This window comes from Amycolatopsis sp. MEPSY49, from assembly GCF_051337345.1.
Classification (GTDB): Bacteria; Actinomycetota; Actinomycetes; order Mycobacteriales; family Pseudonocardiaceae; genus Amycolatopsis.
Genome location: NZ_JBDLYJ010000002.1, coordinates 823415 through 881085, shown reverse-complemented (window position 1 = coordinate 881085; position 57671 = coordinate 823415). Strand labels below are relative to the sequence as shown.

Annotated in this window: 50 protein-coding genes (1 of these 50 cut by a window edge); 23 read left to right on the top strand and 27 right to left on the bottom strand. The window is 71.6% G+C overall.

Annotated elements, in window-relative coordinates:
- Positions 1-1109: the 5' portion of an apolipoprotein N-acyltransferase gene (gene lnt, locus ABFJ78_RS13230; RefSeq protein WP_436386262.1), read on the bottom strand. The gene continues 502 nt to the left of window position 1, outside the view; only the first 1109 of its 1611 coding nucleotides appear in the window; it begins with the start codon at positions 1107-1109; its stop codon lies beyond the left edge, outside the window.
- Positions 1110-1120: 11 nt separating this feature from the next.
- Complete coding sequence (locus ABFJ78_RS13225) at positions 1121-2716, bottom strand: amidohydrolase (protein ID WP_436386260.1); 1596 nt, start codon at positions 2714-2716, stop codon at positions 1121-1123.
- Positions 2717-2847: 131 nt separating this feature from the next.
- Here ABFJ78_RS13225 and ABFJ78_RS13220 point away from each other — a divergent pair, with 131 nt between their 5' ends.
- The gene (locus ABFJ78_RS13220) at positions 2848-4236 is read left to right on the top strand and encodes a KamA family radical SAM protein (RefSeq protein WP_436386259.1); all 1389 of its coding nucleotides are present in this window, start codon (positions 2848-2850) and stop codon (positions 4234-4236) included.
- Between the two features lie 148 nt (positions 4237-4384).
- Positions 4385-4675 (top strand): hypothetical protein, encoded by a 291-nt coding sequence (locus ABFJ78_RS13215; RefSeq protein ID WP_436386257.1) that lies wholly within the window; start codon positions 4385-4387, stop codon positions 4673-4675.
- A 700-nt stretch (positions 4676-5375) separates the two neighbouring features.
- Here the strand turns inward: ABFJ78_RS13215 and ABFJ78_RS13210 are convergent.
- Positions 5376-6404, bottom strand: coding sequence for a hypothetical protein (locus ABFJ78_RS13210; protein ID WP_436386255.1), 1029 nt, complete (start codon positions 6402-6404; stop codon positions 5376-5378).
- Positions 6405-6770: 366 nt separating this feature from the next.
- On the opposite strand from ABFJ78_RS13210, the gene ABFJ78_RS13205 reads away from it, so the two are divergent.
- From ABFJ78_RS13205 to ABFJ78_RS13180, 6 genes are all read left to right on the top strand, one after another.
- Complete coding sequence (locus ABFJ78_RS13205; protein WP_436386253.1) at positions 6771-8030, top strand: esterase/lipase family protein; 1260 nt, start codon at positions 6771-6773, stop codon at positions 8028-8030.
- 11 nt (positions 8031-8041) lie between these two features.
- The gene (locus tag ABFJ78_RS13200; RefSeq protein ID WP_436386251.1) at positions 8042-9097 is read left to right on the top strand and encodes an alpha/beta fold hydrolase; all 1056 of its coding nucleotides are present in this window, start codon (positions 8042-8044) and stop codon (positions 9095-9097) included.
- An 85-nt stretch (positions 9098-9182) separates the two neighbouring features.
- The gene (locus ABFJ78_RS13195) at positions 9183-10859 is read left to right on the top strand and encodes a phospholipid carrier-dependent glycosyltransferase (RefSeq protein ID WP_436386249.1); all 1677 of its coding nucleotides are present in this window, start codon (positions 9183-9185) and stop codon (positions 10857-10859) included.
- Between the two features lie 294 nt (positions 10860-11153).
- On the top strand, positions 11154-11828 hold the full coding sequence (locus tag ABFJ78_RS13190) for a sensor histidine kinase (RefSeq protein ID WP_436386248.1): 675 nt from the start codon (positions 11154-11156) through the stop codon (positions 11826-11828).
- A 4-nt stretch (positions 11829-11832) separates the two neighbouring features.
- The gene (locus tag ABFJ78_RS13185; protein WP_436386246.1) at positions 11833-12483 is read left to right on the top strand and encodes a response regulator; all 651 of its coding nucleotides are present in this window, start codon (positions 11833-11835) and stop codon (positions 12481-12483) included.
- A 94-nt stretch (positions 12484-12577) separates the two neighbouring features.
- Positions 12578-13204 (top strand): response regulator transcription factor, encoded by a 627-nt coding sequence (locus ABFJ78_RS13180; protein WP_436386245.1) that lies wholly within the window; start codon positions 12578-12580, stop codon positions 13202-13204.
- A 7-nt stretch (positions 13205-13211) separates the two neighbouring features.
- On the opposite strand, the gene ABFJ78_RS13175 is transcribed toward ABFJ78_RS13180, so the two are convergent.
- The 11 genes from ABFJ78_RS13175 to ABFJ78_RS13125 all read right to left on the bottom strand — a co-directional run bounded on the left by ABFJ78_RS13175 (position 13212) and on the right by ABFJ78_RS13125 (position 26339).
- A complete protein-coding gene (locus ABFJ78_RS13175; protein ID WP_436386244.1) occupies positions 13212-14531 on the bottom strand; it encodes a COG1470 family protein in 1320 nt (439 codons plus the stop codon).
- Positions 14532-14634: 103 nt separating this feature from the next.
- Positions 14635-18684, bottom strand: a complete 4050-nt coding sequence (locus tag ABFJ78_RS13170; RefSeq protein ID WP_436386243.1) for a VWA domain-containing protein — start codon at positions 18682-18684, stop codon at positions 14635-14637.
- A 22-nt stretch (positions 18685-18706) separates the two neighbouring features.
- Positions 18707-19684, bottom strand: coding sequence for a zinc ribbon domain-containing protein (locus ABFJ78_RS13165; protein ID WP_436386242.1), 978 nt, complete (start codon positions 19682-19684; stop codon positions 18707-18709).
- Positions 19685-19687: 3 nt separating this feature from the next.
- The gene (locus ABFJ78_RS13160) at positions 19688-20227 is read right to left on the bottom strand and encodes a phage tail protein (protein WP_436386241.1); all 540 of its coding nucleotides are present in this window, start codon (positions 20225-20227) and stop codon (positions 19688-19690) included.
- Complete coding sequence (locus tag ABFJ78_RS13155; protein ID WP_436386240.1) at positions 20224-22185, bottom strand: putative baseplate assembly protein; 1962 nt, start codon at positions 22183-22185, stop codon at positions 20224-20226. The genes ABFJ78_RS13160 and ABFJ78_RS13155 overlap by 4 nt, the downstream gene beginning before the upstream one ends.
- Complete coding sequence (locus tag ABFJ78_RS13150) at positions 22185-22610, bottom strand: GPW/gp25 family protein (RefSeq protein WP_436386239.1); 426 nt, start codon at positions 22608-22610, stop codon at positions 22185-22187. Before ABFJ78_RS13150 ends, ABFJ78_RS13155 begins: the two co-directional genes overlap by 1 nt.
- Position 22611: 1 nt before the next feature.
- Positions 22612-22893, bottom strand: a complete 282-nt coding sequence (locus ABFJ78_RS13145; RefSeq protein ID WP_436386238.1) for a PAAR domain-containing protein — start codon at positions 22891-22893, stop codon at positions 22612-22614.
- A 12-nt stretch (positions 22894-22905) separates the two neighbouring features.
- On the bottom strand, positions 22906-24726 hold the full coding sequence (locus ABFJ78_RS13140; RefSeq protein ID WP_436386237.1) for a VgrG-related protein: 1821 nt from the start codon (positions 24724-24726) through the stop codon (positions 22906-22908).
- Positions 24719-25480, bottom strand: coding sequence for a CIS tube protein (locus ABFJ78_RS13135; protein WP_436386236.1), 762 nt, complete (start codon positions 25478-25480; stop codon positions 24719-24721). Before ABFJ78_RS13135 ends, ABFJ78_RS13140 begins: the two co-directional genes overlap by 8 nt.
- Before the next feature lie 5 nt (positions 25481-25485).
- Positions 25486-25932 (bottom strand): phage tail protein, encoded by a 447-nt coding sequence (locus ABFJ78_RS13130; protein WP_364456881.1) that lies wholly within the window; start codon positions 25930-25932, stop codon positions 25486-25488.
- An 11-nt stretch (positions 25933-25943) separates the two neighbouring features.
- Positions 25944-26339: a hypothetical protein gene (locus ABFJ78_RS13125; RefSeq protein WP_436386235.1), complete on the bottom strand. Its 396-nt coding sequence runs from the start codon at positions 26337-26339 to the stop codon at positions 25944-25946.
- Positions 26340-27708: 1369 nt separating this feature from the next.
- On the opposite strand from ABFJ78_RS13125, the gene ABFJ78_RS13120 reads away from it, so the two are divergent.
- The gene (locus tag ABFJ78_RS13120; RefSeq protein WP_436386233.1) at positions 27709-28284 is read left to right on the top strand and encodes a hypothetical protein; all 576 of its coding nucleotides are present in this window, start codon (positions 27709-27711) and stop codon (positions 28282-28284) included.
- A gap of 165 nt (positions 28285-28449) precedes the next feature.
- On the opposite strand, the gene ABFJ78_RS13115 is transcribed toward ABFJ78_RS13120, so the two are convergent.
- From ABFJ78_RS13115 to ABFJ78_RS13100, 4 genes are read right to left on the bottom strand one after another with little or no spacing between them, the layout of a single operon-like run.
- On the bottom strand, positions 28450-28608 hold the full coding sequence (locus ABFJ78_RS13115; RefSeq protein WP_086682608.1) for a DUF6760 family protein: 159 nt from the start codon (positions 28606-28608) through the stop codon (positions 28450-28452).
- Positions 28605-29051, bottom strand: a complete 447-nt coding sequence (locus tag ABFJ78_RS13110) for a hypothetical protein (protein WP_436386232.1) — start codon at positions 29049-29051, stop codon at positions 28605-28607. Before ABFJ78_RS13110 ends, ABFJ78_RS13115 begins: the two co-directional genes overlap by 4 nt.
- A gap of 4 nt (positions 29052-29055) precedes the next feature.
- Complete coding sequence (locus tag ABFJ78_RS13105; RefSeq protein WP_436386231.1) at positions 29056-29499, bottom strand: phage tail protein; 444 nt, start codon at positions 29497-29499, stop codon at positions 29056-29058.
- 15 nt (positions 29500-29514) lie between these two features.
- Positions 29515-31068, bottom strand: a complete 1554-nt coding sequence (locus tag ABFJ78_RS13100; protein ID WP_436386230.1) for a phage tail sheath family protein — start codon at positions 31066-31068, stop codon at positions 29515-29517.
- A 190-nt stretch (positions 31069-31258) separates the two neighbouring features.
- On the opposite strand from ABFJ78_RS13100, the gene ABFJ78_RS13095 reads away from it, so the two are divergent.
- Positions 31259-34663 (top strand): phage tail protein, encoded by a 3405-nt coding sequence (locus tag ABFJ78_RS13095; RefSeq protein WP_436386229.1) that lies wholly within the window; start codon positions 31259-31261, stop codon positions 34661-34663.
- Positions 34664-34671: 8 nt separating this feature from the next.
- Positions 34672-35121, top strand: coding sequence for a hypothetical protein (locus tag ABFJ78_RS13090; RefSeq protein ID WP_436386228.1), 450 nt, complete (start codon positions 34672-34674; stop codon positions 35119-35121).
- A 139-nt stretch (positions 35122-35260) separates the two neighbouring features.
- Here ABFJ78_RS13090 and ABFJ78_RS13085 read toward each other — a convergent pair whose 3' ends face one another.
- From ABFJ78_RS13085 to ABFJ78_RS13060, 6 genes are all read right to left on the bottom strand, one after another.
- Entirely contained in the window at positions 35261-36001 is a 741-nt protein-coding gene (locus ABFJ78_RS13085) for an eCIS core domain-containing protein (RefSeq protein WP_436386227.1), read from the bottom strand.
- A gap of 103 nt (positions 36002-36104) precedes the next feature.
- Positions 36105-38081, bottom strand: coding sequence for an ATP-binding protein (locus ABFJ78_RS13080; protein WP_436386225.1), 1977 nt, complete (start codon positions 38079-38081; stop codon positions 36105-36107).
- On the bottom strand, positions 38078-38734 hold the full coding sequence (locus ABFJ78_RS13075) for a DUF4255 domain-containing protein (RefSeq protein WP_436386224.1): 657 nt from the start codon (positions 38732-38734) through the stop codon (positions 38078-38080). The genes ABFJ78_RS13080 and ABFJ78_RS13075 overlap by 4 nt, the downstream gene beginning before the upstream one ends.
- Positions 38735-38846: 112 nt before the next feature.
- Positions 38847-39548: a hypothetical protein gene (locus tag ABFJ78_RS13070; protein ID WP_436386222.1), complete on the bottom strand. Its 702-nt coding sequence runs from the start codon at positions 39546-39548 to the stop codon at positions 38847-38849.
- 63 nt (positions 39549-39611) lie between these two features.
- Complete coding sequence (locus ABFJ78_RS13065; RefSeq protein ID WP_436386220.1) at positions 39612-40103, bottom strand: hypothetical protein; 492 nt, start codon at positions 40101-40103, stop codon at positions 39612-39614.
- 14 nt (positions 40104-40117) lie between these two features.
- A complete protein-coding gene (locus ABFJ78_RS13060) occupies positions 40118-41533 on the bottom strand; it encodes an amidohydrolase family protein (RefSeq protein WP_436386219.1) in 1416 nt (471 codons plus the stop codon).
- 131 nt (positions 41534-41664) lie between these two features.
- On the opposite strand from ABFJ78_RS13060, the gene ABFJ78_RS13055 reads away from it, so the two are divergent.
- The 5 genes from ABFJ78_RS13055 (at position 41665) to ABFJ78_RS13035 (ending at position 46316) form a co-directional block, all read left to right on the top strand.
- Positions 41665-42474, top strand: a complete 810-nt coding sequence (locus ABFJ78_RS13055) for an IclR family transcriptional regulator domain-containing protein (protein ID WP_436386218.1) — start codon at positions 41665-41667, stop codon at positions 42472-42474.
- A 67-nt stretch (positions 42475-42541) separates the two neighbouring features.
- Positions 42542-43702, top strand: a complete 1161-nt coding sequence (locus tag ABFJ78_RS13050; RefSeq protein WP_436386217.1) for a CaiB/BaiF CoA transferase family protein — start codon at positions 42542-42544, stop codon at positions 43700-43702.
- Positions 43695-44486, top strand: coding sequence for a citryl-CoA lyase (locus tag ABFJ78_RS13045; RefSeq protein ID WP_436386215.1), 792 nt, complete (start codon positions 43695-43697; stop codon positions 44484-44486). The genes ABFJ78_RS13050 and ABFJ78_RS13045 overlap by 8 nt, the downstream gene beginning before the upstream one ends.
- An 11-nt stretch (positions 44487-44497) precedes the next feature.
- Positions 44498-45358, top strand: coding sequence for a dioxygenase (locus ABFJ78_RS13040; protein ID WP_436386213.1), 861 nt, complete (start codon positions 44498-44500; stop codon positions 45356-45358).
- 4 nt (positions 45359-45362) lie between these two features.
- Positions 45363-46316, top strand: a complete 954-nt coding sequence (locus ABFJ78_RS13035; RefSeq protein WP_436386212.1) for a quinone oxidoreductase family protein — start codon at positions 45363-45365, stop codon at positions 46314-46316.
- Here ABFJ78_RS13035 and ABFJ78_RS13030 read toward each other — a convergent pair.
- Positions 46313-46846, bottom strand: a complete 534-nt coding sequence (locus ABFJ78_RS13030; protein ID WP_436386211.1) for a carboxymuconolactone decarboxylase family protein — start codon at positions 46844-46846, stop codon at positions 46313-46315. The genes ABFJ78_RS13035 and ABFJ78_RS13030 overlap by 4 nt on opposite strands.
- A 115-nt stretch (positions 46847-46961) precedes the next feature.
- Positions 46962-48677 (bottom strand): glycosyl hydrolase family 18 protein, encoded by a 1716-nt coding sequence (locus ABFJ78_RS13025; RefSeq protein WP_436386210.1) that lies wholly within the window; start codon positions 48675-48677, stop codon positions 46962-46964.
- Positions 48678-48962: 285 nt separating this feature from the next.
- Between ABFJ78_RS13025 and ABFJ78_RS13020 the strand changes: the two genes are divergently transcribed.
- The 4 genes from ABFJ78_RS13020 to ABFJ78_RS13005 all read left to right on the top strand — a co-directional run bounded on the left by ABFJ78_RS13020 (position 48963) and on the right by ABFJ78_RS13005 (position 53337).
- Entirely contained in the window at positions 48963-51545 is a 2583-nt protein-coding gene (locus ABFJ78_RS13020) for an FtsX-like permease family protein (protein ID WP_436386208.1), read from the top strand.
- Entirely contained in the window at positions 51538-52230 is a 693-nt protein-coding gene (locus ABFJ78_RS13015) for an ABC transporter ATP-binding protein (RefSeq protein ID WP_436386206.1), read from the top strand. The genes ABFJ78_RS13020 and ABFJ78_RS13015 overlap by 8 nt, the downstream gene beginning before the upstream one ends.
- A complete protein-coding gene (locus tag ABFJ78_RS13010; RefSeq protein WP_400907240.1) occupies positions 52227-52895 on the top strand; it encodes an ABC transporter ATP-binding protein in 669 nt (222 codons plus the stop codon). The genes ABFJ78_RS13015 and ABFJ78_RS13010 overlap by 4 nt, the downstream gene beginning before the upstream one ends.
- A gap of 94 nt (positions 52896-52989) precedes the next feature.
- Positions 52990-53337, top strand: a complete 348-nt coding sequence (locus ABFJ78_RS13005) for a VOC family protein (RefSeq protein ID WP_436386204.1) — start codon at positions 52990-52992, stop codon at positions 53335-53337.
- Here ABFJ78_RS13005 and ABFJ78_RS13000 read toward each other — a convergent pair.
- Positions 53334-54173, bottom strand: a complete 840-nt coding sequence (locus ABFJ78_RS13000) for an oxidoreductase (RefSeq protein WP_436386202.1) — start codon at positions 54171-54173, stop codon at positions 53334-53336. The genes ABFJ78_RS13005 and ABFJ78_RS13000 overlap by 4 nt on opposite strands.
- Positions 54174-54269: 96 nt before the next feature.
- Between ABFJ78_RS13000 and ABFJ78_RS12995 the strand changes: the two genes are divergently transcribed.
- The 3 genes from ABFJ78_RS12995 to ABFJ78_RS12985 all read left to right on the top strand — a co-directional run bounded on the left by ABFJ78_RS12995 (position 54270) and on the right by ABFJ78_RS12985 (position 57649).
- Positions 54270-55172, top strand: coding sequence for a LysR family transcriptional regulator (locus ABFJ78_RS12995; protein ID WP_436386201.1), 903 nt, complete (start codon positions 54270-54272; stop codon positions 55170-55172).
- A 163-nt stretch (positions 55173-55335) separates the two neighbouring features.
- Positions 55336-56520, top strand: a complete 1185-nt coding sequence (locus tag ABFJ78_RS12990) for a cytochrome P450 (protein ID WP_436386200.1) — start codon at positions 55336-55338, stop codon at positions 56518-56520.
- A gap of 49 nt (positions 56521-56569) precedes the next feature.
- Positions 56570-57649, top strand: coding sequence for a GDSL-type esterase/lipase family protein (locus ABFJ78_RS12985; protein WP_436386198.1), 1080 nt, complete (start codon positions 56570-56572; stop codon positions 57647-57649).
- Positions 57650-57671 lie beyond the last annotated feature (22 nt).

Sequence of the window (57671 nt, the reverse complement as noted above, 5' to 3'; positions counted from 1 at the left end):
TCGAGGAACGGCGTGACGAGCTCGGCGAGCTTGCGGGCGGGCACGTACTCGCCGAAGGGCACCAGCTGCTGCTTCGCGTAGCGCTGCCCGGGGCCGGTGTTCGGGTCCCAGGCGATGACGGAGTTCTGCAGGTGGCCGTCCGGGAGCTGGTAGAGCGCGCCGATCAGGGCGGGCACGCCGAAGCTCGCCACCAGCTGGTCGACCTGCGGGTCGGGCCCGGTGACGGTCGTCGCGCTCTCCGGCCACAGCAGCAGGTCCGGCTTCGGGACCTTGCCGGCGTGGATGGCGTCGAGCAGCCGCCGGCTTTCGGCGATGGTGTTGCGGCGCAGCAGCGCGCGTTCGCCCTGCAGTGCCAGCCCGATGTCCGGGGCGTTGCCCTGCACGGTCGCGATGGTCCGCTCGCCGTCTTGGGCGTCGGTCCCGATCGTCGGCCACAGCGCCAGGCCGGCCACCACGGGCAGGAGCGTGCCGACGGCGGCGAACACGGCCGGGTGGGTCGGCTTGCGCGTTTCCCACAGCCGGGCGGCGAGCGCGGCGAGGCAGAAGCCGCTCAGGACGACGGCGAGGCCGACCAGGGGCGCGCCGCCGATCGAGGCCAGCGGCAGGAACGCGCCTTCGGGCTGGCTGAACGCGACCCGGCCCCACGGGAAGCCGCCGAAGGGGAACCACGCCCGCGGCGTCTCCAGCGCGACGAACACCAGCGCGGCCCACAGCGGCGCGGCGGGCAGGCGGGAGACCCATGTGATGAGGCCGCCGGCGAGGCCGTAGTAGAGCGCCAGCGCGAACGACAGGCCCAGCCACGGCCACGGCCCGAAGTCGGGGCCCAGGAAGTCCAGCAGCCACGTCAGCAGCGGCAGGAAGAACACGAACCCGAACGCGAAGCCGTAGCCGAACGCGCCGCGGAAGGTCCGGCCGCGCAGCACGAGCGCGAACCCGGCGAACGCCAGCGGGGCGAGCCACCACAGCGGGCGCGGCGCGAAGCTCAGGTAATAGGCGAAACCGGACACCAGCGCCGCGGCCAGGCGCAGCAGCCAGGCGCGCGGGAACCGCCGGGTTCGCGAGGGTTGGTGCGGGGCGCCCGGTTCGGGGTCGGCCACGGTGACTGCCACGGGTGCCAACTCTAGGAGATGGCGTCGTGGAGGACGGCACCCGCGCGGACCGTGCGCAGGCAGCGCGGGAGGACGGCGTCCGGTTCGAGCCGCGGCAGGGGCGGCACGCCGGCACGCGGGTCGGTGGACCAGCGCTGCACGCGGCTGTCCGGCGTCGCGACGACGAGGTCGGTCGCGTCCCAGATCGCGTAGTGCGCCGGGGCGCCCGGGACGAGGCTGCCGGTGACGCCGTCGTTGACGCCCGCCGCGCGGTGCCCGGCCCGGGTGTGGGCGGTGAACGCCGCGCGCGGGGACAGGCCCGCGCCCGGGGTCCGGTGGTAGGCGGCCGCGCGGACGCTCGCCCACGGGTCCAGCGGCGTGACGGGCGCGTCGGAACCGAAGGCCAGCAGGACGCCTTCGGCGGCGAGCGTGGCGAACGGGTTGAGGCCGGCCGCGCGGTCCGCGCCGAGCCGGTCGGCGTACATCCCTTCCGGGCCGCCCCAGAGCGCGTCGAACAGCGGCTGCATCGAGGCGACGACGCCCCAGCCGGCCAGCTGCTTCGCCTGCTCGGCGGTGACCATCTCCAGGTGCTCGAGGCGGTGGTGGCGGGCCGCGAGCGCGCGCTGCCCGACCTCCTTCTCGGCGAGCCGGAAGCCTTCGACGACCTCCGCGACGGCGGCGTCGCCGATGACGTGGAACCCGGCCTGCAGCCCGGCTTCGGTGCAGGCGGCCAGGTGCTCGCCGATGCGGTGCGCGTCGAGGTAGAGCGTTCCCTCGCTCGCGTGGTCGGCGTAGGGGGTGCTCAGGGCGGCGGTGCGGGAGCCGAGGGCACCGTCGACGAACAGGTCGCCGGCCAGGCCGCGGGCGCCGAGCTGCTTCGCGGTGTCGACGGCGCCGAGTTCGCCCCAGTAGCCGACGACCTCGGGAGTGCCGGGGCCCGCGAGGGTGAGCAGGGCGGCGAGGTCGTCACGGCCGGAGATGTCGGGGCCGGCGCACTCGTGGACGCTGACGATGCCCTGCTTGGCGGCTTCGGCGAGGAAGGCCCGCTGGGCGCGGTCACGCTGTTCGGGAGTGATGGCGGCGCGCACGGCCGCGCGGACGGCGTGGTGTGCGGCGCGGGTCAGGGGGCCGTCTGGCGACCAGCCGTCGCCGGCGCGGGCGGCCGGGGCCAGCTCGACCAGCGCGGTGGAGACCAGCGCGGAGTGGACGTCGACGCGGCTGAGGTAGACGGGCGTCCCGGCGGCGGCGGCGTCGAGCTCGGCGCGGCTGGGCAGCCGCGGGTCGGTCCAGGCGCTCTCGTCCCAGCCGTGGGCGAGCAGGACCTGGCCGGGGACGACGGCGTCGCGCACGCGGGCCAGCAGTTCGGCGCCGCTGCGGACGCCGGTGACGTCGAGGCCGGTCAGGTGCAGGCCGGTGGCGGTGGCGTGCACGTGGGCATCGACGAAGGCGGGTGCGACGAAGGCGCCGTCGAGGTCGACGATCTCGGCGCCGGGGTGCAGGGCGCGGGCCGGGGCGTCCTGGCCGACCCAGACCACGGTGCCGCCGGTGACCGCCATGGCCGTGGCGTCCGGGCCGGCGGGGGTGTAGACGCGCCCGCCGAGCAGGAGCGTCGTGTGTTCGTCCGTCACACCCCCGAGTCTGCCCCGGTGCGCCGGGACTGCTGCACCTGGGGGAAGCCACCCCAGCATGCAGGAAGATTTACGTCGTGAGAGCGTTATGGCAGGATATTTTAACGCGTTCCCGACGACTAGGAGTACAAGTGACTGCGATCCAGGAACCTGTGACGCCTGCCGCCGCCTTTGACCAGCCCTACGAGTACGCCCGCGCCGAGCTGGTGGAACCCGACTGGCGCCGCTTCCCCGGCTGGCACGACGTGACCGAGGCCGAGTGGCGCGACGCGCAGTGGCAGCGGGTGCACTGCGTCCGCAACGTCAAGCAGCTGCGCGCCCTGATGGGCGACCTGCTGGAGGAGCGCTTCTACGACGACCTGCTCGCCGACCAGCGCGAAATGGCGACGATGTCGATGCTGCTGCCGCCGCAGATGCTCAACACGATGGCGCCCACGGCCGGCACCGACCCGGCGAAGGTCACCGAGGCCTTCTACGCCGACCCGATCCGCCGCTACATGCTCCCGGTTCACAGTGATCGTGACGCCACGTGGCCGAGCCACCCGCACTCGGAACGGGACTCGCTGCACGAGGCGGAGATGTGGGTGGTGGAGGGCCTGACCCACCGCTACCCGACCAAGGTGCTGGCCGAGATGATCTCGACCTGCCCGCAGTACTGCGGCCACTGCACCCGGATGGACCTGGTCGGCAACTCCACGGAGACGGTCGAGAAGCACAAGCTGACGCTGAAGCCGGTCGACCGCCAGGACGCGATGATCGCGTATCTGAAGAAGACCCCGGGCGTGCGCGACGTGGTGGTCTCCGGCGGCGACGTCGCGAACGTGCCGTGGCCGCAGCTGGAGTCGTTCCTGATGCGCCTGATGGACATCGACACCGTCCGCGACATCCGCCTGGCGACCAAGGCGCTGGCGGCGCTGCCGCAGCACTGGATCCAGCCGAAGGTCGTCGAAGGCCTCGAGCGCGTCGCGGTGACCGCCCAGCGCCGCGGCGTCAACCTGGCGATCCACACCCACGTCAACCACGCGCAGTCGGTGACGCCCCTGGTGGCCGAAGCCGCCCAGACGGCGCTCAACGTCGGCGTCCGCGACGTCCGCAACCAGGGTGTGTTGATGCGCGGGGTGAACGCCACCCCGGCGGCGCTGCTGGACCTGTGCTTCGCGCTGCAGGGCGAGGCGAACATCCTGCCGTACTACTTCTACATGTGCGACATGATCCCGAACGCGGAGCACTGGCGCGTTTCGGTGTGGGAGGCCCAGGAACTGCAGCACGCGATCATGGGGTACCTGCCGGGGTACGCGACGCCGCGAATCGTGTGCGACGTGCCGTATGTCGGGAAGCGGTGGGTGCACCAGCTGGCCGAGTACGACCGGGAGCTCGGGATTTCGTACTGGACGAAGAACTACCGGACCGGGATCGAGCTGGAGGACCCGGAGGCGCTGCAGCGCCGGTACCCGTACTACGACCCGATCTCGACGCTGCCGGAAGCCGGCCAGACCTGGTGGGCGAACCGCTCCCGCTGACGCGGGTGGATCACCGCTCAAGACGAGACCTGAGGGGGCGCCGCCGAGCCCGATCCGAGCCGTGCGCGCCCCCTCGGCCTCGTCGCATGTTTGAGCTGGTCAGGACCGGTTCATAAGCGACGTTCCTCTATTCCGGTTCGACACCTGCGTGCTCCTCGCCGGCGTCGATGACGTCCCCGCCGTGGTGCTCGTGGCTTCCGGCGTGCTCATCGCCAGCCTGGCCACGGTCAAGCCGAAGTCGGTCGCCGACGTGGTCATCAAGGGATGGATCGGCCCCGGCTTACTGCGCTGCCCGCAGGTTCGCCGGTCGGCGCTGCACTGGCGGGTATTGACGCCGCACCGCGGCACACCGACTATGCGCCGTGGCGTTCAGGTCTGGCACTGGGAAGTTGCCGCGTTGGTCCAGTTGCTCCACGCGCCCCCAGAGGGCTTGACGTGAACGCGGATCTCGACCCTGTGGGGAGCACAGACGCGGGTTTGACTGCCGATTTCGACAGGGCCGACAGTTTGGCGGGCGGGAACCTGCGTGCGCCCGTTGCCAATCTTTGCCCAGCTACCAGAGCCGTCGTTGAGAAATGCTTCGTAATCGACCTGGACAGCGTGAGAGCTGGTGTTTTTCAGGACAACATGGGCGGCGATATCGCGAAGAGGGAGTGGTTTTACCTCCTTCCTATCGGCGCTGATGCAGCCGTTGGCGCCGATGGGCCCACTTGAGACGGAGCCACCGCACGCAACGGCGGTGGCGTCGGCATTGGTGACGGGGACCAGCATGGCTGCCGCGGTGGCTGCGAGTGCAGCGGTGATGCGAGTCAGTCGCATGATAGAGCTCCTGTCGTCGGATAAAATCGTGCAAAGGCAAGCGCGAACACCCCGGACGCGGTGTGGCCGCTGCGTCGAAAACGCGAAACTCCTTCCTCAGTCGATTCGGCGTCCGAGTTCCCGGACGGGACTATCATGCAGGTCGCGGCAAACCGGTTGATCTTCCGTCAGTGGATTCACTTGATCGGGGGACGATCGTGGGGATCGATCAGGGGCAATTAGTGCACGTGTCGATCCTGACGGCCGACCGGTCTGCCTGCAGCCGCACCGTGCCGCGTGAGCCGCCCAGCCGAGTGATGCCTGCGTTTCGGGTGTGTTCCCTAGACGGCCAGGCGACTGGTGAACATCTGGTCGAACAATATCTTCAACTGGGCGACGCTCATGTTTCGCCCGATCCGGACGTAGAGCTGCTCCAGCGCGTCGGACCACCGGTGTCGCACGTCTTCGTGCACCGCCAGCGTGGCCACGTGGTTCCGGTACAGCCGGAGCAACTCCGCCGTGGTGGCCGGCAGCGGTTCGGCGATGACGGGCGGCGCCGCGATGGGTGCCGGGTAACGCTCGCCGAGCGGTACCTCCTGTGGTGCTTGCGCGGAAACCGGCACCGGCCTGTCGACGTGCAAGCCTTCGCCGAGAGCGGGAGCCGTCTCCATCGGCACCGGCTTCGATGGAGCGCTGGTCTCCGTCTCCTCGTCGTCGGCGAACATGTCGATGTACTCGGCCTGCCCGATCTGGGGCAGCGGCGCCTTTTCCTCCGCCTTTTGCTTCTCGTGGCGACGCCGTTCGGCTGCTCTGTGTTCGACCTCGGAGATCACTTTTCCGGTGTGCCGTCTGAAGGTCGTGATCTCCTGGCCCAGCATCTCGGCTGTCAGGTGCAGGTTGAGCTTCGTCTGGTAGAACTCGGCGGCCATTGCATTGGCCGTTGCCCAGGCCGCCTTGTCGTCGAACGCGACGTTGTTGAGGTCGTTCAGCTTGACGTGCCCGTCGTCGGTGTAGAAGTGATGCTTGTTCCCGCCGATGTCTTCCCGCGTGATGTGGAATTCGTCGAATGTCCGGTTCCTCTGCCCGTTGGGGAAGATCGACACGTGCCAACCGCTTCGGCGCATGAACCCGTGCCACGTGCCTTTCTTGTCGTAGGCCTCTTTGGCGAGGGGCTCGAAGTCGGTGACGCGCTGGACCTGAGCCATCAGCCGCGACACCGCAGCGTTGCCACCGGTGCGCTGCAACGACAGCAGCGCGTCCGGCCCGATGGCGGGCTCGGGCGGAATCGAAGGTGGCATCCGGTGCGCGCGGTGCAGGGCAACGCTCCGGGAATCCGATTCCGCCCGCCGGATCGCCTTCTCACGCTCCATACTCGCTACGTCTGCCGGCCGCTCGGGTTCGTTACCGAGACCACTCGAACGTGCACGGACGGCCGCGTGGCGGGACCCGGACCTGGTGGGCCGACCAGGGCAGCTGATGCCGGCAGGTCACCGTCCAAGAGTCGCGCCGAGGGGTGCCGCAGAGCCTGATCGGGGCCGTGTGCACCTTCGGCCGTCTCTGGACACACGTGAGCACCTGACGACAGCGCGGCGAGCCACGGCGGTCCGCGACACCAACTCCCGAGGTGGTGCCCGCGACCATGTCCGACGCGCGCGGAGCGTGGCCGGCGCACATTGCCACCGCTCGCCCGGCGGCCGATAGTTGCGGAGTTCTCCCGATGTCGTGAGGAGCCCGTCGTGCGCCTGCTCAGCCTGGTGGCCGCTGCGGCCATTGTCGTCGGTGTGGAGGTCGCCGCGCCGGTGCTGCCGGTTGCCGCGGCCGATCCCGCCTACCTGACCAAGGAGGCCACGTTCGGCACCGTTGCCAACGGGTGGGACAAGGTGGAGCGGTACCGCGACACCACACCGGGATTCGCCGACGAGCAGTACCCGCCGGACGGACGGGGCAACCAGGACGGGCAGCGGCTGACCTTCTTCGGCGGGGTGGCGCAGCCGTCCTCGTCGCGGTTCCTGCTCTACTCCGCACCCGGGTGGTCGACCGGAGCGAAGGCCACGCCGGTGCTGCTGGTCCACGGGGCCAACGACAATCCCGACCGGGCGTGGGCCAACCCGAACGAATCCGGCGGCTTCGGGTGCGGCTCGGCGACGTGCCCGTCGACCGGGCTGATGCAGTACCTCAGCTCGCGCGGGTACCGGGTGTTCGCCGTCGGCTTCGCGCACAAGCAGGGCGAGAACCGCCAGCAGGCACAGCAGGTCGGTGACGCGGTCGCGCTGATCAAGGCACGGCTGGGCGTGAGCCAGGTCGACCTGGTCGGCTGGAGCAAGGGCGAGCTGTCCACCCGGATGTATGTCTCCTCGGTGAAGCCCCCGTGGGGGCGGGCCTACGCCGGCGACGTACGCAAACTGATCACCCTCGGCGGGCCGAACGGTGGCTACGACTACCCGTTCGCGCACGGCTACGCGCACGACCTGTCGATCTGGCCGGAGTGCGGCGTCAACATCAACGCGCCGAGCCCGCACACCAGGATGACCTGCTATGGCAGGTACACCTACCACCCGGAACTGTCGATCACACCTACCGCCGGATGGGACACCTACCCCGGGCAGCGGCAGATGCTGGCCCGCTTCGACGGTGCGTTCGGCGTGGACGGCTCGCAGCAGGACTGGTACACGACCTACTACGGCGGCCAGGGCTTCTACACCGACGGAACGGGCATCCAGGCCGCGATCGACGCCGGGTCGATGATCTCTACCATCCAGTCCGCCGGCACCCCGGCAAGTGTCTCGGTGTATCTGCTGGCCGGCGGCTCGCCCACCATCGTCGGCGTGTTCAACGAGAACCGCGGCCCGAGCGACGGCATCGTGTTCGTGGCCAGCGCGTTGGACAGCACCGGCATCGGCCACCTCGCCGCGACGGCGCTGGTCGGATCGGTGAACCACTTGCAGCTGGGCTGGGCGTCGGCGTCGATGTCCCAGGTGACCAGCTGGCTGGCGTGAAAGGAACGGCAGTGACCACACTCCTCGACGGGATCACTTCGGCGAAGGTGACGACCGATCGGCTGACCGTGCACGTGCTGGAGGTGGCCGGCCGGGAGCACGGCGAGCCGGTCGTGTTCGTCCACGGCAACGTCTCGTCCTCGGCCTTCTGGCAGGAGGCGATGCTCGACCTGCCGCCGCGGTACCGTCCGATCGCGGTGGACCTGCGCGGATTCGGCGGTACCGACCCGTTGCCGGTGGACGCGACGCGGGGCGTGCGCGACTACGCCGATGACGTCGCCGCCACGCTGGCCGCACTCGGCATCGACGCCGCGCACCTGGTCGGCTGGAGCATGGGCGGCGGCGTGGTCCTGCAGCTGCTGCGCGAGCGAACCTCGCTCGCGCGCACCGTGACGCTGGTCAACCCGGTCTCGCCCTACGGCTACGGCGGCACCAAGGGTGCGGACGGGGAGCTGGTCGACGCGGCCGGCGCCGGCTCGGGCGGCGGTGGAGCCAACCCGGACTTCGTCGCCCGGCTGAAGGACGGCGACGCCTCGGACGAGTCGCCGTTCTCCCCACGGCAGGTGCTGCTGGCCTTCTACGTCAAGCCGCCGTTCCACCCCGCCCGCCTCGACGACTTCGTCGAGTCGATGCTCACCACCCGGGTCGGCGACGACCACTACCCCGGCGACTTCACCACGACCGACGCGTGGCCGGGCGTCGCGCCGGGCACCCGTGGCGTGCTCAACACGATGGCGCCCGGCAACTTCCGCCTCGCCGACCTCGACGCGATCGAGCCCAAGCCCCCGATCCTCTGGGTGCGGGGAGCGGACGACCAGATCGTGTCCGACAAGTCCATGTTCGACCTGGCCCACCTCGGCCGGCTCGGTGCGGTGCCCGGCTGGCCGGGCGAGGCCACCCGTCCCGCGCAGCCGATGGTCACCCAGACCAGAGCGGTCCTCGACCGGTACGCCGCGGCGGGCGGCGACTACCGTGAAGTGGTCATCGCCGACACCGGGCACAGCCCGCACATCGAGAAACCGAAGGAGTTCTCGATGGCCCTGCACGAGGTGCTGGCCAAGGGCTGATCGGTCCACGGGCTCAGCCGGCCGGGCAACCCGAAGCAGGAGCGAGGCGTCCCACGATCGCCGGGGACACCTCGCCCGCGAAAGGATGTCCGAGTTGGTACACGCCGCGAGCGGGCTTTCGGGCACGGTGGAGGCGATCCCGCAGGAGCCATCCCCGCCGGGTCGGCGCCGGCGGTGGTGGGTCGCGCTCATCGCCTTCGCGTTTCTCGCCGAGATGGCGGTCGCGATGATCACGACGGCCGTGGAGCAGACCCCGACCATCGACGAGCCGGTCTACGTGGGCACCGCGGTCGTCTACTGGCAGCAGCACAGCCTGCGGTACAATCCGGAGCACCCTCCCCTGGGCAAGCTGATCATCGCCACCGGCCTGGCCTTCGCCGACGTCCACCTCGACCCCGCCTTCACCGGCGACCAGACGCAGCTGGGCCGCCATGTGCTGTACGAGTCGGGCAACGACCCGGGACGGCTGCTGCTCGCGGCCCGGCTGCCGGTCATCCTGCTCACGCTCCTGTTCGGGCTGGTCGTCTTCGCGTTCGCGCGTGAGCTGACCGGCTCCGCCGGCGGGCTGGTGGCGCTCGCGCTGTACGCGTTCTCCCCCGACGTCATCGCGCACGGGTCGCTGGCCACCCTCGACGTGCCGGTGGCCGGCTTCCTGCTGACGTCGGTCTGGCTCCTGTGGCGGGCCCGGCACCGCCCCGCCGGCTACCTCCCCCTCGCGGGACTGGCCCTCGGCGCGGCCCTGGCCACCAAGATGAGCGCCCTCGCCGCGGTACCCGTGCTGCTGCTCCTGGCCGTGCTGTCGGTCCGCCGCGCCCGGCGTCTCGACCCGAAAAAGGCTGCCTGGCTCGCCGGTCCCGTCGCGGCCACCGTCTTCGTGCTGGTCGCCGTCGCCGTCGTGTGGGCCTCCTACCTCGCCGTGGACCCGGGGCTGCGGTGGGCGACGCCGGCCGATCTGCCCGGCGTCGAAGGCTTGCGCGAGGTCGCCGACTGGCTGCCGTTCCCCCAGCCGTACCGGGACGGGATGCACGTCCAGTTCGGCTTCGAAGACCAGGTGTGGAGCGGTTTCCTGCTCGGCACGCACTACTTCGGTTCGCGGTGGTACTACTTGCCGGCCGCGCTGCTGGTGAAGACGCCGCTGGGCATGCTCGCGCTGGGGCTCGCCGGTGCCGTCGTGCTGCTGGTGGTCCCCCGGCTACGGCCGGCGGCCCTCTACGTCCTCGCGCCCCCGGCGGTGCTGCTGGCCGCGGCCATGACCGGCGAACGCGACCTCGGCGTTCGCTACGCGCTCTTCGTCCCGGTGTTCCTGGCGGTCGCCGCTGCCGGCGTGGTCTCCGTCCGCCGCCGGTGGGCCCGCCCCGCCGCCGCGGTCCTGGTCGCCTCCACCGCGATCAGTTCCCTGTGGACGTTCCCGTACTACCTGCCCTATTCCAACGAGGCCTTCGGCGGGCCGGCGCGGACCCACCTGCGCCTGCACGACTCGAACGTCGACTGGGGCCAGGACCTGGGCCGGCTGGCCGACCGCCTTGGCGAGCGTCACCCGGGTGTGCGGGTCTGGCTCGTCTACAAGGGCAGCGGGGTGCCGTCCCACTACGGCATCGACGCGGCCGACCCGCTCGCCGTGCCGCCGGAGCAGGTGCACGGACTGCTCGCCGTGTCGGACTCCGCCATCGCCAAGGCCGACGACCGCCTCGCGGCGCTGATCGCCGGCAGCACGCCGATCGACGACGTCGGGCACTCCATCACGATCTACCGCCGGTCATAGCCCGACCGTGTCGAACTTCGACCAATTCCCGGCGCAGTTCATGAATGGATTTCGGCGCGCCCCGGTTTTCTGCGCCACTCGGCCGCTCCCGTTACTCGCGCCCCGGCATCGAAACGATTCCGTGACCTTACCCGGGGGTCCGGGGTGAAACGCCGGAACCGGATGCGGCGACTAGTACAACGGGTAACCACTCTGCTACGCGAAACAGCGCAAGCCGGTTGGCCCACCCGCACGAGCCGGCTCTCCGCCTTGCGCCCGGAGGGCCCGGTCCGTTCCGCCGGACGGGGGTGAAAGATGCGCCGGACGTTCGTCGTCGCCGACTTCGTTGCTCCGGCCGGGTACGAAGACCGGCTGAAACGGGTGCTCACCGACCTGCACGACGGCCTCGGACCGACGCTCGCCGTCGCCGTGCTCGGGCTGCGCGCCGCCCGCGAGCTGATCGCCCGCGACCGCGCCGCCGCCGGGGACCTGCTGGCCCGGCTCGAAGACGAGCTCTACCGCGCCATCACCGACCTGCGCCGCATCGTCGCCGACGCGCGGCCGCCGGCACTCGACGAAGCCGGGCTCGTCCTGGCCGTGCGCCGCTACGCCGAAGCGCTCACCGACCGGGTGCCCGCCGAACACGGCCCGCTGCGCGTCGACGTCGAGGTGCACGCCGAGCTACCCCCGCTGCCCGCGGAAGTCGAAGTCACCGCGTACCGGATCATCCGCGAGGCCCTCGTGAACGTCGCCCGCCACTCCGGCGCCCGCCAGTGCACCGTCCACCTCTGGCCCCGCGACGGTGACCTGCACGTCGAGATCGTCGACGACGGCGTGGGCACCGACGGCGAAGCGCTGCCCACGGCCGGCGGAACCGGCCTGCGGTCGATGCGGGAACGCGCCGGCGACCTCGGCGGCGGCTGCCGCGTCGAACCGGTCGCCTCGGGCGGCACGCGGATCGCCGCCTGGCTCCCGCTCGCCAGGGCGTGAGGCGATGTTCCCCGCCCTGCGCGTCCTCGTCGTCGACGACCACCCCGTCTTCCGGGCGGCGCTGCACGCCCTGCTCGACGGCACCGACGGCATGGAGGTCGCCGGGGAAGCGCCCGACGGCCGCACCGCCGTCGCCCTCGCGCGGCAGCTGGAACCCGACGTCGTCCTGATGGACCTCAACCTCCCGGACCTCGACGGCGTCGAGGCGACGCGGCGGATCGTGACCGCCGCCCCGCACACCGGCGTGCTCATGCTGACCATGTTCGAAAACGAAGCCGCCGTGTTCGCCGCCATGCGCGCGGGCGCCCGCGGTTACCTGCTCAAGGGCGCGCGCACCGAGCAGATCATCCGCGCCGTCCGCGTGATCGGCGACGGCGAAGCCATCTTCAGCCCGGCGATCGCCACCCGGGTGCTGTCGCTGCTGGGCACCGCGACGCCGCGCGACGAATCGTTCCCGCGGCTGACCGCGCGCGAGCAGGAGATCATGGTGCTCGTCGCGCGCGGGATGGGCAACGCCTCCATCGCCGACCAGCTGGTGCTGAGCCAGAAAACCGTGCGCAACCACGTCTCCCACATCTTCCGCAAGCTCCGGGTCACCGACCGCGCCCAGGCCATCGCCAGGGCCCGGGAAGCCGGCATTGCCCGATCGGAGTAAGGAAAGCGGGACATATCGGGACTCCACCTCCCTGGTCGGCGAGCCCCCGCACCCCGATCCTGGGAACCGACATCGTTCGAGGGAGGGCCAACCGATGATCACCGACCAGGTCCCGGTGCTGCTGCACGCCACCGACACCATCACCCGCGCCGGCGTCACGGCCGCGCTGCGGTCACGTCCCGAAATCCGCTTCGCCGACGACTGCGCCGGCGAGCGGGCCGTGGTGCTGGTCATCGTGGAACGCCTGAACGAGGAAGCCCGGCAGCTGCTGCGCAGCCTCCAGTGCGCCGACCACGCCGGCGTCGTCCTGGTCGCCGGGGAGGTGGAGGACTCGGAGCTGCTCGACGTCGTCGGCAACGGCGTGTCGGCGATCATCCGCCGCGCCGACGCCACCCCCGACACCCTCGTCCGGCTCGTCAAGACCGCGGCCGCCGGGGACGGCGCGCTGCCGCCCGACCTGCTCGGCCGGCTGCTGTCCCGGGTGTCCCGGCTGCAGCGGGACGTGCTGCACCCGAACGGGTGGGACCTCGCCGGGATGTCCCAACGGGAGACCCGGGTACTGCGGCTGGTCGCCGACGGGTTCGAGACCAAGGAGATCGCCGACCAGCTGAGCTACTCCGAGCGGACGGTGAAGTCGATCCTGCACGACATCACCAACCGCTTCCAGCTGCGCAACCGCGCCCACGCGGTGGCCTTCGCCCTGCGCGAAGGGCTGATCTGACCCGGGTTCACTCGACCCGGCCGGAGAAGGAGACCGACGGCGTGCAGCGGCCGCGGTCACCCGGGTTCTGGCAGCTGACCGCGAGGACGATCTTCTCGCCCGGCTGGAAGCGCCAGGCCTGCAGCCAGTGGTGGTCGAGGTCGCGGAAGTTGGAGAGACCGACCTCCAGCAGGACGCTCTTGGTGCCGCCGGAATCCCGCAGCAGCCGCAGGGTTCCGGTGTCACCACGCGGGTTCTGCAGGATCAGGTCGGTGATCACCAGCGTCTTGTCCGGATCCGGCATGGTGTAGGGGAACTCGGCGAACCGGTTGACGTTCGCGTCGATGTTCGCGTCCGCGGCCACCCGGAAGTCCGTCGGTGTCCCGGTGGCGGCGTTCGCCCGGCTCGGGGTGGTGCCGTCGTTGGCGGTACCACCGCCGGTGTTCTCCCCCGGCGGCGTCAGGCCGACGGCCTTCATCGCCTGCTCGGAGTTCTGCTTGGCCTGGTCGGCGTTCTTCTTCGCCTGGTCGGCCCCGGCGCCGGCGTCCTGCGCGGCCTTCACGATCTCCTGGTTCTGCTCCTGGGCGGCCTCGCGGGCGGCGGACTTCACCGCGGGGCGCAGCACGGTGAACCACAGCGTCACCAAGGCGAGCAGCAGCACCAGCAGCGCGGCGAGCGCGGGCAGCAGCCACTTCGGCAGCAGCTGCCGCTGCACCATGGTGCCTTCGGTCTTGAGCGGCTCGCCACCGTCGGCGGTGACGAACACCTGGAAGCGGTGCCGCACGGGTTGCCCGCGCAGGAACCGTTTCCGGGGCTTCGCGCGCATGCGGACGAACGCGGCCGTGCCGGGCGCCAGGTCCGCCCGCTCGCGTTCGAGCCGGAACTCCAGCTCGTCCTCCGGGTCGAACGGGCTCAGCTCCACCGCCACCGGCCGGTTGCCCCGGTTGTCGACGGCGACCTCGAAATCGGCCTTGGACCCGGCCTCCACCTTGGCCGGGACGATCTCGGCGGTCACCTCGGTGAAGGCGCCCAGCTGGACGGTGCCCTCCTCGACCACCGAGCCGGCGGGGTCCTCGCTGGAGAACACCCGGACCCCGAACGGGATCGTCCCGGCGGGGACGTCGGAGGACCGGGGTGGGGCGAAGCGCACGGTGACCGTGCCCGTCTCCCCCGGCAGCAGGTTGACCGTCGCCGGGTCCGCGGTGGCCCAGCCACTCGCGTCGCCCACGACGTCGACCGCGAACTGGTCGACGACCTGCCCGGCGTTGCGGATGGTCACCGAGCAGGTCGTCTCCTCGCCCGGTTCCGCGACCAGGCCGGCTTCCGACAGCGTCGCCGTTGCTCCCATGCAGGGAAGTCTCCGCGCCCGCCACCCGGTGCGGCACCGGCGGACGGGTGTGCGGCCGTGCGCCGGTGGTTGCCCGTACGGGCAACGGTTCGCCCCGGGCGCCTCAGCCGCGGGTGACGAACGGCGGTTGTTCCGTGCGCAGCACGACCAGGATCGGATTCGACTGCACCGCCTGGAACTTCGGCCCGATCACCGAAGCCACCGACACCGTGCGCGGGCCGATCAGGTCGTGGTGGAAGATCAGGAACTGCGCCTGGAACTTCCCGTCCGCGCCGACCGTGACCAGGCCCGGGGTCGCCGAGATGCCGGCCGACCACGCCAGCCGGACCGTTGCGCCGGGCGGGAAGTCCGTGCCCGTCACGCGCGGCACGAAGCCCAGGGAGCCGATCCCCGGGTCCACCGTCACCACCGGCTGCCGGATCACCACGCGCGCGTTCGCCGCGTTGTCGGCGGCGGTGGTGTCCGGCCCGGTCGTGGCGACGGTCGCCGACACCGGGGCGTCGACGGCCGCCTTGGCCGCCAGCGCGACGCGGACCTCGACCGTCTGCCCGGGCGCGAGCGTCCCGAGCGCGCAGCTGACGCCGCTCGGTGCGCACCCCGGCGTCACCGAGGTCGCGGGCAGCTGCGGCGGCAGCTGGACCGCCAGGCGGACGTCCGGCATCGGCGCGCCGGAACCGTTGTGCGCCAGGAAGGTCAGCACGACGTCGTCGCCGCCTACGAACAGCGGCACCGCCGACACCGCCATCCCCAGCGACAGTGAGCCGGGCGTGATCGGCGGCGCCGGCTTCTCGGCGACGGTGACGACCGCCGTGGCGGAGTTGTCCCGCGCGTCGGCGTCCCCGCCCGCCGCGGTGACCGTGCCGGTCGCGGCCTGCGGCCCGGACACCGCGCCGGCCGCGCTGAACCGCAGCCGCGCGCTCGCTCCCGGCGCGAGCGCGCCGAAGGCGCAGACCAGCTCCGGCGTGCACGTGCCGGCCGTGGTGAGGGGCGCCTGCGGGCGCAACCCGGCGGTCAGCCGGACGAACAACCCGACGCCGGGCGCGGTCGCGGCCCCGTGGTTGGTGACCACGAACTCGACCGTCGTAAGGCCGCCGAACGCGATCGCGGCCGGGACGGCGGTGGCGGTCACGCCAACGTCCGCGATCCGCTGGAACGCCGGCTGCGACGCCCCGCCGGGGCCGTCGATCAGGAGCGTCGACGCGCCCCCGGCCGACGGCACGATCCGGATGCCCGACGGGGATTCGCTGGGCGCGCTGTCGAAGGCGACGAGCGTGCCGTCGGGCGACCAGGCGGGGTCGTCGACGAAGTCGGCGTTCTGCACCAGAACCCGCGCGGGTCCGCCGTCCGCGGCCGCGACGCAGATCAACCGGCTGTCGTTCCGGAACGCGATCGTGGCGCCGTCGGGTGACACGTCGGCCGAGCCCTGCCGTCCGGTGCCGCACGGCTCTCCGAACGACGGAGAGAGGTCCCGCTGGGTCCCGGTGACGACGCTGTCCGGTCCCGGGGTGAGCGAGACCTGCCACAGCTCCTGCCGGTTCCCGCCCGGGTCGACCGCCATGACGGCGGTTTCGGTGGCAGTGCCGTTGCGCCCGGTGGCGGTGCAGGTGACGGTGGTGGCTCCGACGGGGAACAGGCTGCCGGAGGACGGGGTGCAGAAGGGCGTGATCGCGGTTTCGCGGTCGGCGTCGATCGCGGTCGCGGGGTACTCGATGACGGTCGGGGTGGTGCCGGGCACGGTCTTGTCGTGCACAGTGATCAGCGGCAACCGCGGGTCCTTCACCCGCACGGTGACGTCCTCGGTGTAGCCGGGCCGCACGGTGGGTTCGCCGTTCAGCCGGAATTCGACCCGGCAGTGCAGGAAAGCTCCGAGCGGCGCGGAATCCGACACGGTGGCGGTCTCGACGAACTTCGCGTTCGTGCCACCGGGCACCCGCTGCGCTTCGGGGCTGAAGGTCAGGGTGAGGCCGGGGTCGCAGAACGGCACCGGCTGCACCGCGACCGGCAGGTCCCCGATGCCCGCGATGATCGCGTCCGCGACCGACTTCTCGTCGCTGGTCTGGGTGACGACCCCGCCGACCTCGCGGACGGTGTCACTCGCCTGGTGCTTGCGGTCCAGTTCGTAGTCGGGATTGCTCGCGCTCCCACCGGTGAGGACGGGCACCGCGACCAGCTTGATCTTCGCGCCCAGCAGTTCGGCGCCGGCCGACAGCCGGGTCGCGGTAGCGTCGCGTTCGGGGTTGCCGCTGGGGTCGTGGCTGGTCGCGTCGCCCACCAGCACGACGATCCGGCTGCTGTCCTCGCGGAAGCGGACGGCGCCGGTGGCGACCTTGTGCAGTGCGTAGATCCAGTCTTCGGCGATGTCGCCACCGCCGCCCCGGTTGACCCGGGCGAAGGCCTCGTCCAGCTTGGTCATGCCCGCGTCGTCGGCCGCGATCAGGTCCTGCTGGACCTGGAAGAGCCGACCGAGCGGCGCCGGGTTGTCCGGGGGCGCGATCGCGTCGTCGCGGTCGCCGAACGCCGCCACGGCGAACCGGGCGTCCGGCTCCTTGTCGCGGATGGTGCCGATGACCGAGTGCAGCTTGGTCTTCATCTGGCTGAGGATGTCGCCCATCGAGTCGGTCTGGTCCATCAGCAGCACGATGTCCGGCCGCGGCGGGACCCGGTCGGTCTGGACGGTCTTGTCGATCGCCGCCGAAGAGCCCTGGCCCACGGGGATGTCGACCACCGCCGGGTCCACTCTGGACGGTCCCGGCGGCGCGACCCGCGTGGCCGCGCGCGTCAGCGTGATCTTCGTTCCGTCGGCCGACCACACCGGCTGCGAGTCGTCGCCGCGCAGGTGGGGCGGTAGCGGGATGTCGCCCAGGACGCGGCCGTCCGCGACGCGCACGATCCGCACGAAGTCCCGGCCGCCACCGTCGTTCACGATCGTGGACTCGGTGAAGGCGATCATCGTGGCGTCCGGCGACCACGCCGGGTGCCGTTCGCGCTTGAAGACCTCCAGCCCGGCGGTCAACCGCCGGGGCGCGCTGCCGTCGGCGTTCGCAACCATGATCCGGGACGCCGAGGACTCGCCGGGGGCCTGTTCGGTGTAGGCCAGCAGCGTGCCGTCGGCCGAGAACGCGGGGTCTAACTCGTCGGCGTCCGGGCGCTGGGTGAGATCCCGGCGGTCGCCGCCGGTCGCGTCCGCGCTCCAGATGTCGGTGCTGCCGCCCGCGCGCAGCTCGGTGAACACCGGCTGCCCGGTCGCGCGGAACGCCGGCTCGGTCTCGCCGGTGCCGGACAGCGCCGAGACGACCGAGACGCGGCCGCCGGAGACCTCCTTGACGTCGCCGAGCGGGTCCGGCGTCCGGGTGGTGAAGGCCAGGCGGGTGCCGTCGGGCGACCACGCCGGCTCGGCCGAGTCGCCGGGATCGGGCACCGCGCGGGTGACCGCGCCGCCGGTGTCGGCCATCAGCACGACGTCGCCGCCCGCGTGGAAGCGCGTCGTGGTGAACGCGATCCGCGCCGGCCCCCACGCGGGCTGGGTGTCGGCGGCCGGGTCCGCGGTCAGGCGCGCCGGGGCGCCGCCGGCGGCCGGGACGGTGTAGATGTCCCCGGCCGGGTCGTCGCGGGTGCTGCTGAACACCAGCCGGGTGCCGTCGGGCGACCAGCTCGGCGAGTCGTCGGCGGCCGGGCCGGCCGTCACCTGGCGCAGGCCGCGGCCGTCCACGCCGATCACGAACAGGTTCCGGCTGCCGGTGCGGTCGGAGGCGAACGCGACCGCGCGGCCGTCCGGGGACAGCGCGGGGTGGGTGTCGACGGTTTCGTCGTCGGTCAGCCGGACTGGCAGCCGCGCGCCGTCGGCGAGGTAGTAGAGCTCGCCGTCCCGCTCGGCGCCGCCGGGGGACGCGGCGCGGTGGCTCACCCACACGATGCCACCGGTGCCGGCGGACGCGTCGGAGTCGACGCTCCCGACCCCGCGGGGCAGCGTCGCCTGCGCGCCTTCCCCGGTCGCCTGGAACAGGCCCGTCGTGGCCTCGCTGACGTAGCCGACGCGGTAGGGCGCCGCCGGTGCCGGCGCCTGCGCCGCGGTCGGCGAGAGCGCTCCGCTGATCGCCCAGCCGCCGAGCACCGCGACGACCGCGACACCCGCCACCGCTCGGTTCGCGCGCATGGTCGGTCCTCCCCAAGGTGGCTCAGCCGGCCTCGAACAGCTCGATCTCGGAGATCGCGACGTCCGTGCCGTCGAGCGAGCGGTACAGCCCGGTCACGTGCAGCTCGACGCTCGTGGCGCCGGCGCTGTTCTCGATCGGGACTTCCTGGGCGTCCGGCGTGTCGGCCAGCGCCATGTCGTAGGTCTTGCCGGTGGAGAACACCAGGTGCAGCTTCTGCGGCCGGTGCTCGGCCGGGAAGTTCGCCGCGTCACCGGAGTAGACGATCGCCTTCCGCAGGTCCGCCGGGTGGTCGAAGGTGAACACCAGCACCGGTTCCCGGTCGACGGGGGCGGCCCAGAACGTGTTCTTGGCGTTGTCGGTGACCAGCGGCGCGGCGTGCCCGTCCGCCTGCGCGGTCGCGGTCACCTTGACCGGGTGGACCGGGTTCAGCTTGGCCTCGAAGATGCCGGTCACCTGGTTCCACAGCCCGGTCGCCGCGGTGTTGATCGCGCCGCGGAACGGCTGGTACAACGCGTAGACCAGCGCCGAGAGCACCAGCGCCACCGCGACGGCCCGGCGGATCACCTTGCCGACGGTCCGGCGCGCGGCCCCGGCCCGGCCGGTCCGGCGGCGGACGCCGTCCTTGCCCGGCCGCGCGCCCGCCTTGTGCTCCTTCGGTTTGCGGCCGAACAGCCGCCGCCACCAGGACGTCTTGACGATCTCGGACTCGGCCAGCGACGCCCCGCAGCGGCTGCAGAAGTTGCGGGTGGGCGCGTTGCCCTTGCCGCACCGGCCGCAGATCAGATCGCCGGGGGTGAGGACCTGTTCTTCGACGGTCCGCGCCACCGGCTGGCGGACCGGGGCGATCGGCTCGGCGGGCTGCACGACCTGCTGCTGCACCACCGGTTGCGCCCGGACCGCGACCGGGCCGTCGTCGTCCCACTTCAGGTACCGGCCGCATTCGCCGCAGAACTCGACGTCGGCGGGCCCCTGGTGCCCGCACTCCGCGTAGATGACCATCCGCTACCCCTCCACCACTTCCACCGCGACCCGCACGTGGGCGGGCACCGCCTCCACGACCGCCGCCGTCAGCCGCCGGCGGTCCACCCGAGCCGGATCGGGCACCCGCACCAGCACCCGCACCCACGCCGGTCCCGGGTCCGGCAGTGGCGCACCGGGCCGCGGCGCGGCGACGACGCCGCCGCTGTCGGTCACCTCGACCACCCCGCCGGTCAGCAGTCCCACGTGCTCGGCCAGGCCACGCCGGGTGCCGCGCCACCGGTGCAGCTCGACCGAGCGCGTCACCAGCTGCCGCAGCTGCTCCGTGCTCCAGCTCTCGTCGACGCGCAGCGCGACCCAGTGCGCCAGCCAGCCGACGAAGTCCTCGGGCGCCACGCCGGGGTCGAGGTAGCCGGCGAAGTTGTCCAATGTGGACAGGACTGGGGCGAGGACCTCGTCGAGCGCGCTGGTGAAGCCCCGCACGAACCGGTCCTCGGCGTACACCGCGGGCAGCTGCTCGCCGATCGGGTGCGCGCTCGGTAGCCCCGGGATCCCCGCCCTCACGCGCCCGCCTCCCGCACGCGCACCTGGTGCCCGAACGAGAACGCGAGCGCCTGGGGCGGCAGGTCGAGCCGGTCGACCTGGTCGCCGCGTTCGCGGGTGATCGGGTTCGCGGCGAACAGGCGCACGTCCTCCACCAGTTCGACGCCGGGAAGCCGTTGCAGCACCGCGAAGACCTCCCCCGACTGGACCGGGCGCCCGAACGGCCAGCCGTCGCCGTCCGGGCCGCCGCTGAGCGGGTTGAAGTAGTCGTAGAGGGCCTGGGTCGCCCGGGCGCCGAGGGTGCCAGCCGTCGTCCGGCGCCGGGCCCGCAGCCGCGCGACCACGGTGACGCCCTGGTAGAACGGCGGCTCCACGGACACGAGCGCGCCCACGCAGCGCCGTTCGTCGAGGTGGCGTTCGATCCGGGCGCGCATGCCGGCGTCCAGCATCAAGGTGGCGAAGACGAGCTCGCCGGTGTCGGGCACCGCCGGCACGACGAGGACGCGGATCGCGCCGGTCTCGCGGCCGTCGGCGCCGTGCGCCGGGATGCACCGCACCCGGGCCGCTTCCGGCGCGGCTTCCCGCGCGAGCTGCTCGTAGTCCTCGGCCGTGACCGCGCGGTCGCGGGTGCGCAGCAGCAGCGGCCCGCGGACCTGCGCGTCCCGCACCGACTCGCCGTCCACGCCGCCGATCGCGGGACGGCGGTTCACGACGCTGCTCACGAACGGGATCGGGTCCCGTTGCACCTCGAGGACCTCGCGGGCGACGTTGCCGCGCCGCCCGCCGCCGGAGCGGTATTCGGGGACGCGGATCGCGGCGGACTTGGCCGGGAACGCGCCGTAGTAGCGCAGGCCGCCCTCGGGCTGGCGGACCGCGGGACCGAACACGACCTCGCCGCCGACGCGGTCGAGCACGACGTGCCGGTCGTCCGGCCCGGAGCCGGCGAACGAGCGGACCTCGGTCCACTGCTGCCAGCCGTCCGGGCCCGAGACCTCGACGACCAGCTCGCCGTCGCCGGCGACCACCGGGGCACGGCCGAGCGGGAACCGCTGGCCCGGCGTGCCGTCGGAGGTCCCGACGATCTCGTTGCGGACGACCTCGGCGTGCACCGCGCCGGCCGTGCCGCCGATGGTCGAGGCTTCGACCGCGTGCAACCGCGGCGAGCGCTGGTAGAACGGCTGGTTCTCCTTGGCCTCGACCAGCCGGCACCGCAGCCAGCCCGCGCGGCGGCGAGCGAGCACCGACATCGTGTGCCCGGGCGGGACGTGCACGACGACGTCCCCGGCGCGGTTGAACGCGCCGGTGCTGTCCCGGTCGACCTCGCAGGCCACCCAGCCGGTCCCGTCCCAGGCCTCCCACCGCCACGGCGGGTCGCGCGGGTCGACACCTTGGCCCTCGACCTCGCAGTTCATGCGCAGCAGCACCGCGCAGCCGGGCACGGCGTCCGACAGGCCGAAGCAGACCGCGTCGCCGGGGGCGGGGGTCTCGGCGAAGGCCGCGGGGCCGCCGCCGACGAGCAGCTCGTCGGTGCGGTCGACCGGCGGCAGACCGGTGTCGGACGTGCTGGTCGCCAGGTGCGCGAGCGAGCACGGCACGATCGTGAGCGTCCGCTCGACGGTGAACACCACGGGGTCCTCGACCTCGGTGCGCACACTCGCGACCTGCTTGCCGGCCGCGACGACCACCGGGACGTCCCGGGCGGCCGAGAGCCAGAACGTCACGTCGGCGCGCGCCGCGGCCGGCGGGAACAGCCGGACCCCGATCAGGTCGAGGAACCGCAGGTAGTGCCGGTCGGGCACCCGGTTGAGCCGGTAGAGCAGCTGGTCGACCATCTGCGCGAACGTCTCGATCAGCGTGACGCCGGGGTCGGAGACGTTGTGGTCGGTCCACTCCGGACAGTTGCGCTGGACCAGGTACTTGGCTTCGTCGACCAGGTCCTGGAACCGGCGGTCGTCGAGGTTGGGCAGCGGCAGGGACATCACGCACCGTCCACTTGGGAATCGGGCGCCGTGGGCTCGTGCGGCGGGATGACGTAGAAGGGGAAGACGAGGTTGCGCGGGTCGTTCGTGCCGCGCAGGTGGTAGCGGATGTCGATCAGCAGGGTGCCCCGGTCGGCCTGGTCGAAGCGGACGACGACGTCGTCGAGGGCGATCCGCGGCTCCCAGCGTTCCAGCGCGACTCGCACCTCGTAGGCGATCTGCCCGGCGGTCGCCGCGTCGGCGGGCGCGAACACGAGGTCGTGCACCGCGCAGCCGAACTCCGGGCGCATCGGGCGTTCCCCCGGGGAGGTCGCCAGGATCAGCCGGATGCTCTCGACGACCTCGCGCTCGCCCCCGACCAGCGCGATCGAGCCGGTCGCGTCGGTGTGCAGCGGGAACGCCAGTCCGCGGCCGAGGAAATCCACGTCAGCCTCCGATCAGGACGGTCGGGCAGCCCATGACGATCGGCGCGCCGCAGGCGGCCAGGTCGCCCAGCCGGGCCGCCGGCAGGCCGCCGATGAGCACCGTCGGGCAGCCCGGCGGCGCGATCGGCGTCGGCGGGTGCACCGCGGGCGGGGGGAACGAGCACGTGTGCAGCGTGCCGACGTTCGCCGCCGGCATGCCGCCGATCAGCACGGTCGGCACCCCCGGCCCGGCGATGACGCCCGGGTGCCCGGTCGGGTCACCGACCCTCGCGGCTGGTGGCATGTCGCTCCCCCGTCAGTTGATCTTGACCACGCTGCCGCGCACGGTGACGACACCGCCGGCGGTCAGCTCCGTCTGGCCCTGGCCGGCGACCGAAACGGTGGCGCCCTCGACCTTCACGCCCGCCGTGCCGTTCAGCTTCAGCTGCGTTCCCGCCTCGACGCTGGCGTCGGTCCGGGACTTCACGATCACCTTCTGGCCCTTGAGCTCCAGCGGCCCGGTGCCGGCGTCGATGCTCACGCCGTTCCGGGCCTTGACCGTGACGCTCTTGCCGCTGGTCACTTCGATGACCTGGTTCTTCTGGTCGATCTTGACCACGAACTTCGCGTCCCCGGAGGACAGGGTGATCCCGTCCGCTTCGGCGAACTCCAGCTTGTGCCCCTTCCGCGAGACGAACCCGCGGACGGCGACCTCGCCGCTGGTGCCGTCGACGACCTCCTTGGTGAACTTCGGCGCGGTGTCCTTGCCGTTGTGCAGCCCGCCCAGCACGTAGGGCGCCTCGAAGTCGCCGTGTTCGAAGCCGACCAGGACCTCGTCGCCGACTTCGGGCAGCACCACCGCGCCGCGGTCCTTGCCGGCGCCGGGCTGGACCGTGCGCGCCCAGGTGCTGGTGAAGTCCTTGTCCAGCCAGGGGAAGGTGAGCTTGACCCGGCCGAGCTTCGCCGGGTCCTTGAGGTCGCTGACCAGCGCGGGGACCAGCCCCGGCCACGACGAGCCGGGCGACCCGCCCGCGACCAGGCCGTAGAGCGAGCGTTCCTGGCGCCCGGACACGGTGAACTCGGTGGTGTAGCCGACCTCGGCGTTGAACAGGTGCCGCGTGCTGGTCAGCGTGTACTTCCCCGAGAACGGCCGGCCGACGCCGGTGAGTGTGACCGCAGTGCCCGCGCGCAGCTTCGGGTTGCCTTTGGCGACGCCGTCGAGTTCGGTGCAGGCGCCGCCGAACCGGTCGGCCAGCGCCTTCGCGGTCGCCTCCGCCTCGGCCTGGACTCGCCGCGGCGAAGCGGCGTCGAGGAACGGCGGGCTCGCGAACTTCCCCGCCAGCGCCACCGGATCCACCCCCGGCACGTCCGTGCCCGCGTTCTTCGGGACCGCGGTGGCGGAGATCCCCTGCTTGGTCTCGTAGTCCCAGCCGGTGACCCGGACCTCCGGGACCTGCTCGGCCGCGGTGACGCTGGCGCGCAGGCTCACCAGCGTCCCGTGCGCCTCGAGAACCAGCGGGTCGGCCGTCGCCTTGGTGGTCGTCGAGGGCGCGCCGGCGGGCTTCTCGGGGAGTTCGAAGTTGAGTTTCCCTTCGCGGACGGCGATCTGCGCGCCCACCGCGTCGGCCAGCCGCGACAGGAACTCCCAGTCGCTGACGTTGTCCTGCCCGAGCTGGGTGTGCGGGCGGCCGCCGAAGCCGGTGACGTTGTCGATCTTGCCGACCGGGAGCTTCGCGCGCTGGGCGACCTTGCGCACGACGTCCGCGATCGTCATGTTCGGGTACGCCGTGACGCGGCGGCCGCGGAACAGCCGGTGCGCGTGGTCGTACCCGCGCACCTCGGTGAACGTGCCGTGGCTGTCCAGGTCGATCGCGACCGCGGTGACCTCGCCCGAGAGCAGGTCCTGCGGGGCTTCGGGGTCGGACGTCTGGACCTTCAGCTCGACCTTCGCCCCGACCTTGAACTTCCCCTTGTCCAGCACGACGGACCCGGGGTCGCGGAAGCGCAGCACGAACGTGTCCGGCAGGTTCCGGCTGTCGTCGACGTAGGCGTAGCTGAGCATCACCTTGACGTCGTCGGGCAGCGCGGTCCCCTCGACCTCGATCATGAGGGTGTTCGTGAAGGTCTCGTTAGCCATCGAGCTCCTCCAGCGCGGGCACCAGCAGCGGGGTGCCGGGCCGCAGCCGCATCGGGTCGTCGATGTCGTTGGCGTCGGCGATCTCGCGCCACTTCCCGGCGTCACCGTAGGCGCGGAACGCCACCGACGGCAGCGAATCCCCGGCGACGAGCACATGCGTGTCCCGGGCCGCGAGCGCGCCGGACGTCGGGTTCTGGCCGCCCAGCTCGCCCGAGATCTCCTCCAGGTTGACCGTGCAGACCGCGCGCACCGGCGTCCCCGACGGCGTGAACAGCGTGTACTTCGCGGTGACGGAGGAGACGTAGGCGGGGAAGCCGGTCATGCCACCCCACTTGAAGATCACCCACGGCGGCGACGGTTTGCGGTGCTGGCGGCTGTCCTCGGTGGCCACGCAGCAGGTGAACAGCTGCTCGACCTTCTTGACGACGGCGTCGTCCATCTTGTCGGTGGCGTCGAGGAACATCTCCAGCGCGAGCTTGGCCGGATCGGAGCCCTTGAACTGCGGCGGCGCGCTCTTCTTGGCGTTGGGCTGGGCGTCGCGGCCCCATTTGGCGTTCTTGCTGAGCGACAGTTCTTTGGGGTTGAACTGGAACTTGATGTCGAACAGCTTGTCGCCGGGCGGCTGCCCGGTCCCCCCGGACTGCGGCGGCTTGCGGACCTCCAGCAGCGCGCGCTGCAGGTTGTTGGGCGCGCCGGAAGTGTAGGCCGCCGTGGACTGGGAGCCGGCCGAGGTGAACGTGACGGGCGAGGACATCGGCGTCAGCCCTTCTTCGCCGGGCTGAGGAAGCCGTGGTGGGCCAGTTCGAGGGTTTCGGTGGCGACCTTGGGCGAGTCGGGCGAGAGCTGCGGCCCGCTCCACCGCACCGGGACGACGCCTTCCAGCGCCCAGCTGGCGATCACCTTGCCTTCGAGGGTGCGGGCCTCGATGGTGGCGGTCTTGCGCTCGATCCCGCTCGCGAGGCTGGCGAACCACTTGGTGATCTGCCCGCTGGCCTCGGTGACCGGTCGCGAGAGCTTGATGTTCGAGTACTTGATCCGGGTCGGCAGCTGCCAGACCATCCCGTTGTTGCCGCCCTCTTCCCGCTGTTCCATCACGAATTCGCAGCCCAGGCCGTCGCAGCTGGAGAACGCGCCGAGGTTGCCGAGGTTCTTGTCGTCCAGCTTGACGACGTAGCAAACGGCGACGGCCTCTTCGGTGTCCGGCATCGGCATCTCCTTCAGTGCGGGCGATCGGTGAGCGCGCCCCGGCGCTCACGGTCGAGGCGGAGTTCGGTCTTGAGGCGCCGCAGGAGCGGGTCGAAGAGTTTCTTCACGAGTTCTTCGGTTTCCGGCGGTGGGGAGGCTGGGGTGGGCGCGGGTTCCGGTGCCGGCTCTGGGGCGCGTTGGACGGCCGGTGTGTCTTGGCGGCTCGTTGCCGGCTGGGTGGGTTCTTCGTGGGTTCCCGCGTCGATGACCGGCGGTTCGCTGTGGGTGATCGGCGCCGGCGGTGTTTCGCTCGCGCGGGCCACGGAGAGGGGCTCGCTGTTGATCCGGTGAATCGGACCTGTCGCGGTCGGTGGGGTGGGCAGCGGTGGGATCGTCAGTGCCGGAGCGTCGAGGGTTCGCGCGATCACAAGGGGTTGCTCGGTCCTCGGTGTTACCGGGAGGGCGGGGGTCTCGTCGGTCCGGCTGGCCGGGAGCACCGCGGTGCCGTTCGTCGGGTTGGCCAGGAGCGGGAGGCCTTGTGCCGCGCTGGTGGTCGGGAGCGCCGCGGTCCCGCTTGGGGGGTCGGCCAGTAGTGGAACGTTTTGGACCGCTCGGTTTACTGGGAGAGCCGCAGTCGCGCTCGTCCGGCCGGCCAGGAGCGGGAGGTCTTGGACCGCACTGGTGATGGGGAGCGCCGTGGTGCCGCTCGTCGGGTCGGCCAGGTGTGGGAGATCTGGGACAGCTCGGCTTACCGGAAGCGCTGTGGTCTCGCTCGTCCGTAGCACTCGGCTGACCGGCAATGCTGCGGCTTCGCTCGTCCGGCCGGCCGGGAGCGGGGAGTCTTGCACCGCTCGGCTGACCGGCAGTGCGGTGGCTTCGCTCGTCGGGCCGGCCGGAAGCGGGGAATCTTGGACCGCTCGGCCAACCGGGAGGGCCGCAGTTCCGCTCGTCGGGCCGGCCGCGAGCGGGGAGTTCTGTACCGCGAGCGCCGCGGGTTCGCTCCCGTGGACGACCGGGAGCGGCGGCTCGTGGGCCAGTGGTTTCACCGTCTCGATCGCCCGGGCCACCGGCAGCGAGAGTTCCGGCGCCGGCTGGCTGGCCGGGCTTTCGCTCGTCCGGGTGACTGGAACCGACGGCTCCTGCACTGCTCGGCTGACCGGGAGCGCGGGGGTTTCGGTGATTCGCGCAACCGGTGGCGGCGGTTGCTGCATTGCCGACTTCGCCGGCGGAACCGCGGTCGTCGGCGCGAGCGGGGACTCGGGCATCACCCGTGCCACCGGGAGGAGCGCTGTCTCACTTGCCTTGACCGGACGGGCCGCATCCACCACCGGAAGTGCCGGGATCTCGATCGCCTTCGCCGGCAGAGGCGCGTCGGGCAACGGACGCACTGTCGGCACAACAGCGGTCTCGGCCACCTGGGGCGGGAGGGCTGAATCCACCACCTGCCGAGCTACCGGAAGAGCCGCACTCGCGGCCGGGAGGGGTGTCTCCGGTGCCGTTTGCACCGTCGGGGTTGCTGGGATCGGCACCTCCTGCACCGCTCGCATCACCGAAGGGGCCGGAGGTTCGCTCGCGCGCGTCACCGCGAGGGGCGTCTCCGGCATTGCTCGGCTGACCGGGAGCGCCGCCGTGTCGGTCGCCCGGGTCCCCGGGAGCCCCGGCAGAACCGGCGGCTCAACGGCTCGCGCCACCGGCAGAGGCGATTCCGGTGGCGGGGAAACACTCGTCGAGCCGCCCGGCGGCCCGGGCGGCTCCGCGGTCCCGGATCGGATCTCCGGGGTCTCAAGCGGACGGAAGGTGTTGACCGGCGGCGGCAAGTCCGGCGCCCGCGAGATCGTCACCTCCGGCGGCGAGTCGTCGGCCCGGTGCACCGCAGCATCTTCCGCCCGCGCCACCGGCAGCTCGGTGCCGCTCGACACGATCGGCGCACCGAGGCCGAGCCGCCGCGGTGTCGCCTGCTCGACCCGCGCAACGACGACCGGCAACGCCGGCGCCACCGGTTCGGGCACGGCGACCTCCGGAGCGTCCACAGGGGACTGTTCCGCGATCGCCTGGACCGTCCGCACCGGCGGGACGACCGTCTGGGCCGACGTCAGCGGCCGCACGGCCTCGCGCGCCGCGACCGCCGGCAACACCAGCGACTGCACCGGCTCCCGCGGCGGGGATTCGGGGGCGGGCGAAGCCGTCTCCGGGGAAACTTCGCGCTGCACCGACGCGCCCCACAGCCGGGACAGCCCGGTCCGCTTGCGGGTTGCCTGCCGCACCACCGGCATCGCGGGCGTCGGTGTCTCGAGCGTCCGCGGCCGGGCGAGGTCGGCGATGACGCCGGCGGGCTCGTCGGCGCCGACCCGGTGTCCGAGCGGCTCGAGGTAGGCCGGGCTCTGCCAGGACGTCAACGACCCGCTGAACCGCTGGACCGGGTTGACCAGCGGGTGCTCGGCGAGGACGCGCTGGATCGGCGGCACCGCACGCCATTCCGCGCGGGTCACCGGCGCCGAAGCAGGACTCGTCTCCTTCCTGTTCCACCACATTCCAGCGTCACCGTCCCTGGCTCATCCGGGTGTTGATCCGGGCGATCTCGGCGACGTAGGTCAACCGGTCGGGGTGTTCGAGGTCGAGGATGTCGTCGAGCGACCAGTGCAGGTGGTAGGCGACGTACGCGACTTCCTCGTGCAGCCGGCCGGCCGCGTACGTCACGATTCCCCCAGGCGGCCACCGGCGACGTCGACGACGAAGCTGTGGCCGCACTCGGGACACGCGACGCCCGCCCTGGTGTGGCCCTCGCTGTTGATCCGGCGGTACATGTCCTGCAGGAACGCCAGGTCCGAGGCGAACAGGTTCTCGATGACCCCGGCGTGCACGTCGGTGATGTCGCCGATCCGGGTGACGACCCGGGCCAGCAGCACCACCGTCAGGAACGCCGAGTTCTCGCGCACCCGGTCGTCGCGCAGCGGGACCAGCTCGTCCCGCGCGGTGGCCAGCCGCATCACACCGGAGTGGTGGACCTTGCCCTCGTCGTCGACGTACCCGCGCGGGAGCTCGAACGCGAACTCCGTCCGCAGCTTCGGCCGTTCGGTCCGAGGCTCCCCCACCGGGGCTTCCTCGGCCGAGGCCGGCGCCGACGCCATCACCCTGCGCATGGGCTCACTCGACTTCCATCTGCTCGTAGGTGACGACGAGCTTCTCGGTGAGCACGCTCGTGTCGCCGGCCTTCAGCGAGCCGATCTCCAGGCTCTTCGGCCAGGCGTTGGTGAGCTTGTAGCGCTTGAGCGCCTTGCCCTCGTAGTCGTAGACGATGATGGCGCCGCCCTTGCGCGCCGTCGCCATCTTGCCGAAGTGGGCGTCCTTGACCCACTTCTCGAAGCTGTTGTCGTCGGTCAGGCCGCGGGTGAGCGTGACCTCGCCGGCCTTGGGGCGGCCGGGCAGCTTCTTGATGACGTACTTGCCGTCGACGGTGTTCTGCTTGAGCTCGATGACGTCCTGCTCCATCTTGAGGCCGGAGACCTCGGAGATCTGCTTGATCTGGACGCCGTCGATCTCGAGCCCGAACGAATGGCCGACGGCCTTGTCAAGGTCGGGAAGTGGCATGGTGGAGTCCTCTCGCTACTCGTTGACCAGGCTGGTGCCGCCGGACATCTGGGCCAGCCGGAAGATCACGAACTCCGCCGGTTTCACCGGGGCGATGCCGACCTCGCAGATCACCTGGCCGAGGTCGATCCCCTCGGCCGGGTTGGTCTCGCGGTCGCACTTGACGAAGAAGGCCTCGTCGGGGGTGAGCCCGAACAGCGCGCCCTTGCGCCATTCCATGACCAGGAACGCGCTGATCGTGCGCCGGATCCGCGCCCACAGCGCGTCGTCGTTCGGCTCGAACACGACCCACTGGGTGCCGCCGAGGATGGACTCCTCGAGGTAGTTGAACAGCCGCCGGACGTTGAGGTAGCGCCACGCCGGGTCGCTCGACAGCGTCCGCGCGCCCCAGACCCGGATGCCCTTGCCCGAGAACGAGCGCACGCAGTTGACGCCGATCGGGTTGAGCAGCTCCTGCTCGGCCTTGGTCAGGTGCGACTCGAGGGCGAGCGCGCCGCGGACGACCTCGTTGGCCGGTGCCTTGTGGACACCGCGGGTGGCGTCGGTGCGGGCCCACACGCCGGCCATGTGACCGCTCGGCGGGATGTACGTATTGGTTCCGGTGGCGGGGTCGAGCACCTGGACCCAGGGGTAGTACAGCGCGGCGTACTTCGAGTCGTAACCGGCCGTGTCCATCCGCCAGCCGCGGATCTCCTGCGGGTTGAGCGACGGCGGCGGGTCGATGATCGCCATCCGGTCGCCCATCAGCTCGCAGTGGGCGATCATCGCCAGCTGCACGGCCTTGACGGTGTCGAGGTCCAGCAGCTCGCGCTGGTAGGCGGCCATCAGGTCCGGCGCCGCGACCATGGTGATCTCGTCGATCGCTTCGAGGCCGCCGAAGCCGGTGCGGTCGGCGACGTCGCCGACGTAGTCGCCGGCCGCGACCCGGCGCGGCACCGGCGGCTCCTGCGGTTCCTTGGGCGGCGCGGTGAGCGTCGCGGTGCCCTTCTCGGGCTTGGCCACGGCGCCGCCGGTCGCCGCCTCTTCCACGGTGATGAAGCTGGACTTCTCCCGCACCGCCGTGACGACGTTCTCCTTGGTGCGCTTGGTCGTCACGTTGTGGGTTTCGACGACCTTGCCGTCCTGCTTGACGAGCACGGTGAACCGGTCCTCGGCCGGGTTGTCGCCGGCCGGGTCGGCCACCTCGACGGTGATCTCGCCGGCTTGCTTGCCCTCGGGCAGCTCCTTGGCGACGAAGCGGTAGCCGCCGAGCACGGCCTGGCGCGCGGTGAGCTGCTTCGGCGCGGAGCCGTTGTCCTGCGCGCGCGAGCCGCCGACGCGGACGATGTAGCAGTTCGTGCCGCCGTTGAGGAAGTAGCCGTAGACGGACTGGGCCAGGTAGCAGCCTTCGACGAAGTCGCCGAAGGTCTGGGTGAACTGGCCCCAGTTGGAGACCAGCGTCGGGGTGTTGAAGGGACCGTCCGCCGCGAAGCCGACGAAGGCGGCGACGGCGGTGCCCACGCCCTCGATCGGCCGTGCGCCCGCCTCGATCTCCTCGACGTACACCCCCGGCGTGAGATAGGTGGGCATGCGGGCCTCCCTTGTCGACGCACAAGTCTTGACCTCAGCGATCGTGCTGCCCGCGCGCCCGCCGCGGTACGACCGCTCGGATAGGCCCGCGGGAACCGATCTCTGCCCTTAAAGGCAGCTGCCCGTTCGGGCAGCCCGGGCCGCCCGTCCGGCCGTTGGCAACGCGCCGCCGCGGGCCGAGAGTGGATCCATGCCAACGCGGCGGGACAAGGCGCCACGGGAACCGTCCGCGCAGCCCGCGCGGGCGGCCGGACCCGCGCGCCGGGCGACGCCGCCCGCGTTGCTGCGGCTGCAGGCTTCCGCGGGCAATGCCGCGGTGTCGGGGCTGGTCGCGTTGCAGCGGCAAGGCTGTCCCGCTCCCCCGGTCGCGCCCGCCGGTGTCACGCCAGCGGCCGACCCGAAGTTCCGGTCGCTGACGAAGGACGTCGGCGCCCAGGCGAAGGCGGCGAAAGCGCACCCGCCCGCCGGTGCGGAGGTCAAGCAGGCGCAGGACGCCGCCGTCGCGCCCGCCGACGACAAGGACGCGCAGGCCAAGGCCGCCCAGGCGGACAAGATGGCGGCGGCGAAACCGGCGGGGTTCGACAAGGCGGCGTTCATCGCCGCGGTGAACGCCGCCATCGCCAAACAGGCGCCGAAGAACCTCGACGAGGCCGACAAGTTCGCCTCCTCCGGCAAGGCCGACCAAGTGAAGACCGAGGTGCTGGGCAAGGTCACCAGCGGCAAGGACGCCTCGGCCAAGGACGTCACCGACCGGACGAAGGAGGCACCCGACCCCGGCCTCGCGGTCGAAAAGCCGGTCACCCCGCTGCCGCCGGCCCCGGCCTCGCCCGCGCTGGCGCCGCCGGACCCGCGCAAGGCCACCCCGGACAAGGCGCCTCCCGAGCAGACCGACCTGCGCGCCGGCCAGTGCGAGACGCACGGGGCGATGGCCGCGGCGGGCGTCACCGACGAGCAGCTGGCCCAGTCCAACGAGCCGGAGTTCACCGGTGCCCTGGCGGCGAAGCAGGAGGGTGAGCAGCACACGGCGTCGGCGCCCGCGGCGGTCCGCTCATCGGAGGCCGGGCAGCTGGCGGCGGTCACCGGCGCGGCGCAGGCGTCCGGTCAGGCCGCGATGGCGGGCATGACGGGGGCGCGTTCGTCGTCGGCCCAGCGCGGGCAGGCGGCCAAGTCGGCCACGAAGACGAAGGACGAGCAGGACCGGGCGCGGATCACCGCCGAGATCAAGGGGATCTTCGACGAGACGAAGACGAAGGTCGAGGGCGTGCTGGGCGCGCTCGACGACCAGGTGGCCAAGAAGTTCGAGGCGGGCGAGGCGCAGGCCAAGGCCGCGTTCACCGCCGACCACCAGGCCCGCATGAAGCGCTACAAGGCCGAGCGCTACGACGGCATCAGCGGCGCGGCGCGCTGGGCGTACGACCTGTTCGCCGACCTGCCCGCCGAAGCGAACAACCTCTTCCTCGAGGCCAAGAAGGTCTACGAGGTCAAGATGCAAGGGGTCATCGGCGAGATCGCGGACTTCGTCGGCCAGAAGCTGGGCGAGGCGAAGCAGCTGATCGCCGACGGCCGCGCTCGCGTCAAGCAGAAGGTGGACTCGCAGCCGGCGGCGCTGCGCAAGATCGCGGGCGAGGCGGCGAAGGAGTTCGGCGGGCAGTTCGACGACCTGGAGAAGTCGGTCGACGAGAAGCAGCAGTCCCTGGTCGAGGACCTGGCGCAGAAGTACACCGAGGCCCGCACCGCGGTCGACGAGGAGATCAAGGCGCTGCAGGCGGAGAACAAGGGACTGTGGAGCAAGGCGAAGGAGGCGGTCGGCGGCGCGATCGAGACGATCCTTTCGCTGAAGAACATGCTGCTCGGAGTGCTGTCCCGGGCCGCGAACGCGGTCGAGCTGATCATCCGGAAGCCGATCGAGTTCCTCGGCAACCTGGTCAACGCGGTCAAGACCGGGGTGCTGAACTTCGGGGCCAACATCGTCCAGCACTTGAAGGACGGCCTGAAGGGGTGGCTGCTGGGCAACCTGGCGAGCGCGGGCATCGAGATCCCGGAAGCGCTGGACGCGAAGGGCATCTTGAAGATGGTCCTGTCGATCCTGGGCCTGACGTGGGCGAGCGTCCGCGCGCGGATCCTGCGGTTCATCCCGGAGCCGGTGCTGGCCAAGCTGGAGCAGACCCTCGAGGTGGTCAAGATCCTGATCACCGAAGGCGTGCCGGGGCTGTGGCGGTGGGTCGTTTCCAAGCTCGGCGATCTCAAGGAGCTGGTGCTCGGCCAGATCAAGGAATTCGTGATCGAGAAGATCGTCAAGGCGGGGATCACGTGGATCATTTCCCTGCTCAACCCGGCGGCGGCGTTCATCAAGGCCTGCAAGGCGATCTACGACATCGTGATGTTCTTCGTGGAGAAGGCTTCGCAGATCAAGGAGTTCGTGGACTCGGTTCTGGACTCGGTGGAGTCGATCGCCCGGGGCGGCGCGGGCGCGGTGGCCGGGTTGATCGAGCGGACGTTGGCCAAGGCGTTGCCGATGGTCTTGGGGTTCCTGGCGAGTTTGCTCGGGTTGGGCGGGATTTCGGAGAAGATCAAGTCGGTTTTGGAGAAGGTCCAGGCCCCGGTGGGCAAGGTGATCGACTCCGTCGTGGGGACGGTCGTCAAGGCGGGGAAGAAGGTCTGGTCGAAGCTCAAGGGCAAGAAGGACAAAGACGAACCGGACGGGCGAACGAACGATGAGAAGAAGGCCGCTGTCACCGCAGCCAGGACAGCGGCGGAGAGGTTGTTCACCGCGCCCGGGGCAACGGCGGAGACAGTCCGACGCCAACTACCGACGATCAAAACCACCCACAAGGTCAACGTGCTTGAACTTGTGCCAGACGGGGAGACCAAGTACCGCGTCCACGCGAAGGTCAACCCCGAAGAAACGGGAGACCCCAAGGAACTCGGGGACGAAAACGACAGCCTGGAAGTCGAGTACAGCGGCCCTAGTCGCCAGCTGACGCCCGGGCCGCCCAGCAGAATTGGTCCAGAGCGCCAGCTCTCGGCTGGACAGTCGACGACGATAGGCCCAGAGCGTCAGCTGCAGCCGGGTCCTGCGCTCATCGGGCCGGAGCGACAGTTGCCGGCACCACGCGCACCGATCGAAATGGACTATGCGGCGATGCTCAACCTCCCGCCGGAACAGCGGTGGCGTGCGGGCGAACGCCGCGGAGCCGCAGAATGGGGCGGACACAAGCCTTCCAGTGGGATCCCCGTGCCGGCATCACCTGGAGGACCTTTTCCGATCCCGAAGGATACGATCAGATACCCTGATGTCGAAGCGCAAGGAGGTGGCAACAAGCGCCTTCTCATAGAGATCAAGACATACGGCACGTGGACCACGATCAACGGCACTCGCCGGCCGGTGTATGTCGAGCTCGACGATCGACTCCAAGAGGAGATAAACAAGGACGTGCACATCCGCGAAGCCACCCCCGGCGTCCAGATCATCTGGGTCTTTTACGGAGCGCCACCCAGCGAGAAGCTCGCCGCCGAACTCCACCGAGCAGGCATCGTGTTGAACTGGCACAATTACCCTGAGGCGAAAGCGAAGACCAAGGCGAAGAAGAAGTGACGCGATCCATGAACGACGAGCCGCGCGACGACGAAGGTGTCACCCTGTCAGAGTGGGCCGAGGGTGCCCGAAACCTGCTGACGAACGTGGCGTCGTCAGTCGGACTCCCGGACCCGGCGGCCACTCCCGAGCAACCTCAAGTCCTCGTCCCGTATCTCGACGGCCTCCTGGCATCGGTTTCCATCGACGCCATGTCCGAAGACCAGTTCTGGAACCTCAACGCGCAGCTCATCGCTGTTTCCGCGCAAATCCTCGTGGTCACCAAGGGTGCACATTGGGTTCTCGACGAAGATTCAGGATCTCCATTTCACGGAAAATTCGTTCTCAGTATGCCTGATGAGATAAAGACGGCACGATACTTTGACCCGGCCGCGGGCGTTCATGAGGTACTTATGCAAACCAACCCGACCGTCGAAAAGATCGTCGCAATAGGCATGACAGCACTTTGCCTCGACTGATACTTCTCGGGGTGCGCTTACAAGAAGGCCTATATTCAATATCGAAAGCGACCACATCAGTCGACGACGAGACGCAGGAGTTGTGGAATTCGTTTCCGCAGATTTCATGGGCCATACTGGGTCGTTGCTAACCGGTGAATCAGGAGGTCTCCTCCTCCGAGGCTTCCTCTTCCCGCTGCACGAATGTCTGCGCCATCTTCTCCTCTTCGCCTTCTTCGGCCTCGGGAGCTTCCTCGCGCTGCACAGCCGCCGCCTCGTCCGAAGCGCCGTGCCCGCCGTCCTCGCACCGCTGCACCGCAGGCCCGACGGGCGCGGACATCAACCGATCGGCGTTCGCCACCGCCTCGCGCTCGAACCGGTCCGAAGGATCCGAAACCTTGACCCCGCCCCCGGCATCCGTCCCGTCCACGGGCCCACTCCGTTGCTGAACCACATGAATCAGCTCATGCGCCAGCATGTGCTGGCCGCCCGCGGAAGACGGGTCGTACTTGTCCCGCTGGAAGACGATGTTCGACCCCACCGTGTAAGCCTGCGCATTGACCGACTTGGCCGACTCGTGCGCCGCCCCGTCGGTATGGACCCGGACGTCGGAGAAGTCCGCACCAAAACGGGACTCCAGGTCCGCGCGCGTCGAGGTGTCCAAAGGCGAACCACCACCGGATGACACGACGTGGTGGACCGGCGAGCGCTCCTCCTCCACCAGCGACGCAGTTCCGGCGTTGCCCACCGCGCGCTGCAAGTCCAGCATCCCCGCCGGGCCCAGGACGTCCGTCCGGCCCGCCGCCGCCGCGCGGCCGAGGATGTCGGGCTCCCGGGACACCCGGTCGCCTTGGGGACGCAGAGTCGGTTCGACGTCGTTTTCGTGACTGTGCCCGCGCATGGTCGCTCCCTCCGCCGCCCGTTCAGCTTGCCGCGACGACGACCGCCGCACCAGATTGGCGGGCGCGGCCGCATGGGCAGGGAAACCTGCCCGAACGGGCAGCTCAGCCGTCGGTCACCAGCGCCAGGTACGGCCCGAACTCCCGGTCCAGGCACAGCCTGCCCAGTTTGCGGTACTCCCGCGCCACCGCGCCGACCAGGTCGCTCATCGCCACCGGACGGCCCGCTTCGGCCGCCAGGTACGCGCCCGTCACCGCCGCCGAACGGATATGGCCGCCCGCCAGCTCGAACGCCCCCGCCAGGAACCCCAGGTCCAGGTCCGACGCGCGCGGGAGCCGGGTGCCCAGGCAGCGGTCCCACAGCCGGTGCCGCAGCTCCACGTCCGGCAGCGGGAAGTCCACGATCACGTCGAGCCGCCGGGTGAACGCCTCGTCGAGGTTGGCCCGCAGGTTCGTCGCCAGCACCGCGATGCCGTCGAACGTCTCCATCCGCTGCAGCAGGTACGCGCTTTCGATGTTGGCGTACCGGTCGTGGGCGTCGCGGACCTCCGACCGCTTGCCGAAGATCGCGTCCGCCTCGTCGAACAGCAGCACCGCGTTGACCCCGGACGCCTCGGTGAAGATCCGCTCCAGGTTCTTCTCCGTCTCCCCGACGTACTTGTCCACCACCGTCGCCAGGTTCACCGTGTACAGATCCAGCCCGAGCGACGCGGCGACGACTTCCGCGGACATCGTCTTGCCGGTGCCCGAGTCACCCGCGAACAGCCCCGTCACGCCCCGGCCGCGGCCGCCGCCCGGGCGCATCCGCCACTCGTCGAGCACCTGGTCGCGGTAGCGCGCCCGCGCGGCCAGCTCGTCCAGCAGCGACAGCACCCCGGCCGGCAGCACCAGGTCGGACCAGCCGACCGCCGGTTCGATCCGCCGCGCGAGCCGCTGCAGGCCGGCGGCGTTCTGGCTGCGCGCGCCCGCGCGCAGGTGGGCCGTCCGGACCAGGCCGCCGTCGGCCAGCGCGGTCACCGACGCCGCCTTCGCCGCGCGCGCGATCTGCCCCGGCCCCAGCACGAAGTGCGCGGTGGCCTCCCCCGGGTCGACGTCGGGGGCGAGCCTGCCCGCCAGGCGGCTGCGCCACAGTTCCGCGCGCCGGGTGGCGGGCAGGGGTGACGCGTCGAGCTGCAACGGCGCGGTCGCGCTCCACCGCGGGTCCCACGCCGCGGTGCCGTGCACGACCAGCGGGACCGCCGGGTGGGCCAAGTCCTCCAGCCGCGGGTCCGCCACCGGGCCGAGCACGATCCCGGCGCCGCGCAGCAACGCTTCCCGCCGCAGCGACGAGGTCAGCTCGAGCTCGGCCTGCCAGCGCGCGGCGTCCACCACCAGCGCCGGGAACCCGGCCGCGGTCAGCGCGCCGACGCCGAGCTCTTCGGCGCCGCCTCCGGGGTGCTCCTTCAGGTAGACCAGCTCGACCCGGTCGCGGATCGCGCGGGCGAGCCGGTCGGAGCCCGGCACTTCGACGAGCTCGGTGCCCAGGTGCGCGCAGCCGGCGAGCTCGGGCGCGAGCCGGTCGTCGCCGAGCAGGTGGTTCACCACCCGGTCCGGGACGCGCAGCGTGCGCGAGAGGAACGGCCGGTCGTCGTCGCCCACTACGAGCAGGCCGCAGGTGAGCAGCGGGGAGTCCGCGTCGAGCCGGGCGCGGCCCGCGGCCGAGGCCTCGGCGATTCCGCACAGGCGCAGCGCCAGCCCGGCGGTCGCGCGGCGCCGGGTGACGTCGTCGTTGAGGTAGCCGTAGAACTGCTCGAACCGGCTGTCCAGATCGGGGGCCAGCGCGACCAGCAGCAGCTCGACGTCGACGCCGGTGAGTCCCGCCCGGTCGGCGAGCGGGCGCAGCCTGCCTTCGGGCACGGAGTCGGCGAACGGCGTGAACGGCTCGCGGTGGCTTTCCAGCAGCGCGTCGATCGCCTCGTGCGAAAGGTACAGGCCGCGGAAGGGGTCGTCGGGGTTCGGGTCGGCCGCGCGCCGGCTGTCGACCGCGTCGCGGATGCGCTGTTCGAGCCGGGCCACCCGCTCGAACAGGTATCCCTGGCTCACCGGGACTTCCGGTGGTCCCGCGCCATGGCGACGCGGCGCTGCCCCTCGACCGCGCCGGCGTCGGACACGTGGTGCCCGACGCGGTCGCCGCCGGTGTCGAGCTTGAGGCCTTCCTTCGCCGGCGGCCCGGCGGGGTAGACGCGTCCACTGTGGATCGGCGCGGAGACGACGACGTCCAGCGACGGCTTCAGCTCGCCCCCGAGCGCGGTCCAGACATCGGCGAAGGCGCGGTCCTCCGGCGGCGGCAGCGCGACGGTCATCGGCACCGGCAGCCCCATCTCGGCCAGCGAGCCCGACAGCACCTCGGCCGGCACGGCCTCGTGGCGCAGCAGGCCGAGCAACAGGTCCGACAGCACGCGGTGCTCGTCCTCCGGGCGCTGGGTCCACGCGGTGACCAGGTAGGACAGCTTGACGTGCTTGGGCGGCAGGTGCCGCGCGGCGATCTGGCCGCGCTGGTCGTACTCGCTGAGCAGCCCGCGCGAGCGGCGGCGCATGTCCTCGCGCACGTCGTAGAGGTAGATGTTGACGGTGGGCGCGTTGCGCCGGGCCGCCCAGTCCTTCGTGGGTGCCTCGAAGGCGATGTCGACCTCGCTGCCGCGCAGCGCCTCGTCCTTCACCAGCCGCCGCAGCGCCTCGTCGACCTCGTGGATCACCGGCGGACCTCCTCGGGCTGGCGGTTCTTCCACGATGAGCGCCGCGCGGCGGGCCGGACACCCGCGCAGCGGCAGACCTTCGGGTACGCCGGGCTGCCCGTACGGGCAGAGCTCAGCGGATGGGCAGGTGGGCGGCGACGTCGGCGAGCGCGTCGAGGGTGTCGCCGCCGACGTGCCCGGTCGCGGTGTCGGCCTCGGCGACGGCCATGGCGCGGCCGTCGGGCCGGGACCGGTAGTGCAGCCCGGTCATCCGCACGCCGGCAACGCCGAGGGCGGCCGCGATCTCCAGGGGCCGAACGTCGCCGCTGCCCTGGACGGCTTCGACCTTCTCGAACGCGGCGGCCTGCTTCGCCGACCGGAAGCCGACCCGCACCACGGAGATGACCGCGGCGTTGCCGTGGCCGTCGCCCACCGCGAGCAGCATCCGGTCCAGCGACGTGCACGGCGTCTTGACCAGGAAGTCGCGGACCCGGTCGGTCGCGGCCGCGAGGCAGTCACCCTCGTGCTTGGCCACGCGCTTGAGTTCCTTGAGCTTCAGCCGGCTCCAGGCTTCGGAGGCCTTGCCGCGCTTGGCCGACTCGCGCGCCTCCGCCCGGCGCGTCTTCAGCGACCGCCCGGGCAGGGAGTCGACGACGTCGCCGGCGACGTTGCCCGGCAACGCTTCCGCCGCCGTCCCGCTTCCGCCCGCCGCGCCACCGAACGCGCCGGCCCCGCCGCCGGCGACCGCCAGCCCGACCGCCGCGGCGACCACGACGCCCGTCCCCTTGTCGCGGATGTAGATCTTCTTGCCGTCCTTGGTGATCCACCGCCCCATGGAGTCATCTTCGAGGCGATCTCCGAGGTTCGGCGCCGGTGGCCGGGAACTGACCGGCGTTTGTCACGTTCGGAGCAGGTCCAGCACCGCGGCCGACTTGGGTTCGTCCAGGAACCGCAGGCCCATGAAGTTGTCCCCGGGGGTGAACCCGGGCAGCGCCCAGATCTCTTCGTACGGCATTCCGACCCGCCGGTAGTGCCGGAGGCTGTAGACGTTGCTGAACAAGCACTTCCCCGGATCCGGGTTCCACAGCCGGCGAGCGAAGTCGGGGTTGCGGAAGCCGTGCCCGACTTCGGCGGTGGCCTGGACGTGCTTGCGGCCGGTGAACAGCACGACGTCGCCGGTGGTCACGGTGTCCATCCGGCGGTCGTACTTGTCCTTGGCACCCCAGAACCGGGCCCGGCCGCCCGGGTGCAGCGCGGTCAGGCGGGCGAGGTCCGCGGGGTCGAGCAGGTCGGCGTGGGCGCGGAAGTCGACGGTGTTTTCGAGCGACTCCGCCCCGTAGCGGCGTGAGTCGGCGGTGCCGTAGGCGGGCTGGATGAAGACCTGGACCACGGGGCCACGGTAGTTCAGCCGCCGTGGGTGGCGTCGCTCTGGTAGTCCGTGTACGTGTACGGGTTGTCGAGGATCTTCGTCTCCGGCACGTCCGGGTTCATCCCCTGCTGCCACGCCTCCTCGCCCAGCTGCCCGCGCAGGTACTCGACCGTCCCCTCCACCCGGCGGCGGACCGCGGGGAGGTCCACGTCGACCAGCCGGCCGTCGCGTTTGACGACGCGGCCGTTGACCAGCACCGTGTGGACGTCGCCGCGCTGGGCCTGGAACGCCACGTGGCCGTACGGGTTCAGCAGCGGGAACGACACCGGTGAGTGGTCGTTCTTCAGCAGCACCACGTCGGCCTTCTTGCCCACCTCGAGGGAGCCGATGTCCGTGCGCCCCAGCGCGGCCGCGCCGCCGCGGGTGGCCCACTCGACCACCTGCTCGGCGCGCAACGCCGCGTGCGTCACCGTTTCGCCCTTCGCGTGCGCCTCGAGGTGCTCTCGGGAGCGGTCCGCGCCCAGCGTCGTGCGCATCGCCGTGAACAGGTCGCCGCTCCACCACACCGACGTGTCCATCGACAGCGACACCGGGATCCCGTACTGCCGCAGCGCCCACGTGGACGGGTAGCCCTGGCCCGCGCTCTGCTCGCTTTCGGTCGACACCGACGCCGACCCGCCGGTCGCCGCGATCCGGTGGTAGGAGTCGGCCGACAGCGACGCGCTGTGGACGTAGATCGTCTCCGGGGTCATGAACCCGTGTTCGTGCATCAGGCGGATGCCGTCGTCGCCGGTCGCGCCCCAGACCCCGGCGTGCGTGGTCACCGGCACGCCCAGCTCGCGCGCGACCTCGAACGCCGGCTTCTCCGGGAACGCCGGGTCGCCGGTGACGTCGAAGGCGAGCTGGAAGCCCAGGTCACCGCCGGTGCGGCGGGAGACGAAGTCGCGGAACTCGGGCGTGGCCGTCCAGTTCGCCGGGGCGTCCTGGATGTTGCCGTAGGCCAGCACGAACCGGCCGGGGACAGCTTCGAGCGCGTCGGCCGCCGCGTCGGCGTGCTGGGTCGTCTGCAGGCCGTGCGACCAGTCGACGGTCGTCGTGACGCCCGCTTCGAGCGCCTCCCACGCGCCGAGCAGGTTGCCGGCGTAGATGTCCTCCGGGCGGAACACCTTGCCCCATTCGAGGTAGTACCAGACGAAGTACTGGGTCAGCGTCCAGTCGGCGCCGTAGCCGCGCATGGCCGTCTGCCACAGGTGCCGGTGGGTGTCGATCATCCCCGGCATGACGATCCCGCCGGTCGCGTCGATCTCCGTCGTGCCCGCCGGGACTTCCAGGGCGGGGCCGATCGCCGCGATCTCGTCGCCGGTGACCAGGACGTCCGCGCCGGGCAGGACGCGGCGGGCGTCGTCGAGGGTCAGCACCGTGCCGGCCCGCAGGACGATCGATCCGGACATGGCTGCCTCCGGTTGCGTACACTCGTCCGCTCTACGGACACTGAAGGGGTGACGTCACCTTTGCCCAGTGCCGGGCCGGTGTCAATCCCCGCCGCTACGCTGCGGGCAGGACTGGGAGAGGGAGGTCGTGCATGCCACGCGAGGGAACGGGTCCCGACTTCATCGAAGCGCTGGCGCGCGGGCTCGAGGTGATCACGGCGTTCGGGCCGCACCGGCCGGAGATGACGCTGGCCGAGGTGGCCGCCGCCGCCGGCCTGGCCCGCCCGACCGCGCGCCGGATCCTGCTCACCCTGGAGGAGCTCGGGTACGTCCGCGCCGGCGGGCGCGGCTACGCGCTGACCCCGCGCGTGCTCGACCTCGGCGTCGCCTACGTGCGGTCGATGGGCCTGTGGGACGTCGCCCGCCCGCACCTGGAACGCCTGGTCGAGCGCACGAACGAGTCGTGCTCGATCGCCCAGCTCGACGGCTCCGACATCGTCTACGTCGCCCGCGTCGCGGTGCCGAAGATCGTCGGCCTGAGCGTCCAGATCGGTACCCGCTTCCCCGCCCTGCCGACGTCGCTGGGCAAGGTCCAGCTCGCCGCGCTGCCGCCGGAGGAGCTGGAGGCGGTGCTGGCCCAGCCGACCCGCTCCGGGCTCGTCCCGCGCTGGCAGCCCGACCGGGCCGAGCGCGACGCCGAGCTGCGCGAGGTCCGCGCCCGCGGCTGGGCCCTCACCGACGAGCAGCTCGCACTGGGCATCCGGTCGGTGGCCGCGCCGCTGCGCGACGGCACCGGTCGGGTGATCGCCGGGGTCAACGTCAACTGCCACGCCGCCGAGACGCCGGTGGAGCGGCTGCTGGAGCACCACCTGCCACTGCTGCTGCAGACGGCCGGGGAGATCAGCGCCGACTTCGCACGGCTGGACGACGTCCCGCACGTCACCGTGCCCGCGGTGTCTTGACCGCGAAGGCGCGCGGAGGCAAACTGCGGACACGCGTCCGTTGGACGGACAGGAAGCGAGGAACCGGGTGGACACCAGCGCTGCCGGCCCGCTGACCGGGCTGCTGGTCGCGGACTTCTCCCGGGTGCTCGCCGGCCCCTACGCCACGATGCTGCTGGCGGACATGGGCGCCGAGGTCGTCAAGGTCGAAGGCCCGCAGGGCGACGAGACGCGCACGTGGATGCCGCCGGTGCGCGGGGACGTCTCGACCTACTACCTCGGCGTGAACCGCGGGAAGCGGTCGATCGCGCTCGACCTGCGTGAGGAGGCCGACGCCGCTGTCGCGCGCGAGCTGGCGGCGCGGGCGGACGTGGTGATCGAGAACTTCAAGCCCGGCGGCCTGGCCAAGTACGGCCTGGACTACGACACCGTCAAGACGACCAACCCCGGCAGCGTCTACGCCTCCATCAGCGGGTTCGGCTCGGGCGAAGGCCGGCACGTGCCCGGCTACGACCTGATGGTGCAGGCGATCTCGGGCCTGATGAGCTTGACCGGCGACCCGGACGGGCCGCCGTACCGGGCCGGGATCTCGGTGTTCGACGTGATGGCGGGCAACCACGCGGTGATCGGCATCCTCGCCGCGCTGCGCCACCGCGACGCGACCGGCGAGGGCCAGCACGTCGAGGTGAACCTGCTGTCCTCGGCGCTGACCGGGCTGGTCAACCACAGCTCGGCCTACGCCGCCGGCGGCGTGGTGCCCTACCGGATGGGCAACGCCCACCCGAGTGTCTTCCCCTACGAGCCGCTGCCGACGGCCGATGCCGACCTGATCGTCGCCGCGGCCAACGACGGCCAGTTCCGCCGGCTGTGCGAAGTCCTCGGCCTGCCCGACGTGCCGGAGGACCCGCGGTTCGCCCGCAACGCCGACCGCACGAAGAACCGCGAAGAGCTGCGGCCGATCCTGGTCGAGCGGCTCAAGGAACGCACCGCCGTGGAGTGGTTCGACGCACTGACGAAGGTCGGTGTCCCGTGTGGACCGATCAACACCATCGACGGCGGGTTCGCGATGGCCGAACGCTTCGGGCTCGACCCGATCGTCGAGGTCGGCGACGGCGAGCGCGCCGTGCCGACGACCCGCCATCCGATCCGGTTCTCCGCGACCCCGGCCGCCTACCGGCTGCCGCCGCCGGAGCTCGACGAACACGGCGCCGAGCTGCGCGCCTGGCTGACGGAGACCACGGATGACTGACCCCGCTTACGAGACCGCGCTCGGATCGTCCACGAAGGACAAGATCACCCTGCTCGGCCAGGACCTCGCGCAGGACGTCATGGGCACCGTCGGCTTCGGCGAGCTGGCCTTCTGGCTCGCGACGCAACGACGTCCGTCCAAAGGGGAAACCCGGGTCTTCGAAGCGGTGCTGGCGGCGTTGGCCGACCACGGCTTCACCCCGACCGCGATCGTCACCCGGCTGACGTACCTGTCCGCCCCCGACTCCGTGCAGGGCGCGCTCGCCGCGGGCCTGCTGGGCGGCGGGTCGCGCTTCCTCGGCGTCACCGAGGACTGCGGCCGGTTCCTGCACGACGTGCTTGCCACCGCCGAAACCCCGGTGGACGAAGCAGGCTGGGACGCCCTGGCCCTCAAGACCGTCGAAAAGTCCCGCGCGGACAAGAAGTTCGTCCCCGGGCTCGGGCACCACGTCCACAAGGACGGCGACCCGCGCACCCGGCGGCTGTTCGAGATCGCCGACGAGGAAGGCCTGCGCGGCCCGCACCTGGAGCTGTTCGCCGCCATCGGCCGCGTGCACCCGCAGGTGCTCGGCAAGACGCTGCCGCTCAACGGCGCCGGTGTCTGCGGCGCCGCACTGGCCGACCTCGGGCTGCCGCTGGAGCTGCTGCGCGGGTTCGCTTTGCTGGCGCGCACCGCCGGCCTGATCGGCCAGCTCGCCGAGGAGCTGCGCCGCCCGGTCGCGAACGACATCTTCCTGTCGGTCGACCTGAACAACCGGCCGGTCCCGCCGGACCCGCAACGCTGAGAGGAACGCCGATGCAGCTCGTCACCGAGGACAACATCACCGAGCTCGCCGCGCAGCGGTGGTCGAGCGCGCACGACCCGCGCACGGCGCAGGTCATGGCCGCCCTCGTCCGGCACCTGCACGCCTTCGCCCGCGAGGTCCGGCTGACCGAACCCGAGTGGATGGCCGCGATGCGGTGGCTGACCGAGACCGGGCAGATCAGCGACGAGAAGCGCGAGGAGTTCATCCTCGCCTCCGACGTGCTCGGCCTGAGCATGCTGGTGGTGCAGATGAACCACGCCTTCGACGCCAAGGCGACCCCGGCGACCGTGCTCGGGCCGTTCCACATCGACGGCTCGCCGGAGCAGGAGTTCGGCGGCGACATGTCCGACGGCATGCCTGGCACGCCGCTCTACATCACCGGCACCGTCCGCGGCCTCGACGGCTCGCCCGTCGCCGGGGCGATCCTCGACGTCTGGCAGGCCGACGAAGAAGGCGCCTACGAGTCGCAGATCCCGGATATCGACGAGGCCCGGCTGCGCGCCAAGTACGCCACCCGTCCCGACGGGTCCTACTGCCTGCGCACGATCGCGCCGAAGGGCTATTCGATCCCGATGGACGGCCCGGTCGGGGCGCTCATCGGCGGCACCGACATCAGCCACTTCCGGCCCGCCCACGTGCACTTCCTGATCAACGCCGCGGGCTACGAGCCGCTGATCACGCACCTGTTCCAGGAGGGTGCCGAGTACCTCGACAGCGACGTCGTGTTCGGCACCAAGCAGGAGCTGGTCGTGGCGTTCGAACCCCGCGACCCGGGCCCGACCCCGGACGGCGGCGAGTCGGCCGAGCCGTGGCTCGAAGCCCGGTACGACTTCGTCCTGCAGCCCGTCTGACGCCGTGCGCGCGGCGGAGATCCGGGCGGCGGGCGCTCCCCCGGTGGTGACCGACCGGACGGCACCCGAACCCGGGCCGGGCGAGGTCGCGGTGAGCGTCACCGCCGCGCCGGTCAGCCCGCTCGACCTGCTGTGCGCGTCCGGCACGTCCTACTTCGGGCTGCCGGATCTGCCGTACGTGCCAGGGGTGCAGGGAGTCGGCGTGCTCACGCGGCCGACGCCGACCGAGCCGGCCGGGACGCCGGTCTGGTTCGCCACGACCGCCGGGATGCGACCAGGGGACGGCAGCATGGCCGAGCACGCCGTCGTCGCGCCCGCCGACCTGGTGGTCCTGCCGGCCGGGGCGGACCACGCGCTCGTCGCGGCGCTCGGCCTGTCGGCGGTGGCGGCGTGGATGTGCTTGACGTGGAAGGGAACCCTCGTCCCGGGCGAGACCGTGCTGGTGCTCGGCGCCGGCGGGGTCGTCGGCCAGTCGGCCGTGCAGCTGGCGCGCGTGGCCGGGGCCGGGCACGTCGTCGCGTGCGCGCGATCGGACGCCGCGCTGGAGCGGGCCCGGCGGCTCGGCGCGGACAGCGTCGTACCTCTGGCGGACGGCGACGACGTCGATTCGCTGGCGCGGCGGTTCGGAGACGTCCCGGTCGATCTGGTCATCGATCCGGTGTCCGGGATTCCGGCCGCGGCGGCGCTGCGCACCCTGCGCCCGGGCGGGCGGCTGGTGAACCTCGGCAGCGCGGCCGGCGAAGAGTGCCCGGTGTCCTCGGCGGTGCTGCGCAGCCGGTCGCTGCACATCCACGGCTACACGAACAACGAGCTCGACGCCGACCGGCGCCGCGAAGCACTGCTGACGGTGGTGGGGCACGCGATGGCCGGCGACCTCACCGTCGACCACGAGCGCGTCCCGCTCGCCGAAGCCGGGGACGCGTGGACCCGCCCGGGCCGGATCGTGCTGGTGCCCTAGCGGCCGTAGCCCTCGGCGGCCAGCACCTTCCCCATCATCTCGTAGGCCGCTGGGTCCTCCGGCGCGACCGTGGCCAGGCCGTCGACGTAGCGGTTGTACATGCAGAACGCCGCCGCGATCAGCACGGTGTCGTGCAGCTCGACGTCGGTGGCTCCTTCGGCGCGGGCGGCGGTGATCAGCTCGGCGGTGACGGCGCGGCCGGTTTCGCGGGTCGCGAGGGCGATGCGCAGCAGGGCCTTGAGCTTGTCCGACACGGGTGCGTCGTCGACCCCGGCGCACGTGGCGTCGACCACGGCCCGGCCGCCTTCCAGGGTCTCGGCCGCCGCGGCGGCGTGGCTGCCGTGGCAGAAGCGGCACTCGTTGCCGCTCGAGACGACCGCCGCGATCAGTTCGCGTTCGCCGACGGTCAGCGTGCTGGGACCGCGCAGGAGCGTCTGCGCCAGGTGGTTCAGCGGGACCGCGGTCTCCGGGCGGTAGGCCATCAGCGATCGGATCCCGGGCAGCTGCGGGTCGAGCGGGATGTGCGGCATCGGGGTCCTCCTCGCGGGGCGAAAAGATCGTCCCCGTGAGTCTTTCGGCCGACGGCGGCCCGGCCAACCTCCGCGTTGCGCAACCGGGCCGCCGCCGAAAGGCTCAGCCGAGGGTTCAGCTGATGGTGAAGTCGTCGGCGTAGAGGGGACTTTGGCCGTACCAGCCGTGGACGTACACCGTCACCGCGCCGGACGCGCCGGTCGTGAACGGCACCGACAGCTGCGTCCAGCCGCTGCTCGAGGTCCACGTCGCCGCGGTCGCGCCGCCACGAACCCCGACGTAGGCGTAGCTGCCCTGCACCCACGCCTTGAGCGTGTAGGCGTGGTTCGGGGCCAGCGTCACGTTCTGCGCCGCTTCACCGGTGGCCGAGGCCGTCGGGACCACCTGCAGCGCGTGGGTCCCCGAGTGGACCGGGGACGCGACGATCGCGTCGCCGCTCGCGCTCCACGGGCTCAGCGCGCCGGTCTCGAACCCGCCGTTCACCACGCCGCCCGCGGGCGGGGTGCCCTTCACCGTGAGGGTGAACGTGGTGCTGTGGCTCGCCGACGGCGAAGTGCCGGTGACCGTCAGCGGGTAGACCCCCGGGACCGCGGCCGCGGTGGTGCTCACCGACAGCGTCGCGCTGCCGCCCGCCGTCACCGAGCCCGGGCTGACCGACGCCGTGACGCCGGCCGGCGCGCCGGTGACCGACAGCGTCACCTGCTGGGCCGACCCGGACGTGACGGCGGTGCCGACCGTCGCGGTGGCCGAGCCGCCCGGGTCGACCGCGGCGGACGCCGGGTTCGCGGTGAGGGAGAAGTCGTTGCCGGGCACGGTGGTGCCGCCGGTGAACGGCTCGAACGCGTGGCTGAAGAACCACGTGTCCTGGGCGATGCCGGAGCAGTTGTCCGCGGCCGCGCCGCCGGGGCAGCCGCCGTTGTCGCGCTGCAGCGCCCAGAACGACAGCTCGTTGATGCCCTTGGACACCGCCCAGTTGTAGACGGTGGCGGCGTCGGCGGTGGTGAACGTCTCGGCCGGACCGAAGTCGTCGACGCCGATCATCTCGGTGATCCCGACCATCGCCCACAGCTGCGCCTGCGTCTTGCCCGGGTACAGCGCGCCGAGCTGGGAGACGAGCCCGGTGGCGGCGGTCTGGGTGTCGGTGGCCATCTCGTGGGCGGCGTTGTCGTAGTAGTCGAACGTCATCTGGTTCACGACGTCGACGCGGGTGCCGTTGGCGACGGCGTTGCGCAGCACGGCCAGGCCGCTGTCGGCGAGGCCGCGGGTGGTGGTGGGCAGGGTGTAGGAGATCTGCAGCGACCGCCCGGACGCCGCGGCCCAGTCCTGGACCTTCTTGATGGCCTTGTTGCGGCGGTCGATCCCGGCGGAGTTGGTGAGCGAGTTGTCTTCGATGTCCATGTCCAGGCGCGGGACGTCGTAGGTGGTGATCACCGACTCGTAGGCGGCGGCGATGGAGTCCACACTGGTGCAGCTGTCGGCGATCTCGGTGCCGGTGTTGTCGGCGGTGTAGCCGCCGAAGGACGGGATGACGTCGCCGCCGCGGGAGCGGATCGTGGCGATGTCGGAGCCGAAGACGCCGGTCGAGATGGGCATCCCGGTGTCGCCGTTCCAGTGGACGGTGCAGGAACCCTTGGTGGCGGCCTGGATGAACGCCATCGTGAGGTGCTTGGCGCCGGACTGCTGCGCCAGTGCCGCGGGGCTTTCACCGGTCCAGGCTTCGAAGTAGGGCGCGAAGACGTGCGCGGGCAGCGGCGTTGCGGCTTGGGCGGTGCCGGCGGCGGCGACCAGCGAGCCGGCCGAGATCGCTGTCAAGGCAAGGTAAACGGACATTCGGGAGAAAGGTCTGCGTCGACGCATCTGCGCTCCAAAGCCGGGCGGAGCCGTGCCGCGGCGTAACACGGCGAGAACGTCCTCAGGATTGGACCAGACCAATATCGACGTCAAGGTCCAGACCACTAAACCGGCCGGACGGCGGCAGCGGTTGCTCGCGGCGCTTTCCGCGGCAGATGACGGCCAGTGAGCAACGATCGGATACAAAAACGTGCCAACTCCTGCGATCTGACGGTAGCGTGCGCGTCCATGCGGGTGATTTGGGGGAAGATTGGACAGCGCAGAGTGACCAAGCCGTGGCGTGCGGCCCCCAAGGCCGCCCTCTCCAGCCCGCTCACCCTGATCGTGGCGGCGGTGACCGCGCTGCTGGCCTGCTTCCTCGGCACCGCCGCGGTCCTGCAGGCCTCCGCCGCCGGCGGCGCGACCGTCGCCTACCAGACCGGGATCACCTGCCCCGACAGCTACGGCCCGGTCTTCGGCAAGGGCAACATCCCCGTGAAGGACATCCCGGCCCTGACGACCGCCGTCCAGCGCCACGCGCCCGCGCACGGCTTCGGCGCCCCGGTCGTCGGCGAGTACACGACCGTGCTGCCCGGCACGCAGTTCAACGGCGACCCGCACTACAAGGTCCGCCTCGCCTACCGCGACCAGGCCGGCCTCGACAACCTCACGCTGCAGCAGGGCACCCGCGCGCCCGGCCTGTGGCTGGGCAACGTCGTCGCCGACGCCGAACACATCGGCGTCGGCGCGAGACCCAGCATCCAGGGCATCGCGCTGCCGCCGGTCACCGGCATCTACCGCGACCTGCTCGACCCGCCGCCGCGGTGGTGGTGCTCGCAGCAGTCCGGCGCCGTCGTCGACCGGCTCGCCAACGACCCCATCGACTCGATCGTCTTCGCCACCGACCGCAAGACCTTCGACACCGCGGTCGCGGCGATCGGCCTGCCGAAGGTGCAGTACTTCCACATCTCCTTCTACGAACCGCCCCCGGCCACCCTCAGCGCGGCCGAAGACCTGCTGCAGCGCTCCCGCGACCTCGTCGCCGACGTCCGCGCCGACCTCACCGCCCAAGGCCTCGGCAACCTCGTCGCCGCCGACGTCCCGACGTTCGAACGCTCGGTGCAGATCGCCCGGCAGGCGCAAGCCAACGTGTTCGTGTCGATCCTGCCGCTCGCGCTGATCAGCGTCCTGGTCGGCTGCGCCGGGCTCGGCACCGTCGCCCTGCAGTGGTACCAGCGCCGGCACGCGCAGCTGCGGCTGCTCTCGGCGCGCGGCAGCGGACCCGGTGCCCTCGGCGGCCTCGCCGTCGCCGAACTCGGCCTGCCGATCCTCCTCGGCGGGGTGCTCGGCGCGGTCGCCGCCCGCCTGCTGCTCGGCGTCTACGGCCCACCCGGCGCACCCGACCCCGAGGCGGAGCTGCGGGCGGGTCTCGTCGCGGCCGGCGTGCTGGTGGTGTCGCTGGTGCTGCTGGCCCTGGTCGTCGCCGTGCGGGCACACCGGGAGTTCGAACTGGGCCGCATCCGCCGCGGCGGCAACCGGATGCGCCTGCTGGGCTACTTCCCCTGGGAGCTCGCCACGGCCGGGATGGCGTGGCTCGGCTGGACCCGCCTCGCCCACTACAGCACCGGCTCACGCCTCGGAAATCCATTACCCCAGGTCGACCCGCTCGCCCTGACCTACCCGGTGTTCGTCGTGCTGACCGTCGGGCTGCTGACCGCGCGGCTGGCGTGGCTGGCCCTGCACGCCTCCCACCGCGCCCGCTTCTGGTCGCGCCCGGCACTGCAGCTGGCCATCCGCCGCCTCGCCGGCGCCCGCGCCCCGGTCACCGGCGTGCTCGTGATCGGCACCCTCGCCATCGGCACGCTGGCGACCGGCATCGGCATCGCCAACGGCCAGGAGGACGCGCTCGACACGAAGTCGGCGATCTTCGTCGGCAGCACCGCCCGCCTCGACACCGACAGCCCGATCGGCATGGGCACCGTCAAGATGCCCGCCGCGCTCGCCGGCACCAGCACCGTCGTCGGAGAGCTGACCGGCACCGGCAGCGTCGTGCTCGTCGTCGACCCCGAAACCTTCACCCGCGGCGCCGCCACCGGCGACGTCCCCACCGACGACCTCGCCGGCCTCCTGCACAAGATCGCGCAACCCGACCCGCGCGGCACCCCGGTGCTGCGCGTCGGCCACACCGCCAAGCAGACCGCGCAGCTGCCGGACGGCCTGCGCGACGCCGTCACCGTCGCCGACCTGCCGGTGTTCCCCATGATCGGCACCTCCCCCGGCTACGTCGTCGCCCGCACCGCCCTCGACCACGGCCAGCTCGACCGCGTCCCCAAGTGGAGCGTCCTGACCACCACGCCGCTGGCCGACGCCACCGCCGCCCTGCGCGCCGCCGGCGTGTTCATCCCCAACCGGATCAGCCGCGAAACCGCGCTCGACGGCCTGCCCTTCTTCGTCGTGTCCTGGACGTTCTCCTTCGTCGCGCTCCTCGGCGCCGTCCTCGGGGTCGTGGCCATCCTCGCCCTGCTCGTCGCCGTCGAAGTCCGGCGCCGGCAGAACGCCCTCGCCGGCGCGCTCGTCCTGCGGATGGGCATGCGTCCGCGCACCCTGCTCGCCAGCCACCTCATGGAACTCGGCGCGCTGAGCGGCCTCGCGATCGTCGTCGGCGTGGTCTGCGGCGTCTCCGTCGCGGGGCTGTCCGTGCCGCGGTTCGACCCGGCGACGTTCCTCGCGCCCCGCTCGGAACTGCCCGACCCGCTGCCCTTCGTCCTCACCGTGCTGCTCGTCGGCGTCCTCGTCGTGGGTCTCGCCGGCTGGATCGCGGTGCGCTCGGTGCGCACCGCCCGGACCGCGGAGCTGATCCGTGCCTGACAAACCGATCTTCACCCTGCGCGGCATCGGCGTCGACTACCCCACCCCGGCCGGCACCGTCACCGGCGTCGACGACGTCAGCTTCGACGTCCCCGCCCGCGGCATGACCGTCTTCGCCGGCCCGTCGGGCTCCGGCAAGTCCACGCTGCTGCGCGTGCTGGGCCTGTTCGAACAACCCGCCCGCGGCACCCTCACCTTCCAAGGCGCCGACGTCCACCGGCTCAAGCACCGCGAACGGCGCGCCCTGCGCCGCCACCACCTCGGACTGGTGTTCCAGAACCCCGCCGACAACCTGCTGGGCTACCTGAGCGTCGCCGACAACCTGCGGGCCGCGGCCGAAGCCGCCGGCACCGAATGCAACCCCGACGACATCCTCGGCCGGCTCGGCCTGCACGGCACCGGCGACTGGAAGATCTCCGCGCTCTCCGGCGGGCAGCAGCAACGGCTGGCGTTCGGCTGCGTGCTCGCCGCCCGCTCGACGGTCATCCTCGCCGACGAACCCACGTCCCAGCTGGACGAGGCCTCGGCCGACCTGGTGCTCGACACCCTGCAATACCTGGTGGACCAGGACTTCGCGGTCCTGGTCGCCTCCCACGACGACCGCCTGATCGACCTCGGCGCACGCGTGGCCCGACTGCACAAGGGCACACTCGAACGCGTCGAAGAACGGGAGCCGCAACGATGACCGTCGTGGAAGCAGTCGGCCTGCGCCGCAGCTTCGCCCACCCCAGCGGCGACATCGAAGTCCTGCGCGGGCTCGAACTGCGCGTCGGCGCCGGCGAGCTCGTCACCGTGTCGGGCCGCTCCGGCTCCGGCAAAAGCGCGCTGCTGGCCCTGCTCTGCGGGTTCGACTCCCCCGACTCCGGCTGCGTCCTGCTCGACGGCGTCCCGATCAGCGGCGCCCCGCCGTGGCACACCTGCGCCGTCCTGCCACAGGCCCTCGGCCTCGCCAACGAGCTCACCATCGCCGAAAACGTCGCCCTGCCGCTGCGGCTGCGCTCCGACGTCCCCCGCCCGTCCCGCGCCGCGATCCACGACCGCGTCACCGGATTGCTCGACGAGCTGGGCATCGGCGACCTCGGCGACCGCTACCCCCTCGAAGTCTCCTTCGGGCAGCAGCAGCGCGTCGCCCTCGCCCGGGCCGTCGCCGGCCGCCCACGGGTCCTGCTCACCGACGAACCGACCGCCCACCTCGACGCCGGCAGCACCCCCCGGGTCCTGCGGCTGCTGCGCCGCTGCGCCGAAGAAGGCGCGGCAGTGATCGTCGCGACCCACGACGACGAAGTCCACCGCATCGCCGACCGCCGCGTCCGCCTCCTCGACGGCGTCCTCACCGCCCTGCTCGACTGACCGCCCCAACCGATCAGGAATCGAGAAGCGCTGGTCACCGGCCCGGCAATAGCGTCATCGCCGTACCGCAGACCACGACTTCAGGAGCACCACGATGAGCACCCAGGGGATCAAGACCGTCCTGCACCCCGTCACCGACCTCGCCGCCGCCAAGGCCGTCTACACCGCCCTCCTCGGCACCGAACCCCAGGCCGACGCGCCCTACTACGTCGGCTACGACGCCGAAGGCCAGCACATCGGCCTCGTCCCCAACGGCGACCGGCAGGGCATGACCGGCCCGGTCACCTACTGGCACGTCGACGACATCGCCGCGAAGCTCGCCGAAGTGACCGCCGCCGGCGCCAAGGTCAAGGACGAGCCGAAGGACGTCGGCAACGGCCGCCTGGTCGCGACCTTCACCGACGCCGACGGCAACGTCCTCGGCCTCCTGCAGGACGCCTAGTCCAGCGCGGTGGCCCGGCTGACCTCTTCCCAGGCCGCCAGATCCGCCGCGAGCGACCGGTGCTGGGCGCGGATCGCCTCCACGGCGTCCGCGCCCAACGCCAGGCGCAGCGGCGCGTCGGGGCTGCCCACCGCGCGCACGATCGCCGCGGCCGCCTTCGCCGGGTCGCCCGGCTGCGTGCCGTCCATGTTCTCGACCGCCTCCCGCGTACCCGACGTCGACACGGCGTAGGCGTCGATCGGGCGCGAGCGGTGCATGCGCCCGCCCCCGAACTCCGTGCGGAACGCCCCAGGCTCGACGATCAGCACCTGCACCCCGAAGGGGGCCACCTCCGCGGCGAGCGCCTCCGAAATCCCTTCCAGCGCGTACTTCGTCGCGCAGTAAGCGCCGTACCCCGGCGGCGCCAGCTGCCCGCCCATCGAACTGATCTGCACCACCGTCCCGCTGCCCTGCGCCCGCAGGTGCGGCACCACCGCCTTCGTCACCGCGACCGCGCCGAAGAACATCACCTCCATCAACGCCCGCAGCTCGTCCATCGTCAGCTCCTCCACGGCACCGACCGAACCGTTGCCCGCGTTGTTCACCACGACGTCGATCCGGCCGAACTCCTCGAGCGCCGTCTTCACCGCCGCGTCGACCTGCCCCGCGTCGGTCACATCCAGCGCCGCGGTCCGCACTCGGTCGCCACCGCGCTCCCGCAACCCCGCCAAGGTCTCCGGCCGCCGCGCCGTCGCCAGCACCCGATCACCCGCCGCCAGCGCGGCCAGCGCGATCTCCCGGCCGAACCCGGCCGAGCAGCCGGTGATCAGCCACACGCGGCCGTCGGTGTTCGTCATCTTCACGTTCCTCCCAGTGGATCCTGCCTCCATCCTGGGGACCCCCACCACCGCACCGCCAACACCGATCCCCTGCCACGGCTACAGTCGGAGCCTGTGACCCCCGAGCTCCGGCAGCTGCGCTACTTCGTCGCCGTCGCCGACGAAACCAGCTTCACCCGCGCCGCCGCCGGCCTCCACATCGCCCAGCAATCCCTGTCCCAGCAGATCACCGTCCTCGAACGCGGCCTCGGCGCCCGCCTGTTCGACCGCGACCCCCGCGGCACCCGCCTCACCGCCATCGGCAAGCTCTTCCTCCCCGAAGCACGCGCCGTCCTCGCCCGCGCCGACGAAGCCGTCACCACCCTCGGCCGCGCGCTGCGCGGCGAAATCGGCAGCGTCCGGCTCGCGTTCCTGACCACCACCGCCAACTACCTGCTGCCCCCGATCCTGCGCGCCGTCCGCGAGCGCTACCCCGACCTGACCGTGACGACCGCCGAAGCCCCGATCGCCGAACTCGTCGACGGCCTGCGCGAAGGACGCTTCGACCTCGCCTTCACCCGCCCGCCGCTGGTCCCCGATCTCTCCTCGCGCACGCTGCTCACCGAAGAGGTCTGCGCCGTCCTGCCCGCCGACCACCCCCTCGCGGACCGCGCGTCCCTGAAACTGGCCGACCTCGCGCCCGAACCGTGGGTGCTCACCCCGCGGACCAGCTGGGAACCCTGGCACCGCAGCTACGACGACGACTTCGCCGCCGCCGGCTACACCCCGCGGGTCGTCCAGCGGGCCGCCACCGTGCAGGGCCTGCTCGGTCTCGTCGCCGCCGGCCTCGGCGTCACCCGGCTGACCCGCTCGTCGCACAGCCTGCGCCGCACCGGCGTCGCGTTCGTCCCCCTCGAGAACGACGTCGCCCGGACCGAACTCGTGTGGGTGCCCGGCAACGACAACCCCGCGATCCCGGTGCTCACCGACCTCGCCGTCGAACTCGCCGCGACCACCGACCTGACCGAAGCAGGCTGAATCGTCCGGTTGACACCCAAAGTTGATCGCCAAGCCCATTTCGTTGACGAAAACGATCACCTTTTCTCGTTGCCGATCGACCGATAATCGCCATAACGTGTTCGACAGCAACGAGCCATTTGATCCGGGCCGGCGAAATCGGATTCGACAAAGGAGCCACGGGATGACCTCGCCCCAAGTCCGCCCCCCGTCCCTGGAAGACGGCGGAACCGCGCTCTTTGCCTGGGTCGACGAAATGCGCGAGAACACCCCGGTCATCGCGGACGAAAACGACACCTGGCACGTTTTCCGCCACGCCGACGTACGCCGCATATTCACCGACCACCAAACCTTCTCCTCCGACCCCGGACTGCTGCTGCCCGACACCGCCGAAGCCGTCCGCGGCAACATGGCCGCCGTCGACCCACCCGTGCACCACCGCCTCCGGAAACTGGTCAGCAAAGCGTTCACCCCCAAAGTCGTCGCCGACCTCGAACCCCGGATCGTCACCGCCACCGACACCCTGATCACCGCGATGGCCGACCGCGACGACCCCGACCTCATCCGCGACCTCGCCTACGCGCTCCCCGTCGTCGTCATCGGCGACCTCATCGGCATCCCACCCGAAGACCGGACCCTCTACCGCGGCTGGGCCGACGCCCTCCTCGCCGGCGGCGCACCCCGCGACGACGGCACCTCACTGACCGAAGTCATGGAGGACTACCTCGCCGACCTGCTCTCCCAACGCCGCCGCCACCCCGAAGACGACCTCTTCAGCGGCCTCGCCCACGCCGAAGTCGACGGCGAACGGCTCGCCGACCACGAAGTCCTCAACTTCGCCTCACTGCTGCTCGCCGCCGGCCACATCACCACCACCATGATGCTCGGCAACACCGTCCTGGCCCTGCACGATCACCCCGACGCCGCCGCCGTGGTCCGCCGCGACCACACTCTCGTCCCCAGCCTGCTCGAAGAAGTCACCCGCCACCGCCCGCCGATCATGCGGCTCCTGCGCATCACCACCACCGACACCGACCTCGGCGGCGTCACCATCCCCGCCAGGTCGATGGTCACCCCCTGGGTCCTCGGCGCCAACCGCGACCCCCGCCACTTCACCGACCCCGCCGGGTTCGACCCCCGCCCCCGCAAGGAAACCCACCTCGCCTTCGGCGGCGGCGTCCACTTCTGCCTCGGCGCCCCGCTCGCCCGCCTCGAAGGCCGCATCGTCTTCGAACAGCTCCTCGACCGCTTCGCCGACATCCGCGTCCGCGACGGCGTCCAGGTCGGCTACCCCTCACCGATGATCTTCGGCGTCCGGGAACTGCCGGTCGAGCTCGTCCCCCACCGAGCCGTCGCCCGCTCGGCGTGATCGGCAACGCACCCCCGGCCCGGCCACTCCATCCGTAGAATCGACGGCGATGCGACGTCTCAAGTGGTACTGGGGGGCCCTGGTCCTCGCGTGCGTGGCCCTGCTGGCCGGTTTCTTCGTCTTCTTCGGCTCCGAAAGCCAGCCCGGCCGCCCCCAGCCCCGGCAAGGCCCACCCGGCACCGGCCCCCTCACCGTCGTCGCGATGGGCGACAGCACCGTCTCCGGCGAAGGCGCCGGCCAGTACACCCCCACCACCAACGGCCAGGGCGGCAACTGGTGCCACCGCTCCCCCAACGCCTTCGTCGACAAGATCGCCGTCCCCGGCATCACCGCCCACGTCAACCTCGGCTGCTCCGGCGCCCCCGCCGAACAGGTCGCGCTCGGCGACGTCAAGCAGTGGACCGAACCCTCGCAGGCACAACAGCTCGCCGCACTGGTCAAGGACCACCGCGTCGCCGTCGTCGTGATCGCCGTCGGCGCCAACGACGAACCCAAGTTCTCCAACCAGGTCACCGAGTGCTTCAAAGCGTGGTTCAACCCCGGCGGCCCGGCGTGCAGCACCGCGCTCAAGCAGACCTGGCAGTCCAAAGTGGACGCCATGGTGCCGAAAGTCGCCACCGCCGTCGCGGACGTCAAGAAGGTGCTGGCCGCCGCCGGGTACGTGCCCGCGGACTACCAGCTGATCCTGCAGTCCTACGCCGCCCCGATCGGCCCCGACCTGCCGGAGGACCTGCGCACCCTCAACGGCTGCCCGTTCCGGGTCGAAGACCTGCGCTGGATCTCCCAGACCGGCATCGGCGTCCTGTCGGCGGGCCTCAAGGCGGCCGCCCAGCAGACCGGCGCCCGGTTCCTCGACCTCGCCAAGGCCGGCGCCAAGCACGAAGCGTGCAGCGGCGGCCAGAACCCGGCGACGGAGTGGTTCACGCGCCTGACGCTCCAGCTGGCCGACCTCGGCCAGGCGGACCGGGCGAGCCACGCGCTGCAGGAGTCGTTCCACCCCAACGCCGCCGGCCACACGGCGATCGCCAACTGCATCACGGAGTTCATCGCCGTGCGCGAAGGCAACGCCTCCTGCCTGGCGGGCGCCGACGGCAAGCTCCACCCGGCCCCGGAGGTCGTGGCCCGCTGAGGCCTCCGCCCCTCTTTGCTTT

What these genes read in the sequence shown, in the direction of transcription:
- ABFJ78_RS13210 (WP_436386255.1), bottom strand. Translation starts at nt 6,404, where the DNA reads ATGGAGCGTGAGAAGGCGATCCGGCGGGCGGAATCGGATTCCCGGAGC.
- ABFJ78_RS13195 (WP_436386249.1), top strand. Translation starts at nt 9,183, where the DNA reads ATGTCCGAGTTGGTACACGCCGCGAGCGGGCTTTCGGGCACGGTGGAG.
- ABFJ78_RS13190 (WP_436386248.1), top strand. Translation starts at nt 11,154, where the DNA reads ATGCGCCGGACGTTCGTCGTCGCCGACTTCGTTGCTCCGGCCGGGTAC.
- ABFJ78_RS13185 (WP_436386246.1), top strand. Translation starts at nt 11,833, where the DNA reads ATGTTCCCCGCCCTGCGCGTCCTCGTCGTCGACGACCACCCCGTCTTC.
- ABFJ78_RS13180 (WP_436386245.1), top strand. Translation starts at nt 12,578, where the DNA reads ATGATCACCGACCAGGTCCCGGTGCTGCTGCACGCCACCGACACCATC.
- ABFJ78_RS13175 (WP_436386244.1), bottom strand. Translation starts at nt 14,531, where the DNA reads ATGGGAGCAACGGCGACGCTGTCGGAAGCCGGCCTGGTCGCGGAACCG.
- ABFJ78_RS13170 (WP_436386243.1), bottom strand. Translation starts at nt 18,684, where the DNA reads ATGCGCGCGAACCGAGCGGTGGCGGGTGTCGCGGTCGTCGCGGTGCTC.
- ABFJ78_RS13165 (WP_436386242.1), bottom strand. Translation starts at nt 19,684, where the DNA reads ATGGTCATCTACGCGGAGTGCGGGCACCAGGGGCCCGCCGACGTCGAG.
- ABFJ78_RS13155 (WP_436386240.1), bottom strand. Translation starts at nt 22,185, where the DNA reads ATGTCCCTGCCGCTGCCCAACCTCGACGACCGCCGGTTCCAGGACCTG.
- ABFJ78_RS13145 (WP_436386238.1), bottom strand. Translation starts at nt 22,893, where the DNA reads ATGCCACCAGCCGCGAGGGTCGGTGACCCGACCGGGCACCCGGGCGTC.
- ABFJ78_RS13140 (WP_436386237.1), bottom strand. Translation starts at nt 24,726, where the DNA reads ATGGCTAACGAGACCTTCACGAACACCCTCATGATCGAGGTCGAGGGG.
- ABFJ78_RS13135 (WP_436386236.1), bottom strand. Translation starts at nt 25,480, where the DNA reads ATGTCCTCGCCCGTCACGTTCACCTCGGCCGGCTCCCAGTCCACGGCG.
- ABFJ78_RS13130 (WP_364456881.1), bottom strand. Translation starts at nt 25,932, where the DNA reads ATGCCGGACACCGAAGAGGCCGTCGCCGTTTGCTACGTCGTCAAGCTG.
- ABFJ78_RS13110 (WP_436386232.1), bottom strand. Translation starts at nt 29,051, where the DNA reads ATGCGCAGGGTGATGGCGTCGGCGCCGGCCTCGGCCGAGGAAGCCCCG.
- ABFJ78_RS13105 (WP_436386231.1), bottom strand. Translation starts at nt 29,499, where the DNA reads ATGCCACTTCCCGACCTTGACAAGGCCGTCGGCCATTCGTTCGGGCTC.
- ABFJ78_RS13100 (WP_436386230.1), bottom strand. Translation starts at nt 31,068, where the DNA reads ATGCCCACCTATCTCACGCCGGGGGTGTACGTCGAGGAGATCGAGGCG.
- ABFJ78_RS13095 (WP_436386229.1), top strand. Translation starts at nt 31,259, where the DNA reads ATGCCAACGCGGCGGGACAAGGCGCCACGGGAACCGTCCGCGCAGCCC.
- ABFJ78_RS13090 (WP_436386228.1), top strand. Translation starts at nt 34,672, where the DNA reads ATGAACGACGAGCCGCGCGACGACGAAGGTGTCACCCTGTCAGAGTGG.
- ABFJ78_RS13085 (WP_436386227.1), bottom strand. Translation starts at nt 36,001, where the DNA reads ATGCGCGGGCACAGTCACGAAAACGACGTCGAACCGACTCTGCGTCCC.
- ABFJ78_RS13070 (WP_436386222.1), bottom strand. Translation starts at nt 39,548, where the DNA reads ATGGGGCGGTGGATCACCAAGGACGGCAAGAAGATCTACATCCGCGAC.
- ABFJ78_RS13060 (WP_436386219.1), bottom strand. Translation starts at nt 41,533, where the DNA reads ATGTCCGGATCGATCGTCCTGCGGGCCGGCACGGTGCTGACCCTCGAC.
- ABFJ78_RS13055 (WP_436386218.1), top strand. Translation starts at nt 41,665, where the DNA reads ATGCCACGCGAGGGAACGGGTCCCGACTTCATCGAAGCGCTGGCGCGC.
- ABFJ78_RS13045 (WP_436386215.1), top strand. Translation starts at nt 43,695, where the DNA reads ATGACTGACCCCGCTTACGAGACCGCGCTCGGATCGTCCACGAAGGAC.
- ABFJ78_RS13040 (WP_436386213.1), top strand. Translation starts at nt 44,498, where the DNA reads ATGCAGCTCGTCACCGAGGACAACATCACCGAGCTCGCCGCGCAGCGG.
- ABFJ78_RS13030 (WP_436386211.1), bottom strand. Translation starts at nt 46,846, where the DNA reads ATGCCGCACATCCCGCTCGACCCGCAGCTGCCCGGGATCCGATCGCTG.
- ABFJ78_RS13025 (WP_436386210.1), bottom strand. Translation starts at nt 48,677, where the DNA reads ATGTCCGTTTACCTTGCCTTGACAGCGATCTCGGCCGGCTCGCTGGTC.
- ABFJ78_RS13010 (WP_400907240.1), top strand. Translation starts at nt 52,227, where the DNA reads ATGACCGTCGTGGAAGCAGTCGGCCTGCGCCGCAGCTTCGCCCACCCC.
- ABFJ78_RS13005 (WP_436386204.1), top strand. Translation starts at nt 52,990, where the DNA reads ATGAGCACCCAGGGGATCAAGACCGTCCTGCACCCCGTCACCGACCTC.
- ABFJ78_RS13000 (WP_436386202.1), bottom strand. Translation starts at nt 54,173, where the DNA reads ATGACGAACACCGACGGCCGCGTGTGGCTGATCACCGGCTGCTCGGCC.
- ABFJ78_RS12990 (WP_436386200.1), top strand. Translation starts at nt 55,336, where the DNA reads ATGACCTCGCCCCAAGTCCGCCCCCCGTCCCTGGAAGACGGCGGAACC.
- ABFJ78_RS12985 (WP_436386198.1), top strand. Translation starts at nt 56,570, where the DNA reads ATGCGACGTCTCAAGTGGTACTGGGGGGCCCTGGTCCTCGCGTGCGTG.